This is a genomic window from Weeksella sp. HMSC059D05, from assembly GCF_001809725.1.
Taxonomy (GTDB): domain Bacteria; phylum Bacteroidota; class Bacteroidia; order Flavobacteriales; family Weeksellaceae; genus Weeksella; species Weeksella virosa.
In genome coordinates this window covers 75,357-133,027 of the sequence record NZ_KV798524.1, presented here as the reverse complement: position 1 = coordinate 133,027, position 57,671 = coordinate 75,357, and the positions used below count along the sequence as shown (strand labels likewise).

General features: G+C 35.7%; 56 protein-coding genes and 2 tRNA genes (1 of these 58 only partly in view). 35 read left to right on the top strand and 23 right to left on the bottom strand.

The window, feature by feature from the left end; all coding sequences use genetic code 11:
• The 4 genes from HMPREF2660_RS03230 to HMPREF2660_RS03215 all read right to left on the bottom strand — a co-directional run.
• Positions 1 to 968: the 5' portion of an O-antigen ligase family protein gene (locus tag HMPREF2660_RS03230; protein WP_013598094.1), read on the bottom strand. The gene continues 439 nt to the left of window position 1, outside the view; only the first 968 of its 1,407 coding nucleotides appear in the window; its start codon is at positions 966 to 968; its stop codon lies off the left edge, out of view.
• Complete coding sequence (locus tag HMPREF2660_RS03225) at positions 965 to 2,182, bottom strand: polysaccharide biosynthesis protein (RefSeq protein WP_013598093.1); 1,218 nt, start codon at positions 2,180 to 2,182, stop codon at positions 965 to 967. The genes HMPREF2660_RS03230 and HMPREF2660_RS03225 overlap by 4 nt, the downstream gene beginning before the upstream one ends.
• Positions 2,182 to 3,105: a hypothetical protein gene (locus HMPREF2660_RS03220; protein WP_013598092.1), complete on the bottom strand. Its 924-nt coding sequence runs from the start codon at positions 3,103 to 3,105 to the stop codon at positions 2,182 to 2,184. Before HMPREF2660_RS03220 ends, HMPREF2660_RS03225 begins: the two co-directional genes overlap by 1 nt.
• 105 nt (positions 3,106 to 3,210) lie before the next feature.
• Positions 3,211 to 3,399, bottom strand: coding sequence for a hypothetical protein (locus tag HMPREF2660_RS03215; protein ID WP_013598091.1), 189 nt, complete (start codon positions 3,397 to 3,399; stop codon positions 3,211 to 3,213).
• A gap of 42 nt (positions 3,400 to 3,441) precedes the next feature.
• Here HMPREF2660_RS03215 and HMPREF2660_RS03210 point away from each other — a divergent pair, with 42 nt between their 5' ends.
• Positions 3,442 to 4,386, top strand: a complete 945-nt coding sequence (locus HMPREF2660_RS03210; RefSeq protein ID WP_013598090.1) for a DUF6427 family protein — start codon at positions 3,442 to 3,444, stop codon at positions 4,384 to 4,386.
• Here the strand turns inward: HMPREF2660_RS03210 and HMPREF2660_RS03205 are convergent.
• Both HMPREF2660_RS03205 and HMPREF2660_RS03200 read right to left on the bottom strand, forming a co-directional pair.
• The gene (locus HMPREF2660_RS03205) at positions 4,321 to 5,148 is read right to left on the bottom strand and encodes a UDP-2,3-diacylglucosamine diphosphatase (RefSeq protein WP_070485605.1); all 828 of its coding nucleotides are present in this window, start codon (positions 5,146 to 5,148) and stop codon (positions 4,321 to 4,323) included. The two genes, HMPREF2660_RS03210 and HMPREF2660_RS03205, sit on opposite strands and share 66 nt — an antisense overlap.
• Positions 5,118 to 5,570: a 6-pyruvoyl trahydropterin synthase family protein gene (locus HMPREF2660_RS03200; protein ID WP_041942282.1), complete on the bottom strand. Its 453-nt coding sequence runs from the start codon at positions 5,568 to 5,570 to the stop codon at positions 5,118 to 5,120. The genes HMPREF2660_RS03205 and HMPREF2660_RS03200 overlap by 31 nt, the downstream gene beginning before the upstream one ends.
• A gap of 53 nt (positions 5,571 to 5,623) precedes the next feature.
• Between HMPREF2660_RS03200 and HMPREF2660_RS03195 the strand changes: the two genes are divergently transcribed.
• Both HMPREF2660_RS03195 and HMPREF2660_RS03190 read left to right on the top strand, forming a co-directional pair.
• On the top strand, positions 5,624 to 6,292 hold the full coding sequence (locus tag HMPREF2660_RS03195) for a ComF family protein (protein WP_013598087.1): 669 nt from the start codon (positions 5,624 to 5,626) through the stop codon (positions 6,290 to 6,292).
• A gap of 37 nt (positions 6,293 to 6,329) precedes the next feature.
• Entirely contained in the window at positions 6,330 to 8,015 is a 1,686-nt protein-coding gene (locus HMPREF2660_RS03190; protein ID WP_255356406.1) for an Ig-like domain-containing domain, read from the top strand.
• On the opposite strand, the gene HMPREF2660_RS03185 is transcribed toward HMPREF2660_RS03190, so the two are convergent.
• The 5 genes from HMPREF2660_RS03185 to panC all read right to left on the bottom strand — a co-directional run bounded on the left by HMPREF2660_RS03185 (position 7,987) and on the right by panC (position 12,172).
• Complete coding sequence (locus tag HMPREF2660_RS03185; protein ID WP_083299051.1) at positions 7,987 to 8,412, bottom strand: DUF2752 domain-containing protein; 426 nt, start codon at positions 8,410 to 8,412, stop codon at positions 7,987 to 7,989. The genes HMPREF2660_RS03190 and HMPREF2660_RS03185 overlap by 29 nt on opposite strands.
• A gap of 12 nt (positions 8,413 to 8,424) precedes the next feature.
• Complete coding sequence (gene radA / locus HMPREF2660_RS03180) at positions 8,425 to 9,786, bottom strand: DNA repair protein RadA (protein ID WP_013598084.1); 1,362 nt, start codon at positions 9,784 to 9,786, stop codon at positions 8,425 to 8,427.
• A 107-nt stretch (positions 9,787 to 9,893) separates the two neighbouring features.
• Positions 9,894 to 10,901, bottom strand: coding sequence for a lysylphosphatidylglycerol synthase transmembrane domain-containing protein (locus HMPREF2660_RS03175; RefSeq protein ID WP_013598083.1), 1,008 nt, complete (start codon positions 10,899 to 10,901; stop codon positions 9,894 to 9,896).
• Positions 10,902 to 10,916: 15 nt separating this feature from the next.
• Complete coding sequence (gene panD / locus HMPREF2660_RS03170) at positions 10,917 to 11,264, bottom strand: aspartate 1-decarboxylase (protein ID WP_013598082.1); 348 nt, start codon at positions 11,262 to 11,264, stop codon at positions 10,917 to 10,919.
• A 62-nt stretch (positions 11,265 to 11,326) separates the two neighbouring features.
• A complete protein-coding gene (panC, locus tag HMPREF2660_RS03165; protein WP_070485603.1) occupies positions 11,327 to 12,172 on the bottom strand; it encodes a pantoate--beta-alanine ligase in 846 nt (281 codons plus the stop codon).
• A gap of 116 nt (positions 12,173 to 12,288) precedes the next feature.
• On the opposite strand from panC, the gene HMPREF2660_RS03160 reads away from it, so the two are divergent.
• From HMPREF2660_RS03160 to glmS, 3 genes are read left to right on the top strand one after another with little or no spacing between them, the layout of a single operon-like run.
• Positions 12,289 to 13,104 (top strand): glycogen/starch synthase, encoded by an 816-nt coding sequence (locus tag HMPREF2660_RS03160; protein WP_070485602.1) that lies wholly within the window; start codon positions 12,289 to 12,291, stop codon positions 13,102 to 13,104.
• A 23-nt stretch (positions 13,105 to 13,127) separates the two neighbouring features.
• Positions 13,128 to 14,744 carry a DUF4270 domain-containing protein gene (locus tag HMPREF2660_RS03155; RefSeq protein WP_070485601.1) on the top strand — a complete coding sequence of 539 codons (1,617 nt, stop codon included), beginning with the start codon at positions 13,128 to 13,130 and terminating at the stop codon, positions 14,742 to 14,744.
• Between the two features lie 6 nt (positions 14,745 to 14,750).
• Positions 14,751 to 16,598: a glutamine--fructose-6-phosphate transaminase (isomerizing) gene (gene glmS, locus HMPREF2660_RS03150; protein ID WP_013598078.1), complete on the top strand. Its 1,848-nt coding sequence runs from the start codon at positions 14,751 to 14,753 to the stop codon at positions 16,596 to 16,598.
• A gap of 154 nt (positions 16,599 to 16,752) precedes the next feature.
• Here the strand turns inward: glmS and serS are convergent, their stop codons facing one another.
• The 4 genes from serS to HMPREF2660_RS03130 form a co-directional block, all read right to left on the bottom strand.
• Complete coding sequence (gene serS / locus HMPREF2660_RS03145; RefSeq protein WP_013598077.1) at positions 16,753 to 18,021, bottom strand: serine--tRNA ligase; 1,269 nt, start codon at positions 18,019 to 18,021, stop codon at positions 16,753 to 16,755.
• Positions 18,022 to 18,086: 65 nt separating this feature from the next.
• Positions 18,087 to 19,709 (bottom strand): ArnT family glycosyltransferase, encoded by a 1,623-nt coding sequence (locus HMPREF2660_RS03140; RefSeq protein WP_070485600.1) that lies wholly within the window; start codon positions 19,707 to 19,709, stop codon positions 18,087 to 18,089.
• The gene (locus HMPREF2660_RS03135; RefSeq protein ID WP_070485599.1) at positions 19,702 to 20,337 is read right to left on the bottom strand and encodes a lipid-A-disaccharide synthase N-terminal domain-containing protein; all 636 of its coding nucleotides are present in this window, start codon (positions 20,335 to 20,337) and stop codon (positions 19,702 to 19,704) included. Before HMPREF2660_RS03135 ends, HMPREF2660_RS03140 begins: the two co-directional genes overlap by 8 nt.
• Positions 20,324 to 21,046 carry a glycosyltransferase family 2 protein gene (locus tag HMPREF2660_RS03130; RefSeq protein ID WP_013598074.1) on the bottom strand — a complete coding sequence of 241 codons (723 nt, stop codon included), beginning with the start codon at positions 21,044 to 21,046 and terminating at the stop codon, positions 20,324 to 20,326. Before HMPREF2660_RS03130 ends, HMPREF2660_RS03135 begins: the two co-directional genes overlap by 14 nt.
• 118 nt (positions 21,047 to 21,164) lie before the next feature.
• Here HMPREF2660_RS03130 and HMPREF2660_RS03125 point away from each other — a divergent pair, with 118 nt between their 5' ends.
• On the top strand, positions 21,165 to 21,404 hold the full coding sequence (locus tag HMPREF2660_RS03125) for a hypothetical protein (RefSeq protein ID WP_013598073.1): 240 nt from the start codon (positions 21,165 to 21,167) through the stop codon (positions 21,402 to 21,404).
• An 86-nt stretch (positions 21,405 to 21,490) separates the two neighbouring features.
• Here HMPREF2660_RS03125 and HMPREF2660_RS03120 read toward each other — a convergent pair whose 3' ends face one another.
• On the bottom strand, positions 21,491 to 22,198 hold the full coding sequence (locus tag HMPREF2660_RS03120; RefSeq protein WP_070485598.1) for an SDR family oxidoreductase: 708 nt from the start codon (positions 22,196 to 22,198) through the stop codon (positions 21,491 to 21,493).
• 4 nt (positions 22,199 to 22,202) lie between these two features.
• Positions 22,203 to 23,891: an ABC transporter ATP-binding protein gene (locus HMPREF2660_RS03115; protein WP_070485597.1), complete on the bottom strand. Its 1,689-nt coding sequence runs from the start codon at positions 23,889 to 23,891 to the stop codon at positions 22,203 to 22,205.
• 156 nt (positions 23,892 to 24,047) lie between these two features.
• Between HMPREF2660_RS03115 and HMPREF2660_RS03110 the strand changes: the two genes are divergently transcribed.
• Positions 24,048 to 25,457, top strand: a complete 1,410-nt coding sequence (locus HMPREF2660_RS03110) for a hemolysin family protein (RefSeq protein ID WP_013598071.1) — start codon at positions 24,048 to 24,050, stop codon at positions 25,455 to 25,457.
• Positions 25,458 to 25,589: 132 nt separating this feature from the next.
• Positions 25,590 to 26,498 carry an EamA family transporter gene (locus HMPREF2660_RS03105; RefSeq protein ID WP_070485596.1) on the top strand — a complete coding sequence of 303 codons (909 nt, stop codon included), beginning with the start codon at positions 25,590 to 25,592 and terminating at the stop codon, positions 26,496 to 26,498.
• A 41-nt stretch (positions 26,499 to 26,539) separates the two neighbouring features.
• Here the strand turns inward: HMPREF2660_RS03105 and HMPREF2660_RS03100 are convergent, their stop codons facing one another.
• Positions 26,540 to 27,595, bottom strand: a complete 1,056-nt coding sequence (locus HMPREF2660_RS03100; protein WP_070485595.1) for a YncE family protein — start codon at positions 27,593 to 27,595, stop codon at positions 26,540 to 26,542.
• Positions 27,596 to 27,958: 363 nt separating this feature from the next.
• On the opposite strand from HMPREF2660_RS03100, the gene HMPREF2660_RS03095 reads away from it, so the two are divergent.
• From HMPREF2660_RS03095 to HMPREF2660_RS10850, 20 genes are all read left to right on the top strand, one after another.
• Positions 27,959 to 28,936: a pyruvate dehydrogenase complex E1 component subunit beta gene (locus HMPREF2660_RS03095; protein ID WP_013598068.1), complete on the top strand. Its 978-nt coding sequence runs from the start codon at positions 27,959 to 27,961 to the stop codon at positions 28,934 to 28,936.
• A 187-nt stretch (positions 28,937 to 29,123) separates the two neighbouring features.
• Entirely contained in the window at positions 29,124 to 31,670 is a 2,547-nt protein-coding gene (locus HMPREF2660_RS03090) for a DUF5686 family protein (RefSeq protein ID WP_070485594.1), read from the top strand.
• Between the two features lie 48 nt (positions 31,671 to 31,718).
• Positions 31,719 to 32,204, top strand: a complete 486-nt coding sequence (locus HMPREF2660_RS03085) for an inorganic diphosphatase (RefSeq protein ID WP_013598066.1) — start codon at positions 31,719 to 31,721, stop codon at positions 32,202 to 32,204.
• A 165-nt stretch (positions 32,205 to 32,369) separates the two neighbouring features.
• A tRNA-Phe gene (locus HMPREF2660_RS03080) sits at positions 32,370 to 32,442 on the top strand.
• A 102-nt stretch (positions 32,443 to 32,544) separates the two neighbouring features.
• On the top strand, positions 32,545 to 32,886 hold the full coding sequence (locus HMPREF2660_RS03075) for a phosphomannose isomerase type II C-terminal cupin domain (protein WP_070485593.1): 342 nt from the start codon (positions 32,545 to 32,547) through the stop codon (positions 32,884 to 32,886).
• Between the two features lie 42 nt (positions 32,887 to 32,928).
• Positions 32,929 to 33,372, top strand: a complete 444-nt coding sequence (locus tag HMPREF2660_RS03070; protein ID WP_070485592.1) for an adenylyltransferase/cytidyltransferase family protein — start codon at positions 32,929 to 32,931, stop codon at positions 33,370 to 33,372.
• A gap of 71 nt (positions 33,373 to 33,443) precedes the next feature.
• Entirely contained in the window at positions 33,444 to 34,415 is a 972-nt protein-coding gene (locus HMPREF2660_RS03065) for an SDR family oxidoreductase (protein ID WP_013598063.1), read from the top strand.
• A 314-nt stretch (positions 34,416 to 34,729) separates the two neighbouring features.
• Positions 34,730 to 36,064 carry a nucleotide sugar dehydrogenase gene (locus tag HMPREF2660_RS03060; protein WP_070485591.1) on the top strand — a complete coding sequence of 445 codons (1,335 nt, stop codon included), beginning with the start codon at positions 34,730 to 34,732 and terminating at the stop codon, positions 36,062 to 36,064.
• Between the two features lie 14 nt (positions 36,065 to 36,078).
• On the top strand, positions 36,079 to 37,245 hold the full coding sequence (locus HMPREF2660_RS03055; protein ID WP_070485590.1) for a nucleotide sugar dehydrogenase: 1,167 nt from the start codon (positions 36,079 to 36,081) through the stop codon (positions 37,243 to 37,245).
• 12 nt (positions 37,246 to 37,257) lie between these two features.
• Complete coding sequence (locus HMPREF2660_RS03050; RefSeq protein WP_070485589.1) at positions 37,258 to 38,283, top strand: NAD-dependent epimerase; 1,026 nt, start codon at positions 37,258 to 37,260, stop codon at positions 38,281 to 38,283.
• Positions 38,280 to 39,518, top strand: a complete 1,239-nt coding sequence (locus tag HMPREF2660_RS03045) for an oligosaccharide flippase family protein (RefSeq protein WP_013598059.1) — start codon at positions 38,280 to 38,282, stop codon at positions 39,516 to 39,518. The genes HMPREF2660_RS03050 and HMPREF2660_RS03045 overlap by 4 nt, the downstream gene beginning before the upstream one ends.
• A 112-nt stretch (positions 39,519 to 39,630) precedes the next feature.
• Positions 39,631 to 40,584: a N(5)-(carboxyethyl)ornithine synthase gene (locus HMPREF2660_RS03040; protein WP_070485588.1), complete on the top strand. Its 954-nt coding sequence runs from the start codon at positions 39,631 to 39,633 to the stop codon at positions 40,582 to 40,584.
• A 5-nt stretch (positions 40,585 to 40,589) separates the two neighbouring features.
• Positions 40,590 to 41,720, top strand: a complete 1,131-nt coding sequence (locus HMPREF2660_RS03035; RefSeq protein WP_070485587.1) for an ATP-grasp domain-containing protein — start codon at positions 40,590 to 40,592, stop codon at positions 41,718 to 41,720.
• Positions 41,721 to 41,813: 93 nt separating this feature from the next.
• Complete coding sequence (locus tag HMPREF2660_RS03030) at positions 41,814 to 42,968, top strand: O-antigen ligase family protein (protein ID WP_070485586.1); 1,155 nt, start codon at positions 41,814 to 41,816, stop codon at positions 42,966 to 42,968.
• Between the two features lies 1 nt (position 42,969).
• Positions 42,970 to 44,034, top strand: coding sequence for a right-handed parallel beta-helix repeat-containing protein (locus HMPREF2660_RS03025; RefSeq protein ID WP_145962011.1), 1,065 nt, complete (start codon positions 42,970 to 42,972; stop codon positions 44,032 to 44,034).
• 506 nt (positions 44,035 to 44,540) lie between these two features.
• Entirely contained in the window at positions 44,541 to 45,584 is a 1,044-nt protein-coding gene (locus tag HMPREF2660_RS03020; protein WP_013598054.1) for a glycosyltransferase, read from the top strand.
• 308 nt (positions 45,585 to 45,892) lie between these two features.
• The gene (locus HMPREF2660_RS03010) at positions 45,893 to 47,044 is read left to right on the top strand and encodes a glycosyltransferase family 4 protein (protein ID WP_070485585.1); all 1,152 of its coding nucleotides are present in this window, start codon (positions 45,893 to 45,895) and stop codon (positions 47,042 to 47,044) included.
• Entirely contained in the window at positions 47,044 to 47,649 is a 606-nt protein-coding gene (locus HMPREF2660_RS03005) for a sugar transferase (RefSeq protein ID WP_013598052.1), read from the top strand. Before HMPREF2660_RS03010 ends, HMPREF2660_RS03005 begins: the two co-directional genes overlap by 1 nt.
• Positions 47,650 to 47,656: 7 nt before the next feature.
• Positions 47,657 to 48,289: an acetyltransferase gene (locus HMPREF2660_RS03000; RefSeq protein ID WP_070485771.1), complete on the top strand. Its 633-nt coding sequence runs from the start codon at positions 47,657 to 47,659 to the stop codon at positions 48,287 to 48,289.
• 2 nt (positions 48,290 to 48,291) lie between these two features.
• Positions 48,292 to 48,582, top strand: a complete 291-nt coding sequence (locus HMPREF2660_RS10850; RefSeq protein WP_141743537.1) for a hypothetical protein — start codon at positions 48,292 to 48,294, stop codon at positions 48,580 to 48,582.
• An 89-nt stretch (positions 48,583 to 48,671) separates the two neighbouring features.
• Here the strand turns inward: HMPREF2660_RS10850 and HMPREF2660_RS02995 are convergent, their stop codons facing one another.
• Positions 48,672 to 49,433 carry a glycerophosphodiester phosphodiesterase gene (locus HMPREF2660_RS02995; protein WP_083299049.1) on the bottom strand — a complete coding sequence of 254 codons (762 nt, stop codon included), beginning with the start codon at positions 49,431 to 49,433 and terminating at the stop codon, positions 48,672 to 48,674.
• 291 nt (positions 49,434 to 49,724) lie between these two features.
• Here HMPREF2660_RS02995 and HMPREF2660_RS02990 point away from each other — a divergent pair, with 291 nt between their 5' ends.
• The 4 genes from HMPREF2660_RS02990 to HMPREF2660_RS02975 all read left to right on the top strand — a co-directional run bounded on the left by HMPREF2660_RS02990 (position 49,725) and on the right by HMPREF2660_RS02975 (position 53,026).
• Positions 49,725 to 50,261 carry a hypothetical protein gene (locus HMPREF2660_RS02990; protein ID WP_141743536.1) on the top strand — a complete coding sequence of 179 codons (537 nt, stop codon included), beginning with the start codon at positions 49,725 to 49,727 and terminating at the stop codon, positions 50,259 to 50,261.
• Positions 50,262 to 50,637: 376 nt separating this feature from the next.
• Positions 50,638 to 51,348 (top strand): hypothetical protein, encoded by a 711-nt coding sequence (locus tag HMPREF2660_RS02985; RefSeq protein WP_221403260.1) that lies wholly within the window; start codon positions 50,638 to 50,640, stop codon positions 51,346 to 51,348.
• Between the two features lies 1 nt (position 51,349).
• On the top strand, positions 51,350 to 52,180 hold the full coding sequence (locus HMPREF2660_RS02980) for a hypothetical protein (protein ID WP_070485582.1): 831 nt from the start codon (positions 51,350 to 51,352) through the stop codon (positions 52,178 to 52,180).
• A 3-nt stretch (positions 52,181 to 52,183) separates the two neighbouring features.
• Positions 52,184 to 53,026 (top strand): hypothetical protein, encoded by an 843-nt coding sequence (locus HMPREF2660_RS02975; RefSeq protein ID WP_070485581.1) that lies wholly within the window; start codon positions 52,184 to 52,186, stop codon positions 53,024 to 53,026.
• 235 nt (positions 53,027 to 53,261) lie between these two features.
• On the opposite strand, the gene HMPREF2660_RS02970 is transcribed toward HMPREF2660_RS02975, so the two are convergent.
• The 4 genes from HMPREF2660_RS02970 to HMPREF2660_RS02955 are packed head-to-tail and all read right to left on the bottom strand — an operon-like array spanning position 53,262 to position 56,136.
• Positions 53,262 to 53,930: a hypothetical protein gene (locus HMPREF2660_RS02970; RefSeq protein WP_070485580.1), complete on the bottom strand. Its 669-nt coding sequence runs from the start codon at positions 53,928 to 53,930 to the stop codon at positions 53,262 to 53,264.
• 6 nt (positions 53,931 to 53,936) lie between these two features.
• Positions 53,937 to 54,740: a hypothetical protein gene (locus HMPREF2660_RS02965; protein WP_070485579.1), complete on the bottom strand. Its 804-nt coding sequence runs from the start codon at positions 54,738 to 54,740 to the stop codon at positions 53,937 to 53,939.
• Positions 54,725 to 55,402, bottom strand: coding sequence for a hypothetical protein (locus tag HMPREF2660_RS02960; protein WP_070485578.1), 678 nt, complete (start codon positions 55,400 to 55,402; stop codon positions 54,725 to 54,727). The genes HMPREF2660_RS02965 and HMPREF2660_RS02960 overlap by 16 nt, the downstream gene beginning before the upstream one ends.
• Positions 55,403 to 55,452: 50 nt before the next feature.
• A complete protein-coding gene (locus HMPREF2660_RS02955; protein ID WP_070485577.1) occupies positions 55,453 to 56,136 on the bottom strand; it encodes a hypothetical protein in 684 nt (227 codons plus the stop codon).
• 222 nt (positions 56,137 to 56,358) lie between these two features.
• Between HMPREF2660_RS02955 and HMPREF2660_RS02950 the strand changes: the two genes are divergently transcribed.
• Both HMPREF2660_RS02950 and HMPREF2660_RS02945 read left to right on the top strand, forming a co-directional pair.
• Positions 56,359 to 57,510 carry an LOG family protein gene (locus HMPREF2660_RS02950; RefSeq protein ID WP_070485576.1) on the top strand — a complete coding sequence of 384 codons (1,152 nt, stop codon included), beginning with the start codon at positions 56,359 to 56,361 and terminating at the stop codon, positions 57,508 to 57,510.
• A 44-nt stretch (positions 57,511 to 57,554) separates the two neighbouring features.
• Positions 57,555 to 57,627, top strand: a tRNA-Met gene (locus tag HMPREF2660_RS02945).
• Positions 57,628 to 57,671 lie beyond the last annotated feature (44 nt).

Genomic DNA, 57,671 nt, shown 5'->3' with positions numbered 1-57,671 from the left:
TGCATCGAGGCGTATTGCATACCAAAACGAGTTTTGTTCGAGATATCTTTTTTTAGATTATCAGAAAAGTTGAGACTTTCTACCCGTTGCTCGATTGCGGTAACCAAACGTTCTCCATAAATCCCTACAGCTAGAAAACCCAGTAGCATACATCCTGCCAATATAATTTTGATTTCTTTCCGATAGAAATTGTCTTTGTACAAGATAAAAAGAAAGATAAATAATTGCAAAAAAATTACAATTAGTGCAGTTCTTGAGCCCGAAAAAAAGGTGAGAATTATGATGGTAATGCTCGGTAAAAATCGAAGTAGAAGGTTTCTGGCTGTTATTAAATAGCTGAACATCCAGCCTGCGATACTGAGCAGATAAATTGCTAAATAGGGTGGCTCGTAGGCGAAAATAGAAATCCGTTTGTCGTGATAATATGGGTTGATAAAAGGGAGGTAATCGAATATATTTTCTAGAATCAAATAGGCCGGATAAATGCCAAAATAGTTATAAGCAATGTCAAAAACACCATAAATGGTTGCGAAAACTAAACTGACAAGCATGGTTCCGCGGATATATTTTAGGATATCGCTAAGCGTGAAATCTTTGATAACTCGCCAAACAAAAGGTAGAACAACACAAACAATAATCGCTAAAGAAATAAATTGTCTTATGAATCGTTCGATTCCGGTCGTCCGCTTAAAATAGTTGTCTTTTATCGTACCAATATTGAGTAGAGTGGATAGAATACACCATAGGGTAAACAACAAGAAGAGTGTGATATAAATGGTTTTATACGGATAATATAGACGACGTGTTTTGAGGGTTTCTAAGCACAGAACCAAAAATCCAATTAAGATAAAAAGCATTGACGTATCTCGCTTATATTCTCCTAAGAAGGGCAATAATTCGATTTGGTTAAAGCCTACAAAAAAAAGGCATAAAACAAAAATTATTTTATAGAGTTTATCGAAATTCATGGTTGAGTCGATTTATACGATTTAGAAATAAATAGTAATTGAGTGCTAAAACGAATCAGCCAAAGCCCCAAGAAGATGAGTAATATAATGGGAATCGTAATTTTTCTGATCATCAAAAAAGTAAAAAAAATACCGAGAACCAAGATAAAAACAAGGTTGAATAATTTGAGGTACTTCAGTTCGATGAGCAATTCAAATGCTGCAGAAGACATTGAAGATGAGATTCTTACTATGCCAATAAGCAAGAAAAGTACAATGATTTGCCAATTTTCTGCTAGATGGATCGGGACCAAATTGAGTTGTTGTATGATGAAAGAAAGCATCAATAAAAACACACAAAGTGCAAGGCCGAAAAATACAGAAGTTAGTATATTTTTTCTCAACAATTTCAGGCTGAAATTGTTTTTGTATTTCACAAGTTGTTTAAATCCGAAATAGTTTTGCAACAGTAAGAAAGGGGCTAAAAAAAAATTATTCAGAAAAAAATAATTACCCAACTCTTCGATTCCGAAATGGTTTTCGATAATGAAACGATCGAAGAAATTGAGAAAGCAAAATATCATAATCGAAACAAAATACTGAAAAAACATTTGGTAGAATGTAGCTTTAGCGATTGTTTTTTGGGTTGTGATTTTTATTCTTTTCCAAACAAAAAGAAAAAGAATTGCAAAAACTATAATGATGGTTGCGCATAAATAATAAAACAAATCTTGGTAATTGAGCGAGAACCCAATAAGTGCTAAAGAGCTGAAAATGAGTAAGAAAATTTTCCAATAATTTGATAGAAATTGAGAAAAAGTAAAATCTTCATTCAGACGAGTGATCGTAAATGTAATCATCGAAAACGAAATACCTAAACTACTGAGTAAGAAAAGTGTAAAAGAAGGAATTATATCATACACTCTATAGAATAGGGTAGCCGACAAGCAAGAAATGACGACCGATAATATACCAACTGTACGGATAATGAGCGAATCGGTAATGATTTTGTTTTTCTGTTCTACATAAGAGAATCGAATAAAAACTTGCTCCAAACCCAGAATACAAAACAAATACAGCAGTGAGAAATAGGTCACTAGAAGAGAATAAGCGCCATAGTCGAATTCATTGAAAACTGATTTCAGGACGAGGTTCGTTACAAAATAACTACCAGCTCCCAAAACAAGAATCAAAAAAGAAATGTTTTGTCTTACAATGGCAAGAATCGATTGCATCAAGATACTTTTCTGATAACTTTTACAACACTGTTAATCAGTATAAATAGAAAAACCAAAACAATAGGATACACTATTATCTTATTGTCTAACAGAGAAGCTTGTGGTGCATAATTATCGTTTTTTGCAACCAATTTCACAACCGAGCTATAGTTTTCTAGGTCTAATGATAAATTTTGGATAATAATCAACAAATTCGATTTGTATTTGATTACATCACCCAGTTGATTGTTGTTTTGTACTAAGACATTGTTGTTGGTTGTAACGTTTGCATTCGATAGCAATTGATTGATTAGTTCTACACTCGTTCTATGTTGTTCTATTTCTTTCTTTACATTTTCAATGTACAGAACTTTTCGTTTGTTATAGTATTCACTATCATTAAGATAAGACATTATCGATTGTAAATCTGCTTGGCTAATCTCAGCATTCGATTTGATAATTATTTTATGATAATCATAAAAAGTACTCGTATTAGGATCTTCGATTACTTTATTTACATTGCTGTCTTCTGCCATTAGCTCGACCATCTTAAACTTGTCGTCTCTATACTCCACAAACGAATAGATGTCTACAATAGGCTCTATTTTTATTTCGGTAATTACTTCGGGTTGCTGAAGGTTTAGTTGCTTGATGAATGGTATATCTTTTATTTTTAGTTTGCTATCGAGTACCTTGATTTTATCATATAAATACTCGTTACTTTTGAAGTTTGGTGCAACAATTAGAGAAGATTCATAACTTTTCTGATACTTCATTTGCAAAAAACCAAGGATAGCTCCTAAGATAAACAAACAAGTTAGTACCCAAAAATACTTTTTTATGAAACGAATAATTTGATAGAAAAAACGTTTAAAGAAATGCTTAAATGGTTTAAACATATCGATATGCCCTAAGTTATCGGCACTAGAATTTATACTCATAAAGGTGTTAATTTTTGCGAGGTTAAATTATAAAAATATTAGTTATAAAAAAAGCTCGAAGATTTCTTCAAGCTTTTTGATTTTTTTATTGTGAACCGATGGTAATTACCAACCATCATATTTCTTTTCGTTATCGTTGCCAAAATGTACAAGCTTCATGCTCCACCAAGCCAATAATCCACAACCAATGATGAATAATAACCAAACTAGTGGCTCGCCAATAATTTTCAAAAGCCCGTAAGACCATTCAAAAAAACTACCTAAAGCAAAAAATATATCCGTAATTAGTCCCATGATTTTTATGTTTATTCCTTAATTTGCACCAAAAATAAGAAAATGTTAGATAATATACTATCAAATAAGCTCTTTTTTGTACAGATACTTATCATGTTAGGAGCAAGTTTGTTAGGATTTTTGCTTATCAACCCACAAGAAATGCCATTTCGCTCTGTATTAGGTATAGCAACTTTTGTGCTCAATTGGTATATAATTATCCGCTATTTCAGAGAAGACGAATCGCTAAAAGAAAACTCATATACGATATGGTTTTTTTCTGTTTGGATGATCTCCTTTGTGCCTTTTTTCCTGGATTATCGGTTAGGAGCTGCATTTCTTTTAATGAATTACGTGATGATTCATTGTTTTAGATTCGAAAATGAAAAAAATGATCCAAAAAACGCTTTCGATATCGGTTTTTTCTTTGCTATTAGTTGCATGTTTCTACCACCACTAATCCTTTTTCTGCCATTACTTTTCGTATATTTTCTCAGTCTTTATGCCATCGACAAAAAGATAGGATGGATTTTTCTCATCGGTTTTCTTTTTCCTATCTTAAGCTTGGCACAAATAGCATATTTACTAGATTTTGATTTTCTTCTGCATTATTTCAAGCAACAAATCATGATAAAAGGTGTTGTATGGCAGTACGAATATTTGTTTTTATTACCCGTTGTTCTTACACTCATTTTGGCTTTTATTGATCATTTTGTTCACGAAAATAAACAAGCCGCAAACCGAAAAAGAATGTATATTCTCTCGATAATATTTATGATTATTTCGTTAATTATTTTTGGTTTGTATAGCGGGACAGAAATCTATTTCTTGGCATTTCTCGCTTTACCAATTAGCATAATGTTAGCAAAATATGTGAAACATAGAAAACCAAAATACACAGCATATAAAAATATAGTATTAATCGGATTTCTCGTTTGCATGTTATTTTTTGCGTTCTTCGATAAGATGCCGAAAGTCTATACACTCTTTCGTGAGGTAACGATATAATCTAAACTCTTTACCATCGAAAACGCCATAAGTAAAATAGTCTATCCAATCACCCAAGTTGATATGCTTAGCGTTGTCCAAGTCGATTACCATAGGTAAATGTCGATGTCCGTACACCAAAAAATCATACGATGTTTCTGCTAGTTGTTTTTTGCTGTATTGTATAAGCCACTCTTGGTCCTCACCAAGGTAATGGATGTCTTCGTCCCCAGAAATTATTTTGTTTTTACGCGAAGCTGTTATACCCAACCACATCCCAATATCGGGGTGAAGCCACGAAAATAAGAACTGACAAAACCGATTTGTAAAGACTTTTTTCATTCTTTTATAACCATAATCGCCAGGGCCTTTTCCATCGCCATGCGTCACGAAAAACTTTTTATTGTTAATCAAAAATGTTTGTTTATCGTGGATTTGGATGATACCGACTTCTTGGGTAAGATAATCCTTCATCCACAAATCATGATTACCAAAAAAGAAATAAACAGGAATTCCTTCATCATGAAATTCTGCCAGTTTCCCGAGTACACGTACAAAACCTTTCGGTACGACATATTTGTACTCGAACCAAAAATCAAATAAATCACCTACCAGAAATAAAACACCGCAGTTGGGTTTAATTTCGTTTAACCATTCCACGAAAAGCTTTTCGCGTTTTAGACTTGCTTGTTCATTTGGCGCACCAAAATGATGATCGGATGCAAAGTAAGCTTTTTTCCCAGCTTCTAAGTCTATTCTGATTGGTTGTCCGAGGCCAGCCATTCGCAATACGAATTTTCAGTTTCATACAGTTTCAGTGCTACCAATTCTGTATGGGAAGGTAGCAAAGGTTTTAGTTGATCTACGATCCACAAAATCATATTTTCGCAAGAAGGTTGATAAGCAGTAAAAATTACTTTATGGCCTTCTGCTAGCAATTGATCACCCAAAGATTTGTGAGGAGAATTTTCGTTGAGAAGAATAGCATGATCAAAAATGTCTACAACTGCTTTATTGACGATTTTTTTTAGATCACCAAAATCCATAACCATACCCAATTTTACATCGCCTTCTTTTTCAGAAGGTTGCCCTTTCAGCGTAACATACAATTTATACGAATGACCGTGGATATTTTTACATTTTCCATCGTATCCGTACAAAGCATGCGCCGTCTCAAAAGTAAATGCCTTTGATAAACGAATGATTTTCATTAACTTTAGTCTAAAGTGAGTAAATTACTATTAATGCTACAAAGTTAATGGAAATAAAACCGATCGTAGATTCTTTGGTAGATTTATTTTTTCCGGCTCGTTGCTTAGGCTGTTCTTCGGTTATCAACAGAAGACAATATTTCTGTGTTTCTTGTTTGCAAGCCATTCCTTTTACTCATTTTTCTTTGTCGCAAGACAATTTGGTTTATCATCGTTTGCGCTCTTTGTGTTTGGTAGAAAGTGCTACGGCTGTTTTCTTTTTCGAGAAAGAACATTTATCTCAACAAATTTTGCATGCCATAAAATATAAAAATCAAGCAGAAATTGGTGCTCTTTTTGCCGAAAAAATACAACTTCCACCCCAAGTTTTCGATGGTATTCTTCCAATGCCAATCCATACTAATCGACTGAAAGAAAGAGGGTACAATCAAGTTTTGTCTTTTGCAAAAGCCTTAGGTAGGATAAATTCGATAGAAGTAATAGAGGATATTTTGGGTAGGAAGAAGCATTTAAAAACTCAAACCAAAAAAGATCGAGAAAGTCGATTTGCTTCACTAGAGGATACATTCGTTCTAAAGAGGATTCCGCCCGATGGCCATTATCTTCTGTTAGATGATGTATTAACGACTGGCTCTACTTTGGCACATTGTATCAATCTTTTCAAAGACTATCCCAATATAAAAATTAGTGTCATTACACTTGCCTATACCAAATAAAGTCGAAAAGTAGTAACTTGCGGAGATGAAAATGGCCATGAAAAAAATACTTTTTCTCAGCGTTCTAATTACTTTCGCTTCATGTGCACGTAAAGGAATGCCTACAGGAGGACCCAAAGATGTGGATCCACCCGTGTTTCTAAAAGCTTTTCCAGATACTTTATCTACAAATGTTGATACAGATATCAAAGAAATTATACTCGATTTTGATGAGTATATCATGCTCAAAGATTATAGTAAAAATGTTGTGATTTCACCACCTTTTGAGAAGAACCCGATCGTAACACCTCAAGCTACTGCCAAAAAGAATATTTCTATTAAACTACAAGAAACTTTACAACCCAATACTACCTACCATTTTAATTTTGGGGATGCTGTTCGCGATCATAACGAAGGCAATGTGCTAAGCGACTTTTCATACGTTTTTTCTACCGGAAATTACATCGATTCTTTGCAGATTGCAGGCAAAGTAAAAGATCCATATCATCTGAAACAACCCGAAAAAGTAGTGGTAGGATTGTACAAGGTAGACGAAAAGTTCAACGACAGTATCCCGCTAAGAAAAAAGCCATATTATATAGCTAGAGCTTCTGAAGACGGGAGTTTTTTGGTGAATTATTTAGCAAAAGGAACCTATAAAATTGTTGCTTTTTCTGATGAAATAGAAAATAGTATGATCGATTATGGTAAAGAAAAAATAGCTTTTTTATCAGACAACATTCACTTAGACCAAAATCAAGAATCGATTCAATTAAAACTTTTTCAGCAAAAACCTGCCTACCGTTTTCTGAAAGCAGAACAAAAAGGATATGGACAAATTCTTTTCACAACCGAAGGACTCAAAAATTCTTTGAAAATTATTACCGAAAAAGATTTCAAAACTGCTCAAATAGAAGAATTTATCGATCAAGATTCTATTGTTTTTTGGTTCAATCCAAAGAAAGATACCTTGTCTGCACGCAATCAACGCCTACGATTCGACGTACTTTCGAACGACAAAAAAGACGTTGCCACCGTTCTCTACAACCAGCCCAAAGAGGATTTTAAGTTTCGGGTGACGCCCGAATTAACGAACAATAGCTTGTCGCCGAATCAATCGCTGAAATTAGTGAGCAATGCTCCTATTACAAACTGGAACAAACAAGATATCGAGCTGTTTCGAGACACTGTTCAGATTCCTTTTGAGGTGACTTTTGACCCCAAAAAACCAACCATGCTGTGGTTGAATTTCGAGAAAGATTATGATCAGAAATTCGAACTGAATTTGTATCCAAACGCTATAGAAAACATTTTCGAAATTGCCAATGACACTTTAGCCTACCAGTTCTCGGTAGGAAAAAGTACCGATTATGGCAACCTAAAACTAACGCTCGCCAATGCTCCGAGCAAACCTTTCTTTTTACAGTTTATACAGCGAGATGGAGATAAAATTTTGCAAGAATTTTATGGGAAAGAAACAGTATATTCTTTTCCGAATTTAGAACCAAAAGAATATTATTTCCGACTATTAGTTGATGAAAACGAAAATGGACGTTGGGATACGGGCGATTATTTGCTCAATCAACAGGCCGAGCCAGTCTATCTATACCCAGCTATGATTGCAATTCGTAAGCTATGGGATGCCAACGAAACTTGGGTAATCGGAGAGGAAAATTCTACCCAAAAGGCAGCTGAAGAAAACGAAAAGATTAGAGCTACTTTACGGGAGGAGCGAGGTAGGTAAACGGAAAAAAAGGGAGATTTCGGAGAACAAAATAGATCAAAACTATCCATAGAATTAATCGAAAATAATTGGTTGTATGATTGGTGTATAATTTTTTTCTTTGCTCGAAAAAGGTCTGTTCAACCCAATCGACATACCAATAGAATAGGAAAACGATTATCGGAATCAGAAAAATATTAGACCGAAAAGACGCTACAACATCTCCTTGCAGTAATAAAAACAAAGCGCGTTGGCCACCACAACCCGGACACCAAAGACCGGTAAGAGAATGAAAAGGACAGGGCAAAGCATACCCAATAGAAATTTGTCCAGCTGCCCAATAAAGTAGCAGCAAAGCGGTGCTTAGGAAAGCCGTATGCACTAAAACTCTTTTTAGGATAGAAGTAGGATTGGTCAAAACCTTATAAGTTTACTGAAATAATTTTTGATAAATCTCTTCGACTTTAGAAACCCTGATAATTCTGATTTGATGATCGCTATCTTTTAGTTTATTGTACTTCGAAACAAAAATTGCATCAAACCCTAATTTTTCGGCTTCAGTAACTCGTTGTTCCACCCTATTTACGGCACGTATTTCTCCACTTAACCCGATTTCACCTGCAAAACAGCAATTATCGGGCACGGTAATATCCTCGTTAGACGAGAGAATTGCCGCAACAATCGCTAAATCGAGGGCGGGATCATCTACCCGAATTCCACCTGTAATATTCAGAAAGACATCTTTTAGGTTCAGCCGAAAACCCGCTCTTTTCTCGAGAACGGCCAAAAGCATATTCAGACGCTTCAGATCAAAACCCGTTGTCGAACGTTGAGGTGTTCCATACACAGCCGAACTTACCAAAGCTTGCACTTCGATCAACATCGGTCGCACACCTTCTAATGTTGCTGCAACTGCATTCCCGCTTAGAGGTTCATCTTTTTTGATGATTAAGACTTCAGACGGATTAGTCACTTCGCGTAAACCACTACCTTGCATTTCATAAATTCCGATTTCGGCTGTCGATCCAAAACGATTTTTATTGGCTCGTAAAATTCTGTAAATATGGTTTCGATCTCCCTCGAACTGTAAAACGACATCGACCATATGTTCGAGAATTTTTGGCCCAGCAATAACGCCTTCTTTGGTTATATGACCAATCAAAATAACAGGCGTATTGGTTTCTTTTGCATATTGGATCAGTTCTGATGTTGTTTCTCTGATTTGTGAAATACTTCCTGGTGATGACTCTACATAGGCAGTCTGAAGTGTTTGAACCGAATCGATAATAATTAGTTGAGGTTGAATTTCTTTGGCATGTGCAAATATTTTTTGGGTATTGGTTTCGGGCAAAACATAGCATTCATCCGATTCTATTCCGATGCGTTCTGCACGTAATTTTACTTGGTTAACACTTTCTTCACCAGAGACATAAAGTATTTTTGTATTGTTGAGTTTTAGGGCGATTTGCAACATCAAGGTCGATTTTCCTACGCCAGGTTCTCCTCCGACCAAGATTACCGATCCAGGTACAATCCCACCACCTAAAACACGATCGAGTTCGGCGTTTTTGGTGCTGATTCTAGTTTCGCCTAGCGGGTTTACTTCGCGAATATTCAGCACAGGAGAGCTTGTTTTGTGACGAGGATTTTTCCAAACTTTTTTATCCTCTCCCTTATCGATCACTTCTTCTACAATTGTATTCCATTCGCCACAATTTTTGCATTGTCCCATCCATTGTGAAGACTGAGTACCACAATTCTGACACAAAAATGCAGTTTTGATTTTTGCCATTCCGAAACTTTTTTTCAAAAATACAATTTATGTTGTACTTGAAGAGTTTCCTTTTTTCTGTTTTTCGGTAGGATGAAATCCTGAGCGGATAAGGTAGTTTCCGTTTGTTATGAGGTTTTGTTTTTACTGATAAAAAACATGGCTATTAAACCAAAAGAAATCATTGAAATTATTTGTGCTAAGTAGAGAATTAGACCAAAATAATCGCCAATTTGACGACCGTTTTCTGCATCCGATTGGTTGATTGTGTACATCGCAGCAAAAGCAATCGACATGATATAAGGATAGCCCAAACCGCCTGCTACAGGCAAAATCATCCCGAATGAACCTGCGACTAAAAGAAATAAACCTTCGCGCAAACCAAGGGATTGTGTGTCGGGAAAAGCAAAAAAGACAACATAGGTCATCAGGAAGTAACAGACCCATAAAAGGATAGACCAAACGATAAATTCTCGTCTTTTTTTCAGTTTAGATATAGATTTTAGACCTTCTAAGATGCCGAATAAAAAGTTTTTTATCTTATCGAAAAGCTTTGTTCGTTTCAATCTCCTCCAAAATAGTCCAAGGATAATCGCACCCAAGAGCACTGCATATGCGATATAGATAAGATTAGAAGATGATTTTTCGGCAGGGTGTTCACTGCTTTCTCGGTTGCCAAATTCTAAAAACTTCTGTAGTATTTCATAATTAAAAATAAACGAAAGACCAATCACCGTAAGTAAGCAGACTAAATCGATTACCCGCTCGAGAACAATTGTCCCAAAAGTTTTATCGATGGGTACATTTTCTGTTTTGTAAAGGGAGGTTGCGCGAGCGACTTCTCCACTTCTGGGTATGGTAAGATTCATAAAATATCCAAAGGCAATCGACCAAAAATTATTAATCGTTTTTGGGTACAAGCCAATCGGATTGAGTAAAAGATTCCAGCGCTTGGCACGAATCCAATAGGAAACAATACTGAGAAACATCGACAAGAAAATCCAAAAATAATTTGTCTTTTTCAAGATAACTTTCACATGGTCAAAATCGATTTTCTGAGCAGTAATATAAATAAAAAATCCTGCCAAAGCAGTCGCAAAAATAAGAAAGATACTTTGTTTTATTTTGGCATTCATTTTTGCTGTTTACTTCTAATCTAATCGATTTTGTTCGTTCGGGAAAATGATCGTCGGCTGGAAAGTTTTTGCCTTGTCATAATCCATCATAGCATAGGCAATAATTATTATGGTATCGCCCACTTGTACACGTCTTGCTGCGGGGCCGTTGAGGCAAATTTCACCGCTTCCGCGTTTTCCTTTTATTACATAGGTTTCGAATCTTTCGCCATTTTCTTGTACGACAATTTGTACTTTTTGTCCGACCAAAATTTTCGAAGCATCCAGCAAATCTTCATCGATCGTAATGCTGCCGATGTAATTTAATTTTGCGTCAGTAACAGTTGCGCGGTGTATTTTCGATTGAAAAATTTCTATCATCATAATAATGCAAATTTAATTTATTTTTTTATGATCTCTATATCTGTGAATAGGAATAAGTTTTATTAAGAAAATGATAAGTTGTCAATTAAGCGGACATCTCCTGCATAGGCAACAACAAAAGCGCGAATTTTCTTTGTAGAGGTAAAATCGTCAATGGGTTGAAGGGTTTCTTCATCGGCTATCTGAAAATATTCTAGCTCGAAAGGTGAATTGGCAAAAGCTTTTTCAACATACGAATTGACTTCATGTACAGAATTTCCCTCTTCTTTTAAATTCTTTGCTTTTTGCAAGGTTGCATAAATGAAAGGAGCTGCTTGTAGATTTTCTTCCGTAAGTCGTGTGTTTCTAGAACTTAGGGCCAAACCATTTTCAGCTCTTTGAACTGGAACAGTAACAATTTCTACCGGTAATTTTTCTTGTCTTACCATTTCCTGAACAATACGTACTTGCTGGAAATCTTTTTCACCGAAATAGGCTTTTGTGGGTTGTACAGCACGCAGAAGTTTGTTGACAACCGTTGCTACACCAGCAAAATGGCCAGGACGAAATTTTCCTTCCATTACTTGATCGAGTAAGCCAAAATCGTAATCTTCATTTTCTTCTTTTTCGGGATAAACATCTTCGACGTTTGGCAAATAAAGAAAATCACAATTATTATCGGATAATAAAACAATATCTTTCTCTTCTGTTCGTGGGTATTTGGCTAAATCTTCAGGATTGTTGAATTGAGTCGGATTGACAAAAATACTCACTACAACAACTTCATTTTCTTTTTTTGCTTGTTGTATCAACGCTAGGTGGCCTTGGTGTAAGGCACCCATTGTAGCGACGAAACCTATGGTTTCCCCATTCTCCCTTGTTTTTTGTAGTACAGGAGACATTTCGGTTTGGGTACGAAAAATTTTCATTTGTTCGGGCTGTTAAAAAATTCTAAAATCGTGACAAAGCTAAAGATAACAAAGCAAATGTCAATATTTTTTTGTACCTTTGTACCCTGTTTTACAATAGGAAAAGAGTTATCATTATGCAAGAAAAGAGAATTTTGTATGTCACTACTGAGATGGTTCCATACTTTCCTGAAAATCCAATGTCTTCACAAGCTTTAGCTTTACCGAAATTAATGCAGAGTGATGGGGCAGATGTTCGTATTTTTATGCCTCGTTTTGGGGTGATTAATGAGCGTAGACATCAGCTTCATGAAGTGATTCGATTATCGGGGATGAATATGATTATCAATGATATCGATCAGCCATTGATCATAAAAGTTGCATCTGTACCGAATGAACGTTTGCAAGTTTATTTTATTGATAATGAAGAGTATTTCAAACGCAAAGAAGTGTACACGTCGAAAAACGGTGAAATGGCAGCAGATAATGATGAGCGAGCAATCTTCTTTGCAAAAGGGGTTTTAGAAACCGTGAAAAAATTAAACTGGAAGCCAGATGTGGTACACATTTTGGGGTGGATGTCGGGCTTGTTGCCGTTGTATTTAAGAAAATACTATCAGGATGATCCTTTTTTTCATGACACAAAAGTAGTTGTTTCTTTGTTTGACAATGGGTTTAAAGGAGAATTGAATCCAGACATCGTTAACAAATTAGCATTTGATAAAGTCGAAGGGGAGGTGAAAGAGTATTTAGACACACCAACTCATTTGGCTTGGGTGCAAGCAGCACTAAAGTATGCAGATGCGATTGTGAAGGGAGAAGAAAAAATTCCTACAGATGTTGAAGAGTTTATCAAGAGTAAAGATTTACCTTTGTTAGACTTCCAAACAGGAGAATTGGCAAAAGAAGTTTATAAGAATTTTTATATAGAAGAAGTAATCAACGCAAACTAATTTTTTAATATTTAGAATACCGGATGAAGAGAATCTTGAATGTGCTTACCGTTTTGTCTGCACTATTGGTCACAAGCAGCCTGTTGGTTTCGTGTGATAACGACCCGTTAACTGTAGGAGATGAATTGGTAGGAGGAGGAGCAACTGGCTCGAAGTACGAATTGGATCTTGTTGCGTACAATACCACTACCGACACCATTCTTTCTAACCAAAAAGTATTACAAAACGCTATTCTTGGTGTGTACAACGAACCAACTTTTGGGCAAAATAAAGCCCGATTCTATACCCAAGTACGTCTATCGGGAGCAAATCCTACCTTTGGTCAAAATCCTACAGTAGATTCTGTTGTTCTTCGAATTCCGGTATATCATAAAGAGAAAGCAGCAAAGCAAGATACAGTAAAAGTAACGAGCGGAACAGATAAAGATAAAATAGAAAAATGGTGGATAAAAAACACGTATGAATTGGATTCGATTTACGGTCATAAAGATGCGACGATGCGTCTAAATGTTCGTGAAATGAATACAGTTCTTTTTTACGATTCTCTTTATTATTCTAACCCTAATTTGCGTAACAAGGATCAGATAGAGGTTTTGCCAACCGTTTTAGGATCAACAGAGATCACTAAAACTGTGGTGCAGAATATAGTAAAAGAAAAAGACAAATCAACAACCGATTTCGAAGAAGAAGTAGCGTACAAAGTTATGTTGGACAAAGACTTTTTCCAGCAAAAAATTATCAATAATCGAAGTACAGGAAACTTGAGCGATAATGCAACTTTCATTCGTAATGTGTTACGTGGATTAGAGATTTCGGTAGAAAATGATAATGGATTTTATTTTCAATTCAATCCAAATCAAATTCAGCTGAAGATGTATTATTCGCATGACGATACCAAAGTAAAAGAAGGCGAAGAACCTAAACGAATGCAGTCTAGTTATGATTTTGGTTTCCGTAATCGATGGACATCTTTACAATCAGGACCAGATTTCACGGTACAGTTAAATCAGTTTAGCAACCAAAGAAGTGCCGAATTACTATCAGCAACCCAAAATCCAGACAGAGTAAATGGAGCGTCGAGATTGTACCTCAATGGTATGGATGGTACGATGATAAATCTCCATATCAAACCAGAAGCATTAGAAGATTTTCGCAATAAAGCCAAAGCGAACAATTGGATTATTGTGGGGGCGAAAGTAGTTATGAATGTGGACAACTCTTATCAAGATATCGCCTCAAAGCCACCATATATTTTTGCATGGAATCATTACCAAAAAGAAGGAAAATGGATAGATGAAATGTATTCGGATATGACAAGACAACAATCCTTTGTCAATAGCTATCCGCACAATGTACATTTTAATCCAATGTACAACTTCAAGAAGAATGATGGCCAATATATTATAGACATAACAGATCATCTCAAATCGATGATCGAAAGAGGAGAAGTATTCGAGAACCAAGAAATGCGAATCGGTATGGGTAATTTCTTATTAGAGATAGGGAAATCCAACATCTATTCAGAGAAACCTCATTATAATAATAGAGTGTCTTCTCCACACCGTTTGGTGTTCCATGGGAATCAATCTTCCGATCAAGAAAAGAAACTTAAATTATTAGTATATTACACTCAAAAGTAAAAAATTATGTGCGGAATCGTAGGATATATTGGAAGCCGACAAGCATATCCCATTATTATCAATGGGCTAAAAAGACTAGAATACCGAGGGTATGATAGTGCAGGATTAGTTTTAGCAAAAGAGGATAAATTCGAGTTGGTGAAAACCAAGGGCAAAGTATCTGATTTGGAAGATAAAAGCACAGACATCGACCATACACCGACCGTTGGGATTGGGCATACAAGATGGGCAACACATGGGGTGCCAAATGATGTAAACTCGCATCCACACCTAAGTAACAATGGACGCATCGTTTTGGTACATAATGGTATTATCGAAAACTACGATACACTGAAACAATTATTGGTAGAAAAAGGATTTACTTTTTATAGTGAAACCGATACCGAAGTTTTAGTAAATTTCATTCAATACCTACAAGATGAAAATAAACTTAATCTTACCGATGCTGTACGCTTAGCACTCAACCAAGTAATTGGTGCTTATGCAATTGCTGTTTTGGATAAAGAAAATACAGACGAAATAGTAGTGGGGCGATTAGGTTCTCCATTAGCCATCGGAATTGGGAAGAATGAGTATTTTATAGCCTCTGATGCATCACCTTTTATCGAGTTTACCAAAGACGCCGTGTACTTAGATGACGGAGAAATGGCGACAATCACCAGAGGAAAAGAAGTTGATATCCGAAAAATAGAAAACAATACTGAAGTAACCCCCAACATTCAAGAACTACAATTGAATATCGAACAAATCGAAAAAGGAGGTTATGAACATTTCATGCTGAAAGAAATTCATGAGCAACCACGCTCTATTTACGATACGCTACGTGGACGTTTGTTGGTTGACGAAGGAATAATTAAGATGGCCGGAATTTGGGATCATCAAGAGAAATTCCTCAACGCCAAAAGAATCATTATTGTTGCATGCGGAACCTCTTACCATGCTGGTTTAATAGCAGAATACATGATTGAGGATTTTGCTCGTATTCCGGTAGAAGTGGAATATGCGTCAGAATTTCGATACAGAAATCCGATCATCAAGAAAAATGATGTAGTAATTGCAATTTCGCAATCGGGAGAGACAGCCGATACTTTAGCAGCACTAAAGTTAGCCAAAGAAAAAGGAGCTTTTATTTTCGGTATCAATAATGTAGTTGGGTCATCAATTGCACGCATTACCGATGCCGGTGCATATACCCATGCAGGACCAGAAATTGGAGTAGCTTCTACCAAAGCTTTCACTGCTCAGCTGACTGTATTGGCGATGATTGCTATCAAATTAGGTAAACATAAAGGAGAATTATCTAATGAGCGCTTCAACTTATTGATTCGCGAATTAGAAAATATCCCAAACAAAGTAGAACAAATTCTAGAAAACTGTGAAGGAGTAGTAGAAAAAATTGCCGAAAAATACAAGGATAATAAAAATGTTATTTATCTAGGTCGTGGATACAATTATCCTTCTGCATTAGAAGGGGCATTAAAACTAAAAGAAATCTCGTATATCCATGCAGAAGGCTATCCTGCCGCAGAAATGAAGCACGGACCTATTGCTTTATTAGACGAGAATATGCCTGTAATTGTAATTGCAACCAAAAAAGGCTACTACGAGAAAGTGGTTTCTAATATTCAAGAAATAAAATCTAGAAGTGCCAAAGTTATCGCAATCGTAAACGAAGGCGATGAGCAAGTAGTCAATATGGCGGATGATTATGTGGTAATTCCAGAAACTGAAGAAGAATTCTCGCCAATTCTCACAGCTATTCCATTGCAATTATTATCGTATTGGGTAGCAGTGAAGTTAGGTAAAAATGTCGATCAACCAAGAAATTTGGCAAAATCGGTTACCGTAGAATAATAGCAACTTTATTTCAAGTATAAGTATAGTAAAAGAGGGTTGAATGTATTTCGTCCCTCTTTTTATTTCGGTAGGATAAACCAAAAGATTAATAAAAAAATGGTTCGAGAAGTATTTTCTCGAACCATTTTTTTACTTGAGAACGATAGTTCTTTTATTTAATCTCTGAAAATCCAGTATAAGGAACCAACACTTTCGGAATTCTGATGCTTCCATCTTCTTGCTGATAGTTCTCAAGTATCGAAGCTAGAATCCGAGGCAATGCCAATGCAGAACCGTTTAGAGTGTGAAGCAGCTGAGAAGCATTTCCTGCCTTATAACGCAATTTTAGACGATTTGCCTGAAAATCTCTAAAGTTTGATACCGAACTAACTTCTAACCATTTTTCTTGAGCCTGAGAAAAAACCTCGAAGTCGTAGGTAATCGATGAGGCAAAACCTGTATCGCCAGCACATAAACGTAAAATACGGTAAGGCAAATCCAACTCCTCCAATAAACCTTTTACATGCTCAACCATTTCGTCTAAGGCAGCCATCGAATTTTCTGGTTTTTCTATGCGAACAATTTCTACCTTCTCGAACTGATGTAAACGATTTAGTCCACGTACATCTTTCCCATAACTTCCTGCCTCTCTACGGAAACAAGGTGAATATGCTGTATGTTTCAACGGTAATTCTTCATCTCTCAAGATAACATCGCGGTAAATATTGGTCACAGGAACTTCAGAAGTCGGTATCAAATACAAATCATCTTCTTTTACATAATACATTTGTCCTTCTTTGTCGGGTAATTGTCCCGTTCCGTAACCAGAAGCTTCATTCACCACAAATGGCGGGATGATTTCTTGGTAATCAGCTGCGGTGTTTTTATCCAAAAAATATTGAATCAAAGCGCGTTGCAATCGAGCTCCTTTTCCTTTGTAAACAGGAAAACCTGCACCAGTAATTTTCACTCCCAATTCAAAATCAATCAAATCGTATTTCTTGGCTACTTCCCAATGCGGTAAATATCCTTTCTTGGGAGAAGCATCTCCTGAAGAAAAAACGATTTCATTATCATTTTCATCTTTTCCTGCTTTCACCAATTCGTTGGGTACATTAGGAATTTGATATAAAATATTCTGAATCGATGCTTCGTATTCGGATAATAAATCTTGTAGTTCTTTGGACGATGATTTTAGTTCGGTCGTTTGTTCTTTCAGTTTATTGGCATCTTCTGTCTGTCCCGATTTGAAAAGGTTCCCGATTTCTTTAGAAAGTTTATTCGATTCTGCCAAAATTGTGTCTAACTCGAATTGTGTTTTACGACGTAATTCATCCAAACTCAACACTTCGTCGATCAAATAAAGTTCTTTGAAATTTCTTTTCTTAAGTCCTTCAATAACTTCTTCCTTATTTTCTTGAATGTAAGAAACTACAAGCATAGTATAATTGATTTTACAACAAAGTTAAAAGTTCTTTGCAATTTCGACTCATTTTTTAGAAGAAATTACTTTTTTTCGACCAAATAATAAGCGCGAGTTAGTCTCGGATTATAAAAGGGAGTGTTCGGATGAACACGATTAAAATCTAGAGTCGTAATTTTCTGATGATGATACCCAAACAGAACAGAATCCATAAATATCGTATCGTTTACATCTAATAATACACCGAAACGATCACTTTTTGGCAAAGTAATTTCATCTAGATTTTTGATAACCGGAATTGGCTCTCCATAGGCCAAAATCAATTCGGGAATAAAACCATCAGATTCATACGTTTTGATGTTCCATTGCTTTTCTATTTCATGGAAATTTTCACGAGAGGTATACTTGGGATTATTCAACTTCGAGGTGAAAACAGGATAAGCAAACGCAACTACAGAAGTCATCAAAAGAATTGTAGAATAAAAAACGAGGATAAAATTCCTCGATTTCAGGTTGTTGAGAATCGTCCATCCAAAGAACAAACCACTCAAAACCAAAGGAATTGCATAGAAAGAAAAACTTTTTCGCAAAATGAGGTAGGGAATAATCCCGACAAAAAGACAAGCAATTATCCCAATAATCCCGAAAGAAAAATTAGCAGCCAAACGCTCTTTATTAGAAATTGTTGTAAAGTTTTTATACAAATACAAAACATAAAAACTTGTATTGTAGGCTAGAGGGATCAGTGTTGGTAAGATGTAGCGTGTTTTCTTTTCGGGGATAATCGATAATAAAATTAAAGAAAAAATTGTCCAAAGAAAGGCAAATTGATAGGCTTTTGGGTTGCTTACTTTGTTTTTTAGGTACGGATAAAGTAGTGCAATAAAAGCAACTACGGTCCAAATGCCCGATTGTGTAAAGAAGCTCCAATAATAATAAAAAGGACGAATGTTGTAACTTCCCCAACGAGAAATTTCTGTTTTTGCTGCTTTAGAAAAGGGTAGGGGATCGTGCGTTTTTACATACCACATCCAACTAAAACCGATCAATGTACCAGTTACCGTAATCGATAAAGCTATCAGGAATTTGCTTTTCCGATTGTCTTTGTAGACCAAGAAATAGGCTAGTAAAAAAGGTAAATATAAAGCATACAAAGAGACAGGTCCTTTACTGAGGATAGAGGCTGCTAATGAGAGCGAACTGATTGCACCTAAATAGAATTTATACCCTATTGGGTAACATTTCTGATAGAGGAGAAGTAGATAAAACAAAGCGATAATCACGAAACTATGCGTGTACATATCCCAATTATTATCACGTCCTGCAAAGAAAATATAGAAAGAAGTAATGAGAATTAGACTCGCCAAATACGCATGGAAATGGGTGGTAAATCGTTTTACCAAATGATAAAAATAGAAAACCAATAAAACAGTAATTATAGCAACCGGAATACGGAGATAATATAGATTATCAAAACCAAAAAATTTACCAAAAATAGCAGTGATCCAAGTGGGTAAAGGGGGTTTTTCGTAACGAGGCAATCCGTTGAGCGTCGTAAAAATCCAGTTATTGCTATCTATAATTTCTCTTGCCGTTACAAAATTTCTTGCTTCCATTATATTTGTCGGTGTAAGACCGAGATTGATAAAGAGCATCAGTATGGTGATGAGTGCAAGAAAAATATATTCTTTGTTGGTTTTAGTCATCTTTTTGGGTTTTCCAAATCAAAATTATGTTCCTAAAATAGATAATAAATCCCATAAAATGGCCAATAAATAAGACAGGATCTTTTCGGATGATGGCATAGGTTAGGATAAAAAAGCTTCCGATGAGGCTAATAACCCAGAATCCGATTGGTAAACTAGAGTTTTTTTGATATTCAGAATACAGCCACTGATACACAAACCGAAAGGTAAACATGACCTGAGAAAGGATTCCTAAGGTGAGTAACCAGAGCGGTATTTTTTCGTTTCTAAAAAGATTATCCACATCGATAATTCCGTTATTGAATCCTACCACAACCAAAATAACAGGGAATATCAGTAAACTTATTCGAATTATTTTTGGGAAAGATTTCCAATGATTCTGGAGTTGAATATTGCGGATATATATATAATATGTTAACGTTTGTCCTAGCATAATAGCAAAATCATGACGCAGATATCCATAGATAAAAAGCAAAACCGATGCTGCTAAACTAAATTCCCAAAAGAGTTTTGGGGTTAGGACTTTTTTGTTTTTTTCAGAGATTAACCATTGTAGAATGAGGCGACTAGAAAACAAGATTTGCGCCACAAATCCTATCATGTAAATAAACCAATTAGGTGTCGACATTGCTTTCTTTTACCGTATAATTGATGTATTTTTTTTTCATCCAAAGATAGGCAAAGCAATCAGAAAGTGGACCTAGTAGACGGTTCCACATATTGAATTTTGAAACGCCAGCAATCCTTGGGAAATGACGAACCGGAATTTGAGTAATTTTTCCATTTTGTAATAAAATCATTGCGGGTAAAAAACGATGTAATCCCTTGAACATTGGAATTTTTTTTGCCATATCTGTTCGCATGATTTTTAACGGACAACCCGTATCGTCCATCCCGTCGTTGGTGAAAGCACGTCGGATGCTGTTCGCAATCTTAGAGGACAAGTTTTTCCCCAGAGAGTCTTTTCTATTGGCACGCACGCCTGTTACCAAATCGTATTGCGGAATATGTATAAGGAGTTTTTCGAAATCTTCTGGAGATGTCTGTAAATCGGCATCTATATAGCCCACCCAACTAGTATCTGCCCAGTCGAAACCAGCTTTTATCGCAGCACTTAGACCATAATTTTTATCAAAACTAATAAAATAAAAAGCGTTGTTTCGGCTACAAATATTTTTTATTAGCTGAAGACTGTTGTCTTTTGATCCATCATTTATCAATAAAACCTTGGTTGGTAGAGAAGCTTTTCTTAAATAATTGGTAAGTTCTTTTTCTACACGCTCAAGGTTATCTTCTTCGTTGAATATTGGGATAATGATTGTAAGGTCTTTTTTCATTCTTTGTTAAAAGGTATACAAATTTATAATAAAACTGTTATTTTATAAGAATTAATCAGAAATATTGTTTTTATATTTATATTTTAATTATATTTACTACAATTCAAAATTACACAATATGAAAAAATTACTTTTATTATCGTTATTTTCTGTTGCGGCAGTAGCATTTGCGCAACAAGGTCCTTCAAAAAAGTTTCAAAAACAAGAGAACCCAACAAAAGAAAGCAAAGCTGTTAATACTCAAGGAAAGGCAGCTACACTGAAAAATTCTTCTCATTACCAACAAAAAGCAACTCAACCAGTTTCAGCGGTAAAAGAAGCTACTTTGAAGGCAGAGCCTGTCGAAAGAAAAAGATAATCAGTGCCAGAAAAATAGTTAAAAAGCAACATGAAATATCGTGTTGCTTTTTTTTATTTTTTATAAGAGATGTGTGTTTCACAAACTTATAAAGTTGTTTTGGTCGGGCGGATTTCTATTTTACTAGGAAGTACATTGGCATTCATTTTTAGTAAATCTACAATCAGCTGCCCCATATCTTCTGGTTGGATTTTCCAGGCATCTTTTTCGTTTGGTACATGACCATTGAAATGTGAGGTTACCGATCCGGGCAAAATTGTGGTACATTTCACGTCATAATTACGTAAATCGAGCATGGCAGCTTGTGTAAACCCTACTACACCAAACTTAGAGGCATTGTAAGCTGTGCCATTTGCAAAAAAGTTCGTACCGGCCAAACTAGCAATTGTTATATAATATCCTTTATGTTCTTTGAGTTGTTCTACTGAAGCTTTTAGGGTATGGAAAACACCCGTTAGATTGGTGTCTATCATCGAGTGCCAGTCTTCTAAAGCAAGTTGATCTATTGGGGCGAATTTTCCCAATCCGGCATTGGCAATTACTACATCAACTTTGCCAAATTCTTTTACAATTGTTTCGATGGCTTTTACTTCGTCTTCATAATTTCTTACATCCGACACAATTGCCAAAACATTTTGGTTACCCAAGGCGTGTTTTGCTTGTTCGATGCTTTCTTTGTCGCGCCCAGATATCGCCACTTTCATGCCAGCTTCTATGAGGGTGTGTGCGATTCCGAAACCGATTCCTTTCGAACCGCCCGTTATATATGCTACTTTATCTTTTACAGTATTCATAGGATCATAATTTTGGTATTGCTTCTATTAACTCTTTGGTATATATTGTTTTAGGATGATTGTATACCTGGTCCGCATCTGCTAATTCTTTCATTTGACCGTGTTGCATCACTAAAAGCTGATCGCTCATATATTTAACGACAGCCAAATCATGAGAAATAAAAATATAAGTAAAATGAAATTCTTTTTTCAGATCGTTCAGCAGGTTAAGCACCTGTGCCTGAACAGATACATCTAGTGCAGAAACACTTTCGTCGCATATAATGAATTGGGGTTTTAGAGCCAGCGCTCTTGCAATTCCTATACGCTGGCGTTGCCCACCCGAAAATTCGTGAGGATATTTCTTCAATGCCTCTACCGATAAATTTACTTTTTCGAGCAAATGAGCTGCCTTTTCTACTCTTTCTTTATTGCTTTTTCCTATACCATGAATTTTCATCGGTTCGGTGAGAATGAGTTGAATGGTATGACGAGGATTTAGGCTCGAATAAGGATCCTGAAAGATGATTTGAATATCTTTTCGTAATCGGCGAATATCTTCTTTTTTCATCTTTAAGATATCTTGTCCTCGAAAATAGATTTCACCACTAGTCGGTTTTTCTAGTAAAAGAAGGGTGCGTGAAAGTGTTGTTTTTCCGCTTCCAGATTCTCCTACCAAACCAAGTGTTTCACCAGGATATACTTTGAAACTAATGTGATCTACAGCTTTTACTTGCACCTCTTCTTTTCCAAACCAATGCGATTGTGTGAAGTATTTTTTTAGATTTTTCACTTCTAGTAAAGGTGCTTGTTCGTATAAGGCTCGGTGGTCAGCAGCTCGTTCTTCATCACTATAAATTTCGGCATAGAAATCCTTATTTTTCATAAAATCTGTTACGGTTGGTAAACGCTTATAGCGTGTATCTAGGCGCGGACGACAAGCAATTAAGCCTTTCGTATAGTTTTCAGCAGGTTGATGAAAAATTGTCTCTACCCGTCCTTGTTCTACAACTTTCCCCTGATACATCACCAAAACTTCTTCGCTCACATTGGCAATTACTCCTAAGTCGTGCGAAATAAAAAGCATACTCATTCCCTCAGTCATTTGCAATTCTTTCAGTAAGTCGAGGGTTGCTTTTTGTACAGTAACATCCAAAGCAGTAGTGGGTTCATCGGCGATTAGCACTTCGGGCTCACAGCTAATGGCCATCGCAATCATGACGCGTTGTTTTTGCCCGCCAGATAACTCATGTGGGTAGGCTTTGTATATCCGTTCTGGGTTAGGAAGTTTTACTTTTTCGAAAAGTGCTAAAACTTTTTTTTTGGCTTGTGTGTTGTTGAGGTTTTGATGCAAAAGAATAGATTCTTCGACTTGTTTACCGCATCGAATACTTGGATTGAGAGAAGTCATCGGTTCTTGAAAAATCATTCCTAATGAATTTCCACGAAGAGAAGCATATTCTTTTGAGTTGATTTTTGTCAGGTCGATGAGTTGATTATTGGTTTTGAAAAGAATTTTACTCTCGGGATCTATGTTTGCGTTTTTATTGAGCAAGCCCATGATTGCCAATGATGTAATCGATTTTCCGCTGCCAGATTCTCCTACCAAACCCAAGGTTTCTCCTTTGTTTAGTGTGAAGCTTACGCGGTCTAGAACTTTCTTATGGCCAAAGCTCAAACTTAGATTTTCTATTTTCAGTATCCAATCATTCATCCCTCAAAAATAATCTCTTTAACAATCAAATTAAAATAAAAGGCAAAGAATCTAAAATTTTTCTAACTTTGCTTAGAATTCAAAAAAATACTAAATTCGGTAATCGGATTCCTAACTCTTAAAAAAAATCAACTGAGTTAGTTTTAATTATATAGAATGGACACACACTCCCAGATGATGACGTTGATGGCAACAACAGTGGGTCACAATGTCACCGGTGAAATTTCAGTTTTCAAGCTGTTATTAACTATTTTCCTTGTTTTATTGAATGGTTTTTTTGTTGCAGCAGAATTTGCAATCGTAAAAGTTAGAAGTTCACAAATAGAAGTTAGTCATGATATTAACTCTCGAATGGCTTCTACTGCAAAAATCATTGTTAATAATTTAGACTCCTATTTAGCTGCTACGCAACTTGGGATTACCTTGGCTTCTCTAGGTTTGGGTTGGGTAGGGGAGAGTTCTTTGTCGCCAGTCATCGTAAAAATCTTTATGATGGTAGGCTTAGATAGCCCAGAGTGGATTAGCATTGCCAACAAAGTAGCTTTCCCAACGGCATTTGTCATCATCACGATTTTGCACATTGTGTTTGGGGAATTGGCACCGAAGTCTTTGGCAATTCAATTTCCTACCAAAACAACCTTTACGGTTGCATTACCTTTGCGTATTTTCTATTTTGTTTGTCGTCCAATTATTTGGTTGATGAATGGTTTTGCAAATATGATTCTTAGAGTTTTTGGAATCAGACCAATTCATGGAGGAGAAATCCACAGTGAAGAAGAACTTAAAATGATTATTACCGAAAGTCAAGAAGGTGGTGCTATTGAAGAGTCGGAACGAAATCTCATTCAGAATGTATTCGAGTTTGATGATCGTCGGGTATTGAATATTCAGACTTTGCGTAAAAATGTTTCAGCTATCGAGATCAAGTCTACCGTAAAAGAATCGATTGATTATGCGATACAAGAGGGGTATTCTCGATATCCTGTATACGAAGATTCGTTAGACAATATTGTGGGTGTTTTATACACAAAAGATTTAATGAAATCCCTATTGGCGAACCCCAACCAGACTGATATCCGTGGCTTGTTGCGCGAACCGATTTTTATTTCAGAGTCGGCTTTGATAAAAAATGTGCTGAAGCAATTTCAGAAAAAACACTTACAGTTGGCTGTAGTAACCAATGAGGTTGGAGAAATGAGCGGTGTAGTAACGATGGAAGATATTCTAGAAGAACTCGTAGGAGAAATACAAGACGAATATGATAACGAAGACCCAATAGTTACGAAGGTTGCCGATGGTGCTTACCGAGTAAATGCTCATAAAACCATTATAGATATCAATCGCCTATTGCCTTATCAGTTCGAAGAAAGCGAACATTACGATACGTTGGCTGGTTTGATTAGCGAAGTTTACTATGATCGAGATTTGGAAGTTGGTGATGAGATTGACTTGGAAGCTTATACCGGGAAAATCATAAAGATGTACCGTAATTCTGTAGAAATTATTTTACTGAAAGTGAAAATAATTAAAGAAGATCTAAGAGAAGACTCAGAAAAAGAAGAATAATATAAACGCCTGAAAATTTTCAGGCTTTTTTTGTGTTTGATAATCAAACCCAGAGGTAGGTCAATTGTTTCTTTTTGTAAATGAACCATTGTTAAAAGTTTAATTATTTGGCTAAAAAACTAACTTTGCCAAATGAAGCAATCGAAGTACTTATTTGCCGCAATTCTCACCTATTTTCTTTGGGGATTTTTTTCCTTTGGCTTGCGACCAATCAGCGATTATCCGTCGATGGAAATTTTATACTATCGTTTGTTTTTCAGTACGATTCTTTTGCTTTTGGTAGGATGTTTTCTAAGAAGAAAGAAAATAGAAGCTGATTATCAACTGTATCGATCATTGAGCAAGAAAGAACAAAACCAAATGGTTATACGATTATTTGGTAGTTCTATTGTGTTGATGTTTAATTGGTTGGCTTTCATTTATGTGATGAATCATGTGAGTGTGCAAACAGCCTCACTTTCGTATCTGATTTGTCCGGTAATTACCACATTGCTTAGCGTTTTGATACTGAAAGACCATATCGGGCGAGAAAAATGGTTTGCCATCGGGCTGAGTACTTTCGCCTGTATCATCATGGCTTTCGGGCATTTTCGCGAGTTGTATTACAGTCTCTTTGTAGCGCTTAGTTTTTCTATCTATATCATTATTCAGAAAAGACTCAATCGATTTGATAGCTTCAGTCTCTTGATGCTTCAGTTAACGATTGTTTCGGTTTTGATAATGCCTTTTTATGGTTGGAAAAGCGAACCATTTCCTACCGAAACTCGCTTCTATAAAAGTATTGCGCTGGTTGTGATTCTCTTTACGATAATTCCTATGATTCTCAATAATTTTGCCCTGAAAGGTATCGATTCGTCAACTGTCGGAATCCTGATTTATCTCAATCCGATTATCAATTTTCTTTTGGCTGTTTTCTATTACAAAGAGGCAGTTTCTTTGGAGCAAATTATCGCTTATAGTCTTATCTTTTTATCGATTCTGTTATTCAATAGCCGTAATCTGAAACAAATATTTCGATCAAAAAAACCGAAACTCTCCTAAGAAAGTGTCGGTTAATTAAAAGTTTTTTGGTTTCGATCTTTTTAATCGTTTTTATAGAATCCATTCGGAGCAATTCCTGTTTTGTATTCTTTGATAAAACTTCCGTTTGTCGAATATTCTAATACACGCCCATCCGAGTTGAAGTCGGTTGCATCTGAAATATAAATTCGGTTATCGTCTACCGTGAAACCATACATCACACCGTATTGCGAGCTCGATTCGTAGCTAAACAAAGGAGTTTCACTAAGTTTATTGTCTAATTTTTGTTTATAAACTTTGTTGGCTGAGGTATAATACAAGAAATCATCTTCGATTTTTAGATGTCCCACCATGCTAATATCACTTGGCAAATCTTGTGTTTGAATTTGATGATTGACCAAATTCATTTTCAATAAACGTTTACCACTTGTAAGAATGTAGAGCGAGTTATTTTCTTCTTCCCATGCAATCGGCGAATTATTTTCGCCCAAATCAATCTTTTTTTCAAACTGATTATTTTGTGGGTTGAGAACCATTACCGTTGTTCCTTCAGAGTAATATCCGTTCGATATATAGATTTTGTTGTTTTCTTCGGTAATTAATTCTGTGTAATCATTGGCCATTATTTTTTCCGACTTTCCACTAGACAAATCAATTACCGTGACGAAATCATCTTTCAGATTCCAAGCACCTTGATTGGTAATATACGCTTTTCCGTTATGAACCAAACCATAACGCGGCGTGTCTAAATTCTCGTTGTAGGTTTTGACATATTTAAAGGTGTTTTTATCAACAACGGTTACCGAATTCGAATTCGACGAAATGATATAAGCATACTTCTTGTCGAAAAACATCGATTGCAAATACGTACCTATTTCTGGTGAGTTAGGGTTTTCTTTCCGGAAAATATCCGTTTGCATCGTTCCATTTTTCAAGAAACTAATCGATGAGGATGTAGGCGAAGAGTTTCCTTCGTTCAGAATGAAAAATCCTTTGGCGTATGTGCCAACTTCTTCGGGTTCGCTAATCGTGTGATCATCATCATTGTTACAAGCCGTAAAAAGCAAAGCAACAGCTGCGAAAAGATAAGGATACGATTGTTTTTTTAGTTGTACCATATAGTAAAAATTTAAAATTCATTTGGTTGGGAAAATTGCAGCCTCGTGTCGAGTAGTCTTGGGCTACTATAATTCTGTGAGCGAAAAATAGTACTTCCGAGTAAACTCAGTATAAACAGATTCTTTCTACCAAAACATTCCGTTAGCTACCTACTCAAAAAAGACAAAATCATCTTGCAGATAACGAGAATTATTCACATTTCGTATATGCTCTTGTTTCTAAGCAAATAGAGAGGTTTGGTAAAAGCAACTCGAAAGAAAAGACCAAAAATACTTCTTTTTTCAGAATGTATAAGAAGAAACTGAGCAAAACAAAGCAAAATTGTTTACATTTGTCATTAGAAAAATTAAGTAACAAATCAGATGGCAATAAAAACATTTAGGGAAGTTATCGCCGAAGCGATGAGCGAAGAAATGAGACGTGATGCTTCCGTATATTTGATGGGTGAAGAAGTGGCCGAATACAATGGTGCTTACAAAGCTTCGAAAGGTATGTTGGATGAATTCGGACCAGGAAGAGTTTTGGATACCCCAATTTCTGAGGGTGGTTTTACCGGAATAGGAGTTGGCTCTACCTTAACGGGTTTACGACCAATTATCGAATTCATGACGTTTAACTTTTCATTGGTTGCCATTGATCAGATAATCAACAACGCAGCTAAAATTTACCAGATGTCAGGAGGGCAATTCAACTGTCCGATTGTTTTCCGTGGGCCTACCGCTTCTGCAGGTCAGTTAGGAGCAACCCACTCACAAGCATTCGATAGTTGGTATGCAAATGTTCCGGGACTGAAAGTCGTTGTACCGTCTAATCCCTATGATGCAAAAGGTTTATTGAAGAGTGCTATACGTGACAATGATCCAGTTATTTTCATGGAATCTGAGCAGATGTACGGTGACAAAATGGAAATTCCGGAAGAAGAATATTTAATTCCGATTGGTAAAGCCGATATCAAACGAGCAGGAAAAGATGTAACCCTTGTTTCTTATGGTAAAGTAATCAAGCAAGCGTATGCTGCTGCCGACGAATTGGCAAAAGACGGAATAGAGGTAGAAATCATCGATTTACGCACAGTACGTCCTTTGGATTATGAAACAATCTTCCAGTCGGTGAAGAAAACCAATCGCTTGGTAATTTTAGAGGAAGCATGGCCGTTTGCCAATGTTGCTTCAGAAATAACTTACATGGTACAGAAAAAAGCATTCGATTATCTAGATGCACCAATTATCCGTATCAATACCAAAGATACTTCGGCACCTTATGCTCCAAATCTTTTCGAGCTATGGTACCCACAAGTAAAAGAGGTAGTAGAAGCTTTGAAAACTGTGATGTATAAATAATTTTTTTATACAAAACCCAATCAGAGGAAATGGCAATTTTATCGGAGAGATGGTGTGGTAAGTATTTAGCATGCAATACACTACTGCGTAGCATCGATTACTATCCAGTACAAAAATAAAAGATAAAAATCATATCCAATACCTATGAGTCTAGCATACAATTTGCTAGACTTCGTTTTTTATACCTATGAAGAAATTATTTATTATTCAATTGTTTTTGAGCATGTGGTTTTTGCAGGCACAAGTAAAAATCCAGGGAACGATTTACGATTCTCTCAATCAGCAACCAGTTGCCTATGCAGATGTATCTTTACCTGAACTAAAATTGGTTACCACTACAAATACAGATGGTACTTTTTATATAGAATCGAAGACAGATGCTACTTTTTTAGTGATAAGTAAATACGGATACCAAGACCGAAAGGTTACTTTGGAGAACAAAATCAATTATAATTTTCAGTTGTTTCTGCAACCCGATAAAGAAGATGATCGTTGGATGACCGACGATTCGGGTGCAATAGAATTGCAAGGAGCAGTTGTAACTCAAAAGAAACAACGATACAAAAAAAAAGAAAATCCAGCCTATGCTATTTTGCGCAAAGTGTGGGAAAAGAACCGAAAAAATGGATTAGAAACGGTTCCGCAATACGATTACAAAGAATACGAAAAACTGCAATTCGATCTTAGTAATATCGACAGCACTTTTATGAAGCAAAAAATCTTCCGCAAGATGGAGTTTATTTTCGAACGGATGGATACTTCGGCTATCAACGGGAAAACCTATTTACCAGCCTTCCTCAATGAATCTATTTACCGTGTTTCGGGGACTAATCTACCCAACAAAACCCAAAGAAAAGAATTATTGGGCAACAAAACATCTGGTTTTGATAACAATGAGCTGGTCGCCCAAACAGTGAAAAATCTCTTTCGAGAAATCAATATTTACGATAATCGACTCAACTTTTTAGACATCAATTTTGTGAGTCCGATAGCTAAAGATGGTTTTGCCACTTACGAATACGAACTGCGGGATACCTTGGATATTGATGGTGATTTGAGTTATCGAATAAAATATTATCCACGACGATTAGGCGAATATACCTTCAAGGGAGATATTTATATCAGCACAGAACATTTTGCCGTGAAAGAAATCGTGATGGAAAGCACCAAAGACATGAATGTAAACTTTGTTCGCAATATCTTTTTAGATCTACTATACGAAATAGAAAGTGATGAGGTATATTATCCGTTGCGCTATTATTCGATGATGGACATGTCGTTGCTCAACAAAAAAGAAAACAGCAAAGGATTGTTTGTTCATCGAACAGTCGATTATTATCAATACGATTTCAAGACACGATTTCCACAAGCGTTTTATGAAGAAAAGTTAGACCCATCCAAATCGGTAATCAATCTGCAAAACGATGAATTTTGGGTAACGAACCGACCGAGTGAACTCACCGAAGAAGAAAAAGGAGTGTATCGAACCCTAGAAGAACTCAACAAAGTACCGAAATTCAAACGAATTGTTAAAGGTATAGAAACTTTAAGTTCGGGTTATTACAATCTATTTAATTCTCTTGATATCGGAGACCTGTATTCGACTTTTGGCTATAATAAAATAGAAGGTTTTCGTTTGCGTGCCGGTGCAAGAACCTATTTTTCACAAAACGATAGGTGGCGTGTGGCGGGTTATACGGCTTACGGGTTTAAAGATGAGAAATTCAAATACGGTGTAGAAGCCCGTTATATGTTTAATCAGTATAATCGTTTTCAGATAGGGGTAGGAACCAAACGAGATGTGGAACAATTGGGTTCTCAGCTCACAGCTTCAGACGGCATCATGACGCGCAGCTTTGCTTCCTCGTCGATTCTTTCGCAAGGAGGCAACAATGCTTTTCTCAGTAACCATAATATTAGCAATGCATATCTTTCGATCGAACCGTGGAAAAATGTAGTCCTTCGGGTCGATGGAAATTATCAACGCATCAAATCTGCCAATACAGAAGAATTCAAAATCAATTATTTAAAAAACAATCAAGAACATTCTACCCTCACCAACTCGAGTGTAAGTTTCTCGATTATTGCACGACCAAAAGCCAAATATGCACAGTGGGGAATCGATCGTCACGAGGTCAGTACCTTGGCAGCAACCATAATGATGCGTTATACAAGAGGACTGAAAGGCGTGATGGATTCTGATTTTGCTTTCGATAAACTACAATTCCGATACAATCAACCAATTTTGATAGGATCATTCGGAAAAACATGGATCACCGTAGAAGCCGGAAAAACCTTTCAGGCAGTACCGTTGAGTTTGCTTAGTGCATTGCCCGGGAACGAAAGCTATGGATCGGTACAAGGGACTTTCTCGCAGTTGGATTATTATGAATTTGTCACCGATGAATATGCCTCTTTGCAATGGGAGCATCATTTCAATGGCTGGCTATTCAATAAAATACCATTACTCAAAAAACTAAAATTACGCGAAGTTGGTTTCTTGCGAGCCGCAACCGGTAATATTTCTCAAGCAACCAAAGAACTCAACCGATCGACAATCAATTATATTGCACCCCATGAACAAATCTATTTCGAATATGGATTTGGAATAGAAAATATCGGAATCGGAAACATTCGTCCGTTACGAATTGATTTTAATTGGCGAGGAAATTATAATAATTTGCCAGATGTTCGTAAATTTGGCGTCACTATCGGAACGCAATGGACATTCTAGGTAGGAAATACAACGAAATTAATAATAGAATAAAAAAACATAGTTTAAATGACATTTGACGCAATCATCGAAATCCCACGCGGATCTCGCAACAAATACGAAATGGACCACGAAACAGGAATGATTCGTTTCGATCGTGTATTGTATTCACCAATGTTTTATCCAGCAGATTACGGTTTTGTACCCGATACTCTAGGTCTAGACGGTGATCCTTTGGATGTTTTGGTATTCTTAACCGAACCTACATTCCCAGGATGTCTTATCGAAGTGAAGCCAATTGGCGTATTGAACATGTCGGATGACAAAGGTCGCGACGAAAAAATTATTTGTGTGCCAGTAGCAGACCCAACATGGAATCAGTTAGAGAACATCGAGGATATGAATTCGCATACGCTGAAAGCAGTAGAGCATTTCTTCAAAACTTACAAAGATTTAGAAAACAAAACTTGTGTCGTAGAAGGTTACGGTGATAAAGAGCAAGCTTTGCAAATCATTCAAGAAGCATTCGACCGTTTCGTTCCGTCACAAGCCTAAGGTAAACATATACTAAGTATCAGAAACCTTTTTGCCATTTTTTTGGTAGGAAGGTTTTTTTATAAAATTGATTTCGAATAAGATAATTCCTAAACTTCTGAAAAAACAAAAATATATTTGGATAAATGAAAAATGAATCCTTATATTTGCAGTCCCAGATGAGTTGGTGCCTTAGCTCAGTTGGTAGAGCAAAGGACTGAAAATCCTTGTGTCCCTGGTTCGATTCCTGGAGGCACCACAAAAAAGCCTTTTTTTTAAAAGGCTTTTTTTATTCTTCAAATTATCTTAACTTTTCGTGTCCTAGTTTTTGTATATTTGTAGCCTAAATTCTTAGTCACTGATGGAGATTGGACAACGACCATGGGGCTCATATTATGTTTTAGAGGCCACTGAAACCCATAAAGTAAAACGAATAGAGGTGAATGTAGGTGCGCGTTTATCGTACCAATATCATCGTTATCGAGCAGAGGTTTGGACCATTATCCAAGGTGAAGCAAAAGTAACATTAGACGATGTAGAAACACTTTATCATCCTGGTCAAGTAGTAGAAATCCCTTTGAATGCAAAACATCGTATAGAAAACATAGGAAAAACCCCTTTAATTTTTATCGAAGTACAGTTTGGCGAATCTTTTGATGAAGATGATATCGTGAGAATAGAAGATGACTATTCTAGAATATAACAATAATTACAACCTAGACTTTATTATTAAGAAACATCGATTATGGAAAACAAAAAAGTAGGAATTACGTTCAGTGCTTTTGATTTACTGCATGCTGGACATGTGAAAATGCTAGAAGATGCAAAAGCCCAATGCGATTATTTGATTGTTGGCTTACAAACCGACCCAACCATTGACCGTCCAGAAAAGAACCGTCCAACTCAAACCGTGGTTGAACGTTATATACAACTCAAAGCTTGTAAATATATTGATGAGATTGTTCCTTATGCAACCGAACAAGACTTAGAAGACATCTTACGATCGTTCAAAATCGATGTTCGTATTTTGGGAGAAGAATATAAAGACAAGAATTTCACTGGACGAGAGTATTGTGAAGAGAAAGGAATCGAGTTGTATTACAATAGCAGAGATCACCGTTTCTCGAGTACCTCATTACGAAAAGTTGTTTTTGAAAAAGAAAATTTAAAATTGAAGAAAATTCAATAAATAAAGAGTTTTCAATCAAATAGTATAAAAGAGCGAATACTCTTTTAACTTGTATAGAATAAAATCAATTCATGGAAAAGATTCTTATCACCGGAGGAGCTGGATTTATCGGCTCTAACCTCACTGAATATTTTTTAGCCAAAGGCTACCAAGTAAGATGTTTAGATAATTTTGCAACAGGGCATCGTCACAATATCGAACCTTTCTTTGCTAACTCGAATTATCAATTAATCGAGGGAGATATTCGTGATTTAGAGACTTGTAAAAAAGCAGTAGAAGGAGTGGATTATGTGTTGCATCAAGCAGCTTTAGGTTCGGTTCCTCGTTCAATCAATGATCCAATTACTTCCAACGAAGTCAATGTGTCGGGTTTCCTCAATATGTTGGTAGCAGCTCGTGATGCGAGAGTCAAACGTTTTGTGTATGCAGCATCATCGTCTACCTATGGCGACTCAGAAAGTTTACCAAAAATAGAAGATGTCATCGGGAAACCTTTGTCACCGTACGCTATAACCAAGTATGTAAATGAACTGTATGCCGATGTATTCAGTAAAACATATGGTTTATCGTGCATTGGTTTACGTTATTTCAATGTATTTGGACGACGTCAAGATCCCAACGGAGCGTATGCAGCTGTGATTCCTTTGTTTGTGAAACAATTCATGAACCACAAATCGCCTACCATCAACGGTACAGGTGATTATTCGAGAGATTTCACCTACATCGACAATGTAATCCAGATGAATGAGCTGGCAATGCTGACAACCAACTCAGAAGCTATCAACACAGTCTACAATACTGCTGTAGGAGATCGAACAACGCTAAATGACTTAGTTGCATATCTGAAAGAATATCTAAGCGAATACGACGTAGAGATTGCCAATGTAGATGTTATCCATGGCCCGAACCGAGTAGGAGATATTCCGCACTCGTTAGCATCGATAGAGAAAGCGCAGCGATTATTAGGTTATCAACCCTCGCATACGATAGGGAAAGGTCTAAAAGAAGCTGTAAAATGGTATTGGGAAAATTTGAAGGAGTAAGGAGGATGTTTAATCGTGGAGAGAGTTTAATCGTTGAGATAGTATATCAGTTAACCAATTAATCGAATCCACAGTTCTCCGATTCCACAGTTACTCGTTTAACCGTCGAGGAAGATGAATCGTGGAGAGAGTATATCAGTTAACCAATTAAACAGTTACACGATTCCCCGATTCCACAGTTACTCGTTTAACCGTTGAGGAAGATGAATCATGGAGAGAGTTTATCAGTTAACCAATTAAACAGTTACACGATTCTCCGATTCCCCAGTTCACGCGTTCACACTTAACAAAAAAATAAACACACAAATAAAATTATGAATAGCAAACATAAAATAGCAGTCATCGGATTAGGATACGTAGGATTACCATTAGCGAGATTATTCGCAACCAAATACCCTACAGTAGGTTTTGATATCAATCAAGCACGAATTGCCGAACTTAATAGCGGTACAGACTCAACACTAGAAGTTGAAGATGCTATTTTACAATCTGTACTGGTTACAGAGAATCCTTATACAACACAAACTAAGGGATTATTTTGTTCGGCAAACTTAGACGATATCAAAGATGCCAATATATACGTAGTAACCGTTCCTACACCAGTCGATAAACACAATAAACCAGATCTAACTCCTTTATACAAATCATCAGAAACAGTCGGTAAAGTTCTGAAAAAAGGAGATATCGTGATCTACGAATCAACCGTATATCCTGGTGTTACCGAAGAGGAATGTGTACCCGTTTTGGAAAAAGTATCGGGACTGAAATTCAATCAAGATTTCTTTGCAGGTTACTCTCCAGAGCGCATCAACCCAGGAGATAAAGAACATACCGTAGAAAAAATACTAAAAGTAACCTCAGGCTCTACTCCAGAGATAGGTAAAATCGTAAACGATTTATACAAATCAGTAATTACTGCAGGTACACATTTAGCACCGACCATCAAAGTAGCTGAAGCTGCCAAAGTCATCGAGAACTCTCAACGCGACATCAATATTGCGTTTGTCAATGAATTGGCAAAGATTTTTAATTTATTAGATATCGATACGCATGCCGTGCTAGAAGCAGCCGGAACCAAATGGAATTTCTTACCCTTCAAACCAGGTTTGGTAGGTGGTCATTGCATTGGTGTAGATCCGTACTATTTAGCACAAAAAGCACAAGAACACGGTTATCATCCCGAAATCATCTTAGCAGGTCGTCGTCTTAACGATTCCATGGGCGAGTATGTCGCTTCGCAAGTAGTGAAAGCCATGATCAAAAAAGGGATTAAAGTAAACGGTGCCAAAGTACTGAATTTGGGTATTACCTTTAAAGAAAACTGCCCCGATGTACGCAATACCAAAGCAGTAGATGTGATTCGAGCACTGGAAGAATATAGCATAGATGTTACAACTTACGATCCTTGGGCAAACCCAGAAGAAGTGATGCATGAGTATGAAATCAAAAGTTGTCAAAATATCAAAGAATGTTTCTCAGACACAGATCACTCCTCAAACGATTCATCCGATAAAAAACAATTCGATGCTATTATCTTGACGGTTGCCCATAGAGAGTTTTTGGATTTGGATCTGAGTCAATTCTTGAAAGAAGTTGGCGTAGTTTATGATGTAAAAGGAATCTTGGAACAAGCAGATAGTAGATTATAAACTGAAAAAAAGTAATGAAAATAACCGTTGTAGGAACAGGCTATGTTGGTTTGTCGAATGCCATTTTATTGGCGCAAAACAACGAAGTGGTTGCTCTTGATATAGTTCCCGAAAAAATAGAGCTTTTAAATCAAAAAAAATCACCAATTGAAGACAAAGAGATTGTTGACTTTTTGGCGAATAAAGAATTGAATTTTAGGGCAACTTTGGATGCAAAAGAAGCATACGAAGGAGCAACGTATGTGGTAGTTGCAACCCCGACAGATTACGACGAAAAAACAAATTACTTCAACACATCGAGTGTAGAGACTGTATTGCAAGAAGTAAATGATTATTGTCCAGAAGCTGTTGTAATTATCAAGTCAACCGTTCCTGTAGGTTTCGTAGAAGATATCAAAAATAGATTTGGGTATGAGAATGTGATTTTCTCTCCCGAGTTTCTGAGAGAGGGTAAAGCGTTGTACGACAATCTTTATCCTTCTAGAATTATTATAGGAGAAGTAAGCGAGCGAGCAGAAGTATTCGCTAACTTATTAAAAGAAGGAGCTATAAAAAAAGATATTCCTATCTTATTTACACATTCGACCGAAGCAGAGGCAATCAAACTTTTTTCGAATACCTATTTGGCTCTGCGTGTTGCGTATTTCAATGAGTTGGATACTTATGCACAAACCTATAATTTAGATAGTAAACAAATAATACAAGGTGTAGGATTAGACCCAAGAATCGGGTTGCACTACAATAATCCATCTTTTGGGTACGGCGGTTATTGTTTACCTAAAGATACCAAACAGTTATTAGCCAATTACGATGCGGTTCCGAACAACATCATTCAAGCTATTGTAGATGCCAACAGAACGCGCAAGGATTTTATTGCCGAGTCTGTTTTAGCAAAAAAACCAAACATTGTTGGGGTTTACCGCCTAATCATGAAATCGGGTTCAGATAATTTTAGAGCTTCGGCAATACAAGGCGTCATGAAACGCATCAAAGCAAAAGGTATAGAAGTCGTTGTTTATGAACCCGCCATGCAAGAAGAAACTTTTTTTGGATCAAGGGTAACCAAAGACCTCAATGCCTTTAAACAAGAATGCGATGTAATTATCTCGAACCGCATGGCAGAAGAATTACACGATGTGAAAGAGAAAGTCTATACAAGAGATTTATTTGGTAATGATTAGAGCTTATCAGAAATGCAAAAAGTTTTAGTTACAGGTGTCGCAGGTTTTATTGGCTATTTTACCGTAAAAAAATTAATGGAGCTAGGGTATGAAGTAGTGGGTTTAGACAATATAAACGATTATTACGACATAAATCTAAAATACGCACGATTAAAAGACTTAGGCTTCCGTAGAGAGGATGCTGAAGTTTGGACGAAAGAAACGCAATCTACCACGTACAAAAATCTTTCTTTTATTCGCTTAAATCTAGAGGATCGAGAAAAGCTCCCAACGTTATTCGAGAAACATCAGTTTGATGCCGTTATTCATTTAGCGGCACAGGCAGGGGTTCGATATAGTTTAGAGAATCCTATGGCCTATGTAGATAGTAATTTAGTAGGCTATGTAAATTTATTAGAATGTTGTCGTCATGCCAAGGTAAAACACCTGGTATATGCGTCTAGTTCTTCGGTCTATGGCGAAAACCCAAAAACACCTTTCGAGGAAGAGGATCGCGTAGATTATCCTGTAAGCTTGTATGCAGCTACCAAAAAAGCAAACGAATTACTAGCACACACCTACAGTCATCTGTACCAATTGCCAACAACAGGACTTCGTTTTTTTACAGTGTACGGACCGTACGGACGACCAGATATGGCACCCATGTTGTTTGTTACAGCGATAACCGAAAATCGACCAATCAAAGTTTTTAATAACGGCGATATGAGTAGAGATTTTACGTTTATCGATGATATAGTGAATGGGATTATCATCTCCTTAAAAAATCCACCAGCCAAAGATCAAGAGCATCCATATTATCAGCTTTTCAACATCGGGAATGGATCGCCAGTATCCTTAATGCAGTTCATCGAAACATTAGAAAAAGAATTGGGTAAAGTAGCAGATAAAAATATGATGCCGATGCAAGCAGGAGATGTACCAAGAACATGGGCAGAAACTACAAAACTGAATCAACTAGGGTATGATAGTACAATCAGTATCGCAGAAGGAGTGAAAGAATTTGTAAAGTGGTTCAAAGCATATAACAAACTCTCGTGAAAAACAAAATCAAACAACTTCTGAAAAATAAAGATGCAAAATCACTTATAGAGAATTTTTTCTCTTTAGGCGCTTTGCAGGTGATTAATCTAATCCTTCCGTTGGTTGTGTTACCCTACATGATAAAAACGGTAGGGTTTGATAAGTATGGAGTAGTGGTTTTAGCCGCCTCATTAATTGCATATTTTTCTTCGGTAACCGATTATAGCTTCACCATTACGGCAACCAGAGATGTGGCAGTTTTCAGGGATAGCCCCCAAAAAATCAATATCATATACAGTAAAGTATTGATCGTAAAATCAATCTTACTACTTTTCTCATGGCTCATAATCGGGATCATTGTTTTCGCCTATCTTCCTTTTTATGAAGAAAAGACAGTGTTTTTTTGTTCAGCATTGATGCTTTTTGGCTATGTGCTATTCCCAGAATGGTTTTTCCAGGGCATTGAGAAAATGAAATTTATAGCTTTCTTAAATGTAGGTATCAAGGTTTTCTTCACGGCTTGTATTTTTATATTGGTAAGAACACCAGAAGATTATTGGAAATATGCATTGCTCAATAGTATAGGATACATTGGCGCTGGACTGATTGGGCAGTATTTGTTAATAAAAAAATACAAGCTAAAATTCATTTGGCTCAAAAATAAATATATACGTCAGACGTTCAAAAGCAACTTCCCTGTTTTTATCAATCGGTTTGTACCTAATCTGTACAACAATACAAGTACATTTTTATTAGGGGTTTTAGCCAATACAAGTTCGGTCGGATTGTACGATGCAATAAAAAAAATCATCGATTTAGGAGTAATGGTCATAAGTGTCATTTCTCGTGTGTTTTTCCCATATCTAAATAGGAACAAAGCTGGATTTGCACAATATATGAAAGGAATGATTATAGTAGGAGCAATTCTGGCAGTTTCGCCAATAATATTTTATAAAATTGTTTTTTGGTATCTTAACATTCAAGATGCTGATGCTTTTTGGGTATTACTTGTTCTTTCAATAGGCTTATTCTTTATTACTTTGTACGATGTGTTTGGATTGAATTATTTCATCGTAAACAGAAAAGATAAGATTGTAATGAGAAACACATTAATGGCATCTCTTGTAGGATTGGTATTGGCTTATCCACTCATATCCTATTTTGGGATTATAGGAGCTGCAATCAACTTAACATTAGCAAGAGTGATAATGGGAGGAGGTATGGCATACAATTATATTAAAAAGAAAGTTTAATCTTTTATTTAGAATAAAACCCTAGAACAATCCGTTTTTCACAATACGCAGGAAGACCTTTTTTGGGTGAATATACAGACGAAATAATAAAATATATAAAAAATATCAAATAATGAAAACAGTTGGATTTCCAATAAGTCAAAAAAATAACGAGAAAAGAAGATGTTTAATACCATCTGATATAGCTAAAATAAAGCATAAAAAACAAATTTATATCGAAACAGGTTATGGCGATGTTTTAGGATATAGTGATGAAGACTATCTACAAGCAGGAGTAAATGTTGTATCCCAAGAAGAAGTACTGAGCAAAGACATTATTTGCGATGGGAAAATAGGCGATGCAGCATATTTGCCACAATTAAAAAATCAAACTATTTACGGTTGGGTACATGCCGTGCAAAATAGAGATATTACAGATATCATGATTGACAATTCCCTAACAGCTTATGCATGGGAAGATATGTTCGAAGATGGGCGTCATACATTTTGGCGAAACAATGAAATAGCCGGTGAAGCTGCAATCATGCATGCATATACCTTGTATGGTGTATTTCCTTATGATACAAAAGTTGCGATTATCGGAAGAGGAAATATCGGAAAAGGAGCATTGAAAATTCTCACCTTTATGGGGGCAGATGTCACTGTATATGATCGAAAAACAGAAAAGCTTTTTCAGAAAGAGTTAGATCAATATGATGTAATAGTAAACTGTATTCTTTGGGACACAAAACGAACGGATCATATTATTTATAAACAAGATTTGAAACGCATGAAAAAAGGTGCTTTGATTATAGATGTGAGCTGTGACCGTAACGGAGGAATAGAAACATGTATTCCTACTACCATGGACAATCCGACGTACGAAGTCGATGGTATAGTGCATTATGCAGTAGATCATACGCCGTCTATCTTTTATAAAACAATCTCTAGAAGCTTGAGTAAAGAAGTTGCTAAAACTATAGACTTTTTAATAGAAGATAATCCTACAGAGGTATTAAAAAACGCCTTAATTGTAGAAAATGGTATAGTGAAAGATCAAAGAATTAATGATTTTCAAAAAAGATAAAAATAATGCTTAGCAGAACCCAAATAAAAGATATTGTTTTTTCGATACCGTTCCTCAAAAAATATTACATCAAAAGAAGAATTAAGACGACAAACGACTTAATTCCACTCGATCGTTTAGATGAAGAGCTCAATAAGGCCGAAGTCGTATTACTAGATAATTCGATTGATAAAAATATAAAAGTAGGTTTAGTAAAAGACGGGGACGATTACGAGGGATATGTGAAAGAACGTTCATACTATCCTAAATACGAGCGCTTCCTCAAAAACAACAACATACAATACGAATATTACGATATCTACAAGAGCGATTGGCAAGAACAAGCAAAAAACTATGATGTAGTTATTTGGCATACAAGTTCTGATGTCTCGACACAAGATATTGCCACAAATAAAATTTATGTATTAGAAAAACTTTTAGGCATCAAATGTTTACCTAACTTTCATGAGATTTGGACCTATGAAGACAAAATAAATGCACATTATCTGTATCAGCGTTATGACTTACCCGAAATACCGACCTTTGTTACGCACTCAAAAGAAGACGCTTTAGCTTATATAGAACATTGCAAATTTCCTTTAATCTCTAAGCTAGCCACGGGTTCATCTTCTTATGGAGTAGACAAGATTAATAACAAAGAAGAAGCCGAAAAAGTAATTAAACAATCGTTCTCACATAAAGGAAGGAAAACCTATTTCGCTTATCAAAATCAGAAAGATTATGTGCTATTCCAAGGGTTTATAGATGACGCAACTTTCGATCTACGGATAATGGTTGTAGGTGATAAATTGCTAGGATATTATCGATACCCAAACAAAGGAGATTTTAAAGCTTCAGGTGCTGGCAATGTAGAGAAAAAAGCTATCCCGGCAGAAGCATTAGAGCTAGCATACAAAGTAAAAGAGCTATACGACGCAACCTTCTTAGCCACCGATTTGCTCTATAGTGAGAAAGAAAAGCAATATTATATCATAGAGAGCTCGGTATTTATAGGTGTTGACACCCCAGAACAGTTGGTAATAGATGGAGTCGCGGGTTACTATAAAAGAGTCGCCGAGAATAGCTATGAATTTCATGAAGGTAAATTTTGGGTGCAAGAACTAACCCTGAAAGAGTTTTTTGATAGATCCCAATAGCATAAATTAAATATATTATAAAGCAAAGGACTTCATTAAAAGTAAGCATATAAAGGAGCTGATAAATTATTTATAGTTAAAAAAATATAAGAATTGAAACAATACTTGTTACATAGAGAGGGTTTTCTGTTGAGATTTATCGTAATTTCTGTCTTTATTATTTTCGTTTTACAGTTTCCAGGATTATCCTTATTAAGAATTCCTTTGATTTTGGCTCATCTTATATTGCTTTTTCTTTTAAACTTTAAGTTGAGGAAATTAAACGCTTTGGATTTTATTTTCACTTTACTAATCACTTATGTGGTTATTCAAAGCTTTTTATTACAAGAAATCATTAGCTTGTTGTATTTTTTGCAGGCTATCATTTCTGTTGTATTATATTTTATTTTTTATTCTTATTGTTCCGTTCTTTTAAGGCAGGGCATAGAGTTGAATTTTCAAAAATTAACCAAATACATCACCTTTTTTTTACCTTTTTTTTTAATAAGTTTTCAATCTTGGTCTCTAACAAGAAGCGCAGGTTTGCTTGGGAACCCTAATATTACTGCACATGTTTTTATAATGTTAACTCCTTTCTGCTTACTTATACCACATAAAATTCGTTATTATATACTTCTATTGAGTATTGTTTTATTGGGTTTGATAATGTTTGCCTCAAGGAGTGCGTTTATGGCTTTCATTTTAGGTATTGTAGTTTATTTTACCTCGCTTTACTTTGATAGAGTTAAGTATAAGTTTTCTCTCTATTTGTTTTTTTTAGCTTTGGTTATTTATTTGTCTTATGACGCTGTTAACATAGCTATTCAAGTTATGTCCAAATACAACTACTTATTTTCTAACGTTGATTCAAGGTTGCTGTATTTGAGTTACAATGGTCGTGATTTAATTTATGATATGGCTCTCGAACGATTGAAAGGTCATGAATTGTTTGGGCTTGGCTTTGAGGGCGCTAAGTTTGAATCTGAAATGGGACATATCTTAAGTACTCATAACGGATTTCTTGAGCTTTTTATAAGAATTGGGTATATAGGGACTATAATTTTTTCAGCTTTATTAATTTTGATGATTTATAATATTTCAAAGACAAAAAATAAATATTTTAGAGGAGCAGCCCTTATGGGGTTCGTTATTATTCTTTCATTAGCAACTAATAGCTCTACTTTTTTTGTGTTCAATTATCTTTTTTATTATATCATTATAATGCATTCATTATGTGAATATGAGAAAAAAATTCAAGTCATTTACTAATATGCGTTTTACATTACTTTTTATTATTTCAGTTTTTCCCTTTGTATTCAGTCTTGGTCAAGAAATAGACTTGGAGACTTATCTTCCTAAGAACTATAGTAAAAAAGGAGATATAGACTATACTATCCATCTTCAAAAGGGTATAAATGAGAATAAAATTATTAAGATGCCAGATTTTCCGGTCTCTATAAATTCAAAAGGTTTAAAAATACCGAGCAATAGAAAAATCATTTTCCAAGAAAATTCCAGGTTAATTCTTATTCCTTCTAATACGAGAAGCTATGATATTTTAGGTCTTAATATGGTAGAAAATATAGAAATTATTAATCCAAGAATAATAGGAGAAAGGAAAGAGAACTTTGGGAAAAATAAAAGGACAGGGGAATGGGGAATGGGAATAAGCATACGGTCTTCCAAAAACATTAAAATTCTAGGTGGAGTTTTAGAGAACTTTTGGGGTGATGGCATTTATTTAGGTAAAAACAATGAATATAAAGAAATCACGAATTCAAATATTTTAATAGAAGGAACGCATATAAAGAAAGCAAGAAGGAATGGAATTTCTGTAACTACTGCAAATAATTTAATCATAAAAGACGTAAGAATAGAAAAGGTTAGTGGGAAAAGTCCACAAGCTGCTTTAGATATTGAACCTAACGGCAGAGCTGATGTTATAAAAAAGATTTCGATTATTAATTTGGAAACTATAAACAGCGGTACTGGAATTCTTATTTCTTTACGAAAATTAATCGATCGGAAACCGCAAGAAGTTTCGGTTAATATTGAAAATCATACGGATAGAAATTCAGTTCAGGCATTTAGATTCGCTGGATTTAATAATGCATATGAGCTCAATGGGTTGAAAAGGTTGACTGGAACAATTTTAGTGAATAACAGTTTGTGGGTGAACAATAAGGGTACCTTTACATACGAGAAAGGTCTAGGATTGATGCCTACCATAATTTTTAAAGGCATTACCTATAAAAAACTAAACGAAACTTTTGATCTTAAGCCTGAAAGGTTTTATTATATAACTAAGAGGGAGCCCAATATCAGATTCGAATGAAATATATAAATGGACAAGAGTATTGCTATATTATCGGTTACGAATAGGTTAGGTAGTGCGGAGCAACTATTGTTTAAAGTTGCGAAATATTATAATCTGAAAGGGTATTTAGTCACTGTTTGCTTTTGGAACGCTGATGAGTCTGAATATTGGGAGAAAGTGGTTCTTCAGAAATAAAATTTGTTTATTTAAATTTGATTCGTTATTTAAACGAAAGAATGTTTTAATTGGGTTTTTTCTTCTCATTTAACCGTGAATTCTATTTTAGATCGATTACAATGGATAAAGGTTTTTAGGGATATTGAGATTGATTTGCAGAGAATCTATAATAGTTTTTTCTCGTTTTAAACAAAACGGAATATTGTTTTTTATTTATATGTACTTGTTTAATTATATATGGTTTGGTCTACAAAATGGAGATATTGCTTTGATTATCCAAAGTGGATTGGTCTTCCTAGTCTTCCTGTTTTATATGTTATTCACCAAAAGAATAGTAATTTATAAAAATGAATAAAGTCTTTTTTTCTATCAGTGATTCGCTGGGTGGTGCAGAGCAACTTATAATGAAGTTAGCAAAAAAACATCAAAAAAACTCGAAAGTAGTTTTCCTCTTAAAAAAAAGTAACAACACATGGGTAGAACAAGGACTCGAAGTAGTATATTGTGATGGCAACCTATGGAAGTTTATAAAAACTTGTACCAACAAGAAATACGATTTCGTGTTTTCTTCACACCTAATGATGAATGCTCTGCTGGGCTTCCTAAGAACAGTTCGACTCCTAAAAACAGATAAACTAATCTGCCGAGAATCAACAACAGTATTCGAAAGATACGCAGGGTTAAAACTATTAAAATACAAGGTAGCCTACTACATAGGATATAGAAACATCGACTTATTAATAACACAAACATCATTAATGGAGTCTATTCTACTAGAAAAAGCAACCTATCTAGAAAATCGGATGACAATAAAAACTATTCCCAATTTATTCGAATTTCCAAATCATCAAGTAAAAAAACTCGACATAGACTTCCCATATATAGTAAGCGCAGGACGCTTAATCAAAGAGAAAGGATTTGATTTGCTAATAAAATCATTCTACGATATAAAACAGTTGTACCCAAATTACAAACTAATAATTCTAGGCGAAGGCAAAGAAAGAGCCACTCTAGAAAACCTAATCGAAAATCTCAACATTACCAACGATGTCCTATTGCAAGGCTTTGTAGAGAATGTTTATCCTTATTTCAAAACTGCTCAACTCTGTGTTGTTTCATCAAGAAGAGAGGGCTTCCCTAATGTTCTACTTCAAATGATGTCACAAAACAATAAGGTTGTGTCAACACTATGTGCAGGGGATATCGATAAAATCCCCAATATTATTACAGTAGCACCCAATAGTGCTCAGGAATTAACAAAAGGTATAATCAACGCATTAGAGAAAGAAGAAGATAATAAAGAATCTTTTCGGGCGTATCTTAAAAGTAGAGACGTTGAAAGTTATTATAAAAAAATTTTCGAAGCAATACAAGAAAATAAACAATCATAACCGATAGATAATTAATATCTTTGATGGATTTTAGATGCGAATTAATTGAAGATAATAATGTTCAAAGGTTGGCTTTAGGTGTAAATAAAAATAAAAAACCAATAGAAATGCAAAACAGTATTAGCCTGTGCTCCAAGAAGCAAAACATACGAATACGAAACAATCACCAATCGAGAATTTAGCTATCTACAAGCCTTCCAATACCAAAACCTACACTATGCAACAAGAACGGATACATTTTAGGGAAGACCCTATACAGTGCAGAACATCTATCTATCAAAAAACATTTACCAACAAAAATAAAGTTAATGATGAATAAGCTGATCCGTATAACCACCGTACCCCAATCATTAAGAGGTTTATTGAAAGGGCAATTAAAATTCATGTCCGAGAACGGCTTTGAAGTGATAGGGGTATCAAGTCCGGGCGAAGCTTTAAAAGATGTGGAAAAAAATGAAGGGGTAAAAACGGTAGGTATAAACATGACACGCTCCATAACGCCGATTCAAGATCTAAAAGCCTTGATACAACTCATTCAATTGTTTCGAAAAGAAAAACCACACATTGTTCATACGCATACACCAAAAGCAGGTTTGTTAGGGATGATGGCTGCAAAAATAGCAGGAGTACCGCATCGTTTACATACGGTGGCAGGTATGCCACTAACAGTAGCAACAGGCAGCAAAAGACATTTACTCAACCAAATGGAGAAGTTAACCTATGCTTGTGCAACGAAAGTGTATCCAAATTCATTTGGCTTAGAAAAAATAATCTTAGACGAGAAGTTTACTTCTCCAACAAAACTAAAAGTAATAGGCAATGGGAGTTCGAATGGAATTGACACGAGTGAGTTTGACCCCAAAAAGGTTTCAGAAGAAACAAAAAAAGAAATAAGAAAGAACTTAGGTATTAAGGAAGAGGATTTTGTCTTTTTGTTTGTGGGCCGAGTGGTGAAAGATAAGGGTATCAATGAATTGGTACAAGCATTTATCAATCTAGAAAGAAACAACACAAATTGCCATTTAGTTATTGTGGGTAGCTACGAAAATGATTTAGATCCTGTCTTGCCCGAAACAGAAAATCAAATAAATAATCATCCAAAAATACATGCAGTAGGTTATAAATCAAATGTGATTGATTACTTTGCTATGGCAGACGTTTTGACGTTTCCAAGTTACAGAGAAGGCTTCCCCAATGTAGTGATGCAGGCGGCTGCAATGCAACTAAACTGTATTGTTTCAGACATTAATGGTTGTAACGAAATTATCACAAACAGCCAGAATGGATGGATAGTTCCTGTTAAAGATATAGAAATACTCGCCAATAGAATGCAATGGTGTGTAGATAATCCTATAGAATCGATGGCAATGGGCATGAAAAATAGAGAAATCATGATTTCGGATTATGAAAGAAGTTATGTTTGGAAAGAAATAGTAAAAGAATATAAGAAATTGAGATAATGTATAAAAATTTTATAAAACGAATTTTAGATATACTCGTTGCGCTAGTGGGGCTGTTGATTTTATCCCCAATTTTTATCATAGTAACTATTGGTTTATATTTTGCCAATCAAGGCAAACCGTTCTTTTTCCAGGAGCGTCCAGGACTGAACGAAAAGATCTTCAAGATCATCAAATTCAAAACCATGAATGATAAGACAGATGAGCAAGGAAAATTATTACCAGATGCCGATCGTTTAACGCCAATAGGAGCATTTGTGCGCAAAACCTCCTTGGATGAAATTCCGCAGCTGATTAATGTACTCAAAGGAGATATGAGCCTGATCGGACCCCGTCCTTTGCGTACGTATTATCTGCCATTGTACAATGAAGAACAAAAGCGACGTCATGAAGTACGTCCAGGGATTACAGGTTGGGCACAAGTGAATGGACGTAATGCCATTTCGTGGACGAAGAAGTTTGAGTTAGATGTCTTTTACGTGAATAATATTTCTTTCGCTCTAGATCTGAAAATCTTTTTCTTAACGATTAAAAAGGTTCTTGTGCGTGAGGGCATAGCAAAAGAAGGTGAAGTAACAACTGTACCATTTGATGGAACTAATTAAAAGTTGTATGAAAGAAAAAGCAATTATAGTTGGAGCAGGTACCTATGGCCAAGTATACTCAGAGTACTTAAAAGATGAGTATCAAATAATTGGATTTATAGACGACGATTTATGTTTACGAGATACAGAAATTAACAACATTAAGATTTTAGGTGATTTTGAATATTTATTGAAGAATATTGATAAGTCGGTAAATGTATTTATACCTATTGGAAATAATACTGTACGTTGTAATTTATTGCAAAAATTAATGCAATCTGGGTTTAATACACCCAGTTATATTCATCCAACGTGTAATATTCATAAATCTGTAAAGATTGGTAAATGTGTGTACATTCTTCCGAATTCTAATATAATGCCATTAACTCAATTAAAAGATTTTGTTCTAATTAGTATGGGGGTAAATATTGCTCATCACACTATAATTGAGGAAGGTTGTTTCTTTTCTCAAGGTAGTAATATTGGAGCAAACATACATTTTGAGAAAAATGTATTTTGTGGTATTGCTTCGACCGTGATGACAGGAGTTAAAAAAGTAGGAACAGACTCTTTTATTGGCGCTGGTGCGGTCATTATTAAAGATGTTCCCGATGGTGCTACGGTAGTAGGTAATCCAGGAAGAATCATTAAACAAAAATAACCATGAAAACCCTTTTCTTTTTTTTCACTATTTGTCTTTGGGTATCTTTTTCAGGATTTGCACCAGCCAACTTTACGCATGAAAATATAACTGATATTGCCAAAGAGCAAGTAGTTTATATTACCAAAACAGGGAAGAAGTATCATAAGGGAAGTTGCCATCACTTAAAGAAAAGCAAAATAGAAATCAACAAAAAACAGTCCAAGAAAGAGAATACACAGCTTGTGGACTGTGTAAACCCCAATCCCCAATCCCTAGTCTCTACTCCCCAATCCCCAATCCCTAGTCTCTAGTCCCCAATCAATCATACTAATAAAAAAATTCTACCCAGTTCACTACCAAGCAGAATTTTTATAAGGACAAGGTTATAGGGTAAAAGCAGTTATTGTATCAATTTCTGTAAAACTTCTGGTTGATCTGTTGTGATATAATCGATTTTTTGATTTAGCAACATTTGCATATCTTTTTCTTTATTGACTGTCCAAGCATTTACGATTAAACCAAGCTTATGAGCTTCTTCAATCCAAGTAGGATTTTTCTCGAACAAAGAGAAATGATAATCAATTCCAGTAAAACCTAATTGCTTTATTTCGGTCGGTGTTAAATCTCCTTTGAGATAAGAAACATGACTTTTTGGGTTATACTTCAACAAAAGCTCGCAAATGTTTTTGCTAAAAGAAATGTATTCTACCTGATCTTCTACCCCTAGTTTTTTTACCAATGCTAAAGTTGCTAAAACGACACGATTTTCATTTTCTTTTGTTTTATGAGGCTTTATTTCATAAATCAATTTCAGATCTGGATATTTTTTTCCTTCAGTTAAATATTGCTCAACGGTAGGGATTGTTTCTCCGTTGGGTAGCGTTAGCTTTTCGATCATACTGTACGGATTACGCTCGATATCCACACCCTGTATATCCGCATCGTGATGCACGACCAATACCCCATCGCTCGTAATATAAACATCAAACTCACTCCCGTAAGCGTTTATGGTATTCGACATTTTTAGAGCTTGAAGAGAGTTTTGTGCATTATTTGGCGTGTCCCAATAACCACGATGGGCAATTACTTTTGTCTGAGCATTGAGCATAGCTGTAAGCATAAAAAAAACTAATAAAAATACCTTATTCAATTTGTTTTGCATGATAGAGAGTATTGATTAAAAAGAAAATCTTAAACCGTTTCGTATTGGATACGGATTTCCAGAAATGCTTGGCTGGTTTTCCGACAGGCAAATATACACGTAGGCAAAACCCCAAGTGTTACGACAGTTTAATCGTTTGGTTAGAGAAAGGTTAATCAACACAGCAAGACTTAAACCTACCCAAAAAATAAAAAAACAAAACCAACAATAAGATTCCTATGCCTGTAGAAACAAAATAAAAAACAAACCAATTCGTTTTATAGTATATTTACCAAAAAGTTTCTATCCATTATGAAGAAGAATACATATTACCTACTTATCATTACAATATTAATGAGTTTTTTCGCCTGTATGTCGTACGACGAAGAAGACTATAATTTTGGGACAAAAGAAACCTTTACCTTTGATGACGTTTTGTATGTGCTCAACGACTCTTTGAATGCACAAAACCCAACGGCCGAGTTTATAAATTTAGGAACAAATGAAAATGGCTTGAAAAAAGGAAAGTTTGTTTTGACAGGCTTTTTGAAGGAAAATACCGAAGATAAAGAAAAGAAGGTTATTCTTAGCTCCATTTTTTATTTTGATACGATAAAAGGATGGACAGGTGAATACACCAAAAATGACAACAGAAAACCTTCTCATTTTTTTGATCCGCAAGAAACCTATTACGAATTAACTTCTACAGGAGAAAAAATCCTCGCCAAAGATGGTTTTTTCAGGATAAAAGATCATGGGCATAATCTTGTTACCCTACAAATCGATCTACAATACAACGATGATAAACATGCAAAAGCATTAATTTCTAGAAAATTTAAAATAGAATAAAAACAGAAGCAACATTGTTACGTAAAATAATAACGGTACCCTCAGGGTGCCGTTATTATTTTACGTAACAATGTTAAACATACGTTAATTAGTAAAGAGTTTAAGCAAGAAGTATGATGCTATCCATATTTTTGCAAATTAATAAAATTTTGTGTATTTATTATAACGGGATAATTGAGTTATTAGAGTTCATCTATATTCTAGTAGACCGTTTCTATAGGCTTATGTTTTTTCTGACGTAGGCTGAATATTTTTTGCTTCTATTACCTTATCTTATGCACAAGTAGGCATTACCAAAAAAACCGAAATTGATATCCATCAACATGCAATTCTTCAACTCGATGGAGAAGACAATGGAGAATACCGCGGACTTTTATTGCCTACGGTGAATGAATACAATGATTTACCAAAAAAATTACCATCTGATGCCGATCCAGATATGACAGGCTTGCTATTTTACGACAAAGACCTAAAAATACCATTTTTCTATACAGGAAAGAAATGGACAAACGATTCAAGAAAAACATATCCATTCGATAAAGAATCAAGATTTTACGCATCCAACAATAAAGATAATACACAAGAGGTTGTTTGTGTACTAGTTGGTTGTGGTCATCATGAAGCATTAAAATTTGATCAGGAAGATTATAACAACTTAGGGATTGAGCGTGGAACGGCCTCTATCAAGTATGGAGCTATAACTTATGACTTCCCAAATGCAAAATTCACAATAACCGAAGAAGGTTTATACGAGATCAAGACTTACATTCCCTCTCTCACAGCAGGAGTGTTAGCACTTACAGGAACGCCTAACTATCAATTGTATCACTATACCATAAACGAAAATAACGAAGAGATTGAGAATAAACTGACTACTTTCTACCCACCATCACATGAGGTGTTAGGTATTGGAGGAGGAAAAACAGGTGCCTTTTCTTCTGTTTTGGTCGACCTAAAAGAAGGAGACTATATTGTGGCAAGAATACATTCACCAAGTGTTACTGTAACCATAGGGTTGGGTTTAACGGCCCTTGGAGAAATCTATCAATATCCTAGAGAAATAATTTTCACTAAAATAACCGATTAAGATGATGAGAAATATATATACTTTTTTAATGTTACTGATGGTTGGTTTAACGCAAACCACTGTTAATGCACAAGTCGTTATTGGTGGTGATACAGATAATCCTCATCCGCACGCTCTTCTGCAAATACAGAGTGATGGACGTGGAGTTATTATGCCAAGTGTAGAGCAAAGAAATCAATTGCCAAATGTAGATCCTGTTACGGGGGATTATATAGTCAACCCAAATGATGATGGCTTAGTCATGTACTCTAAAGAAGAAAAAGATATCATGCGTTTCGATGGAGAGAAATGGGAGAGTGCAAGTAAACGCTCTTTGCGCGGAAGCAAAAACATTAGTTTGTTGAGCTCCGATAAAGAAGACGTAACCTTGGTATCGGTCTTAGGGATTACCGCTTACAAAACATTGATTTTTAATGTAGATAACGATTTACAAAATTATAAGATAAACAACCTTGGTCTTGTATTATCCGAGGAAGATGGTTCGATTACTTTTCCGAACGAAGGAATTTATAGGGTATCTGTTTCTGTAAAATCGAGTACTGGCGGTGGATTATCGGTCGGAAATTTAGCCTCTATACTCAATTTAGAAGTCTTAGTCGATGAGGATTGGCTCACCTTAGGAGCAAACGATTACCTCTTTGCAGGATTATTGGTTTCTGCACAAAAGAGAGATTCAACCAACTCGTTCAATATGGTAAAACAATTCGATGCCGGGACCAAAATTCGTTTCAGAGTAGGACTCAAAGCCGATACTGGACTTGCGGTAGGTGCGGGAGTAACCTTTGTTATGAATGATCCAGATACATTTATTTATATCGAAAAATTAGATTAAACCATGAAAAATATAATAAATATAATAAGCATGTTTGCTGTGGGAGCGCTTGCTTCTGCACAAGTGGTGATTAGCGAAAGTGATTATACCAATGACCATGCAATCCTAAGCTTAGTTAATCCATCGAGTAACGAGCACAAGGCAAAAGGCCTGATGCTACCATTAGTAGACGATATCACGCAGCTACCTTTGTACGATGCCAACGAGCACGATCTCTATACAGACGACCCGACCATGGAAGGAATGGTGATGTATGTAAAAGAAAAAGAAGCGGTTATGGTGTATGATGGCGAAAAATGGAAAACAGCTTTGGATCAGTCGAGAGTGCCCTATACACGAGCGAGTCTTGACCCGAATGCTGAGAAAAATCCGAGATTGGCCTGTGTTGTAGCAGGATGCGGGTCTGCGACAACACCTTTTGGTCTATATTCATCAGACTTTGATGTGGATGAATTAGGTATTATATCCCCTATAGGAGAAATCGACGATGAAAATGAGGAGGAATACACTTACAGCAACTTTACGATGAAAGAAAGAGGGTTTTATAGAATTTTTGTCAGTCTTGGAATGAAAACTTCTGGCTTGCACGTATCTACTCCAATTCTTTCTTATCGAGCCAAGAAAAATGATTTTATCCTCACACGCAGAGAAGTCCCGATTGCAACTGCAATTCTTATTCATGCAGGAGCAAACCGTGTAGGGACAATGGAGTTTGTAGGCTTTTTTGATGCAGGAGATACCTTAACCCTTCAGGTGACTGGCGCCGTATCTTTGCTCACTGTTGCCGATGTTTACGAGGTTATTCCAGGAGATCAAAGTTTTATTAAAATAGAAAAATTATACTAAGAAAGAGAGAACACGAACAAGGAGAATACGAATTGAAACTACTTCAATTCGTATTTTTTATAAATGAAAACAAGGAAAATGCTTGTTAAAGGAAATATTTACACGTTGTTTTTGTATCCGTTACAAAAAAAATCTATTGTGAGTAATCCCTTTTCCAATCGAAAAAATGGAATAAAAAAAGCAGGAAAATATTTTCCTGCTTTATAGTATATAAACACTTGTTTATCTTAAGAAATTAAAACTTCTCGCAAGTGATTGTATATGAGTTATGTACTGTTTGTCCTACTCTATGGTTTTCTCGCCCTAAAAAATATACCCTATAATAATTAGCTTCACCAGGGTAAGAAAGATAAACCTCTCCTGTACTATTTTTATCCAGTTGAGGGCACAATAATTGTGGCGTAGCATAGTTACTAGTTGTAAATGTTTTCCCGTTAGCTTTGTAATACTTAAGATTATAATTCCCCCATTTCCTAAATATGGTATAATAAGCAGTAACTTCCTGATTGGGGTTATCAACCAAATTCACCATAATGTCTAAGTTCTTACCTGGTGTAGTAGATGGTCTGAATGAAAACTGAAAACGTCCACATGTCAACTTTTCACTACTAATAGGTGCTGTACCTGTATAATAAATCAATTTGTTTTCTACTATTTCTTCATTGATTTGGTTCTTCAGATCTGTTAAATTAATAGCGTCTATATTACCTAGGTTATCGGTAACTAAAACTCTATTATAAGTAGTAGTATTCGAAGATTTATCACCTAATGATCTTACTTTCAGGTTACCATCCACATCGAGCATGCGTGTAGGTTCATCGGTATTAATACCTACTTGAGCATAAATGTTTGCAGAAAGCATCATGCTCATAAAAAATACAAGTTTCTTAATATTTATTTTCATTGTTTTTTAGTTTGCAGTGTTATAATATCTTTCACAGATTATGATGCGTAAACCACTATTTTGTTTGTTTTCTAAGTAGTTGGCTTGGCCACCAGTATCCTCTTTTCTATTTACCATTCTAGTAAAGTTTATTCTATAAAAATTACCGCTCAAAGGGTCTATAATATGTAATCTTAAGAGGTCATTATTTATCATATGCTTCTGAGTATAATTAATACCACTTGCGTTGGCTGGATCAGAGTAGGTTTGGGTATAGTCGAAAACCTTCTGAAAGGTATTCCAGTTTGAAGTTGTAAATGTTTTTTCTACGTTGCTATAATAATAGTCACCATCTCCGGTATTGGCACTGTGACCGCCAGTAAGATTATACCTACGTTCTAGTCTTCTAAGGCCGAACTGTAATTTCAACTCTCTGTCTGGTTGCTTTACAAGTTTCATTACAGGATGATTGTCGGTGGTGAATGCAAAAACATAATTACCACAAACCACCGTTTTATCTGGGTGTCCACCATTATCGCTATAATAGATGTTTCTAACAATTTCTACTTGCTGTTTAGGTGATTGCGTGATAGAGGATTTGTGTTGTTTATCTATATCTCCAGCTGAATTTGCAATTACGATGTTGTCGTACGTTTTGTCGTCTTTCTTATCTTGTAATGTAGTTACTCTTAAGTTACCATTTACATCAACTGTTCGCTCTGGTGTTTCTGTTTTGATTCCTACCTGAGCTTGTGTAGATAAGCTTAAGAAAAGGGTTAAAATGCTTGTTATATAATATTTCATGATGGCTAATTTTAAAATTGTTCGCATGTGTTGACAAAGTAGCTCTTTTCATTCTGTAATAAACGGTAAAATGTAACCCGATAAAATTCTCCTATATTTGGGTAGATAACATATAGCTCGTTGTATTCGCCATCTGCAATTTCTCCTTGTGATGTTGTAGTTGGTATTGATTGAAAGCGATTCCAATTAGAAGTAGTAAAGTTTTTTGTAGAAGTAGCTGAAGCTTCGTACTGAAAGCCATCTGCAGTATTGATCGCAGGATAGTTTTGCTCAAAAGTTATGTATATATTTACAGTGCTTTGGGGGCGCTCTGTTAACCGAAATTTAACATAAGTTACAGTTTCATACCATTCTCTTATAAAGGCAAATTCAAATTTTCCACAGGTGAGTGTGTTTGTATTATCAGGCCTACCATTCGTAGTATAATAAAGATTATTTTGTACTATCTTGTCGGTTTGGCCTGTTAGGTCGGGTTTTAATATTTCTTTATCTATATAATCTATATTGCCATCCTTATCAGCCGCTAAAACCTTGTCATAAGCACTTACTTCACTTTTGTTTTGTAAGTCTCTCACTCTTAGATCGCCTTCTACATGCAAATCTCTTGTAGGTTGATCGGTATTGATCCCAACCTGAGCCCAAGAAACTGAGAAAAGCATTAAGAAAGCTGTATATATTATTTTTTTCATTTTAATAATTTTTCATTGTTAATTTAGAATACAGTTCGACTTCTGTATATTCAATACAAAAAAATAGAGAAAGGAGAAGGTCTTGTTGTTACTAGAGAAGTGCATGAGCTATTACTCAATAGCTCATGGCTAAAAGTTTCCTTTAATAAATTTTGATTATATCTTCTCGATGTTTTTTTGTTCGTATAAATAGCAATAAAAAAGTCTAGTTTCTTCTTCTTATTAATAGAGAATGAATCAAACTTAGATGAACCTAAAAATATATGGTTCTCTCTTGGTGAGTCTGTAATTATAGGATGACCAATCTTCTTTTCTACAAAATTTTCTTCCTTGTGCTTTCTACTTCGTACTTTCCTAGAAAATTTAGTAGTTTTTTGGGCATCCATAAGCCACTTACTATCGTTTCTCTTTTCAGAAGGTCGAGGTTTCTCCACTATCTCTACTTCATAATGTTCTGTTAATCCCTTAGAAACCGTCCCATCTAAAATATAAATTTTAGACTTAGTCGAGTTATTAGAAGAAGCACTAGTTAGATGTAGAGAGTCTGCTACAGAATCAGAATAAGATGTGCTTACAGAAGTTTCCTTGTCTATCTGTAGTTGTATATCACCAATATTGTATACCTGAGAATACAATATAGACGAAGAAAAAAACAATGCAAGAAAAGCCAGAAGCAAGAAAAAACTACTTACTACCGAAAAGGAATAGCTTATATGAATTCTATTGCTTTTCATAGTATTTTTTTTAAAAAAAGTGTTAAGTATACAAAACTATGAATAATTAATCAATTTAATATTGCTGTATAGAATAAATGAATGTTAATTATTTTTATTGTAGAGATTTTAGAATGATTTTAAATTAATAAAACTCTTTGTCCGACAGAAAAATTTTCGAGTACTTATAATTTTTTTTGAGGAAATTATTCATATATTTTGGTTAAAGTAGTTAATCAAAACATGAAAAAGAAATGTCCTCAAACCCTAATACACAACTTACATGAGTGGCGAGTTTTGGTAGAAAATACCAACTCCCTCGCTCATACCGTGATTCAAGACGTAAATTTCTGTCAAGAAAAAGTCGATTGGACACGCTTCCACCTCAACCAAACATCTTTTTTGGGATGTACCTTCAAACGTAGAGATGCCATTTATCTCATCGAGAAAGGCGCCTTCGTTTATCCGAAATTCAAAAACATACCCTACAACCCTTACCGTAATTTTCTCTATACCTGGCAAGAGCTGATGGAGGGTTATCATCCAAACCAAGACAAAAGTCGAGATCTAAAAATCTATAAACACTTTTCGGCCACCAAGTACAACCCTAGTGTCCACGAAGCAATGGCACAGCGAATTCATGATCATAGTATAGACGATGCATTGCGTAAGCTATTAGGGTACGATGACTATGGAATGACACAGAGAAAATGTGTTGGTTTCATGGGCGGGCATGCAACCAAACGCGGATCCGTGTTCTATAACAAAACAGCTTTGGTAGCAAAACGCATTGCACAAATGGGGTATTACGTGGTCACAGGTGGCGGTCCGGGAATCATGGAAGCAGCCAATTTGGGTGCGTATATGGCGCACTACTCCGAAGAAGATTTGCACGATGCCATCGCTATCTTACAAGATCTGAAGTTTACAGAACCCAATCAGGTCGATTATTTGGCCGAGAACTATGCAGAACAATCGAAAATAGTACTCGAACGTTATCCCAATGCGTGCGAAAGTCTAGCCATCCCTACTTGGTTCTATGGCCATGAACCGAGCAATGTATTTGCAACGCATATAGCCAAATACTTTTCGAACAGTATCCGAGAAGATACCCTGCTTGCGATAAGTTTATTCGGAATTGTCTATGCACCCGGAAGTGCCGGGACTACGCAAGAGATTTTCCAAGAAGCCGCCCAAAATCATTACGGAACATTTGGCTATTACAGTCCTATGATTTTTTTGGGAGTGAAACGTTATGTAGAAGATACCACTTTGTATTCTGTATTACATCAATTAGCCAAGGGAAAAACATATAAAAAATTATTGTACTTAACCGATGATGCAGATGAAGTTGTGGAGTTTATTATTAATAACCCACCAATAAAAGTAGAATAATTTTGGTAGAATAAAAAAAAAGATGTACATTTGTAGTCCAATACCGCGAGATGGAGCAGTAGGTAGCTCGTCGGGCTCATAACCCGAAGGTCACAGGTTCGAGTCCTGTTCTCGCTACTAAGATCGCGAGGTGGAGCAGTAGGTAGCTCGTCGGGCTCATA

Bases quoted from the DNA above. Each gene is read 5' to 3' on its own strand.
- HMPREF2660_RS03225 (WP_013598093.1), bottom strand. From the start codon at position 2,182: ATGCAATCGATTCTTGCCATTGTAAGACAAAACATTTCTTTTTTGATT.
- HMPREF2660_RS03220 (WP_013598092.1), bottom strand. From the start codon at position 3,105: ATGAGTATAAATTCTAGTGCCGATAACTTAGGGCATATCGATATGTTT.
- HMPREF2660_RS03215 (WP_013598091.1), bottom strand. From the start codon at position 3,399: ATGGGACTAATTACGGATATATTTTTTGCTTTAGGTAGTTTTTTTGAA.
- HMPREF2660_RS03210 (WP_013598090.1), top strand. From the start codon at position 3,442: ATGTTAGATAATATACTATCAAATAAGCTCTTTTTTGTACAGATACTT.
- HMPREF2660_RS03205 (WP_070485605.1), bottom strand. From the start codon at position 5,148: ATGGCTGGCCTCGGACAACCAATCAGAATAGACTTAGAAGCTGGGAAA.
- HMPREF2660_RS03195 (WP_013598087.1), top strand. From the start codon at position 5,624: ATGGAAATAAAACCGATCGTAGATTCTTTGGTAGATTTATTTTTTCCG.
- HMPREF2660_RS03190 (WP_255356406.1), top strand. From the start codon at position 6,330: ATGAAAAAAATACTTTTTCTCAGCGTTCTAATTACTTTCGCTTCATGT.
- radA (WP_013598084.1), bottom strand. From the start codon at position 9,786: ATGGCAAAAATCAAAACTGCATTTTTGTGTCAGAATTGTGGTACTCAG.
- HMPREF2660_RS03175 (WP_013598083.1), bottom strand. From the start codon at position 10,901: ATGAATGCCAAAATAAAACAAAGTATCTTTCTTATTTTTGCGACTGCT.
- panD (WP_013598082.1), bottom strand. From the start codon at position 11,264: ATGATGATAGAAATTTTTCAATCGAAAATACACCGCGCAACTGTTACT.
- panC (WP_070485603.1), bottom strand. From the start codon at position 12,172: ATGAAAATTTTTCGTACCCAAACCGAAATGTCTCCTGTACTACAAAAA.
- HMPREF2660_RS03160 (WP_070485602.1), top strand. From the start codon at position 12,289: ATGCAAGAAAAGAGAATTTTGTATGTCACTACTGAGATGGTTCCATAC.
- HMPREF2660_RS03155 (WP_070485601.1), top strand. From the start codon at position 13,128: ATGAAGAGAATCTTGAATGTGCTTACCGTTTTGTCTGCACTATTGGTC.
- glmS (WP_013598078.1), top strand. From the start codon at position 14,751: ATGTGCGGAATCGTAGGATATATTGGAAGCCGACAAGCATATCCCATT.
- serS (WP_013598077.1), bottom strand. From the start codon at position 18,021: ATGCTTGTAGTTTCTTACATTCAAGAAAATAAGGAAGAAGTTATTGAA.
- HMPREF2660_RS03140 (WP_070485600.1), bottom strand. From the start codon at position 19,709: ATGACTAAAACCAACAAAGAATATATTTTTCTTGCACTCATCACCATA.
- HMPREF2660_RS03135 (WP_070485599.1), bottom strand. From the start codon at position 20,337: ATGTCGACACCTAATTGGTTTATTTACATGATAGGATTTGTGGCGCAA.
- HMPREF2660_RS03130 (WP_013598074.1), bottom strand. From the start codon at position 21,046: ATGAAAAAAGACCTTACAATCATTATCCCAATATTCAACGAAGAAGAT.
- HMPREF2660_RS03125 (WP_013598073.1), top strand. From the start codon at position 21,165: ATGAAAAAATTACTTTTATTATCGTTATTTTCTGTTGCGGCAGTAGCA.
- HMPREF2660_RS03120 (WP_070485598.1), bottom strand. From the start codon at position 22,198: ATGAATACTGTAAAAGATAAAGTAGCATATATAACGGGCGGTTCGAAA.
- HMPREF2660_RS03115 (WP_070485597.1), bottom strand. From the start codon at position 23,891: ATGAATGATTGGATACTGAAAATAGAAAATCTAAGTTTGAGCTTTGGC.
- HMPREF2660_RS03110 (WP_013598071.1), top strand. From the start codon at position 24,048: ATGGACACACACTCCCAGATGATGACGTTGATGGCAACAACAGTGGGT.
- HMPREF2660_RS03105 (WP_070485596.1), top strand. From the start codon at position 25,590: ATGAAGCAATCGAAGTACTTATTTGCCGCAATTCTCACCTATTTTCTT.
- HMPREF2660_RS03100 (WP_070485595.1), bottom strand. From the start codon at position 27,595: ATGGTACAACTAAAAAAACAATCGTATCCTTATCTTTTCGCAGCTGTT.
- HMPREF2660_RS03095 (WP_013598068.1), top strand. From the start codon at position 27,959: ATGGCAATAAAAACATTTAGGGAAGTTATCGCCGAAGCGATGAGCGAA.
- HMPREF2660_RS03090 (WP_070485594.1), top strand. From the start codon at position 29,124: ATGAAGAAATTATTTATTATTCAATTGTTTTTGAGCATGTGGTTTTTG.
- HMPREF2660_RS03085 (WP_013598066.1), top strand. From the start codon at position 31,719: ATGACATTTGACGCAATCATCGAAATCCCACGCGGATCTCGCAACAAA.
- HMPREF2660_RS03075 (WP_070485593.1), top strand. From the start codon at position 32,545: ATGGAGATTGGACAACGACCATGGGGCTCATATTATGTTTTAGAGGCC.
- HMPREF2660_RS03070 (WP_070485592.1), top strand. From the start codon at position 32,929: ATGGAAAACAAAAAAGTAGGAATTACGTTCAGTGCTTTTGATTTACTG.
- HMPREF2660_RS03065 (WP_013598063.1), top strand. From the start codon at position 33,444: ATGGAAAAGATTCTTATCACCGGAGGAGCTGGATTTATCGGCTCTAAC.
- HMPREF2660_RS03060 (WP_070485591.1), top strand. From the start codon at position 34,730: ATGAATAGCAAACATAAAATAGCAGTCATCGGATTAGGATACGTAGGA.
- HMPREF2660_RS03055 (WP_070485590.1), top strand. From the start codon at position 36,079: ATGAAAATAACCGTTGTAGGAACAGGCTATGTTGGTTTGTCGAATGCC.
- HMPREF2660_RS03050 (WP_070485589.1), top strand. From the start codon at position 37,258: ATGCAAAAAGTTTTAGTTACAGGTGTCGCAGGTTTTATTGGCTATTTT.
- HMPREF2660_RS03040 (WP_070485588.1), top strand. From the start codon at position 39,631: ATGAAAACAGTTGGATTTCCAATAAGTCAAAAAAATAACGAGAAAAGA.
- HMPREF2660_RS03035 (WP_070485587.1), top strand. From the start codon at position 40,590: ATGCTTAGCAGAACCCAAATAAAAGATATTGTTTTTTCGATACCGTTC.
- HMPREF2660_RS03025 (WP_145962011.1), top strand. From the start codon at position 42,970: ATGCGTTTTACATTACTTTTTATTATTTCAGTTTTTCCCTTTGTATTC.
- HMPREF2660_RS03020 (WP_013598054.1), top strand. From the start codon at position 44,541: ATGAATAAAGTCTTTTTTTCTATCAGTGATTCGCTGGGTGGTGCAGAG.
- HMPREF2660_RS03010 (WP_070485585.1), top strand. From the start codon at position 45,893: ATGATGAATAAGCTGATCCGTATAACCACCGTACCCCAATCATTAAGA.
- HMPREF2660_RS03005 (WP_013598052.1), top strand. From the start codon at position 47,044: ATGTATAAAAATTTTATAAAACGAATTTTAGATATACTCGTTGCGCTA.
- HMPREF2660_RS03000 (WP_070485771.1), top strand. From the start codon at position 47,657: ATGAAAGAAAAAGCAATTATAGTTGGAGCAGGTACCTATGGCCAAGTA.
- HMPREF2660_RS10850 (WP_141743537.1), top strand. From the start codon at position 48,292: ATGAAAACCCTTTTCTTTTTTTTCACTATTTGTCTTTGGGTATCTTTT.
- HMPREF2660_RS02995 (WP_083299049.1), bottom strand. From the start codon at position 49,433: ATGCAAAACAAATTGAATAAGGTATTTTTATTAGTTTTTTTTATGCTT.
- HMPREF2660_RS02990 (WP_141743536.1), top strand. From the start codon at position 49,725: ATGAAGAAGAATACATATTACCTACTTATCATTACAATATTAATGAGT.
- HMPREF2660_RS02980 (WP_070485582.1), top strand. From the start codon at position 51,350: ATGATGAGAAATATATATACTTTTTTAATGTTACTGATGGTTGGTTTA.
- HMPREF2660_RS02975 (WP_070485581.1), top strand. From the start codon at position 52,184: ATGAAAAATATAATAAATATAATAAGCATGTTTGCTGTGGGAGCGCTT.
- HMPREF2660_RS02970 (WP_070485580.1), bottom strand. From the start codon at position 53,930: ATGAAAATAAATATTAAGAAACTTGTATTTTTTATGAGCATGATGCTT.
- HMPREF2660_RS02965 (WP_070485579.1), bottom strand. From the start codon at position 54,740: ATGCGAACAATTTTAAAATTAGCCATCATGAAATATTATATAACAAGC.
- HMPREF2660_RS02960 (WP_070485578.1), bottom strand. From the start codon at position 55,402: ATGAAAAAAATAATATATACAGCTTTCTTAATGCTTTTCTCAGTTTCT.
- HMPREF2660_RS02955 (WP_070485577.1), bottom strand. From the start codon at position 56,136: ATGAAAAGCAATAGAATTCATATAAGCTATTCCTTTTCGGTAGTAAGT.
- HMPREF2660_RS02950 (WP_070485576.1), top strand. From the start codon at position 56,359: ATGAAAAAGAAATGTCCTCAAACCCTAATACACAACTTACATGAGTGG.